Origin of the sequence: uncultured Duncaniella sp., assembly GCF_910577345.1 — a bacterium.
Classification (GTDB): domain Bacteria; phylum Bacteroidota; class Bacteroidia; order Bacteroidales; family Muribaculaceae; genus Duncaniella.
The window spans coordinates 57672-115342 of the sequence record NZ_CAJTMT010000006.1; the positions used below are offsets into that span (position 1 = coordinate 57672).

General features: G+C 50.7%; 41 protein-coding genes and 1 tRNA gene (2 of these 42 cut by a window edge). 9 read left to right on the top strand and 33 right to left on the bottom strand.

The features are described from left to right. The 4 genes from QZ310_RS04390 to QZ310_RS04405 form a co-directional block, all read right to left on the bottom strand. On the bottom strand, positions 1–1124 hold the 5' portion of the coding sequence (locus QZ310_RS04390; protein ID WP_297070769.1) for a hypothetical protein. The gene continues 559 nt to the left of window position 1, outside the view; 1124 of the gene's 1683 nt are visible here — the first part of the coding sequence; it begins with the start codon at positions 1122–1124; the stop codon falls past the left edge of the window. Positions 1125–1195: 71 nt separating this feature from the next. Beyond that, positions 1196–2263 (bottom strand): hypothetical protein, encoded by a 1068-nt coding sequence (locus tag QZ310_RS04395; protein ID WP_297070771.1) that lies wholly within the window; start codon positions 2261–2263, stop codon positions 1196–1198. 325 nt (positions 2264–2588) lie between these two features. After that, entirely contained in the window at positions 2589–3899 is a 1311-nt protein-coding gene (locus tag QZ310_RS04400) for an ABC transporter permease (protein ID WP_297070773.1), read from the bottom strand. Between the two features lie 135 nt (positions 3900–4034). Beyond that, the gene (locus QZ310_RS04405; RefSeq protein ID WP_297070776.1) at positions 4035–4970 is read right to left on the bottom strand and encodes an ABC transporter ATP-binding protein; all 936 of its coding nucleotides are present in this window, start codon (positions 4968–4970) and stop codon (positions 4035–4037) included. Positions 4971–5159: 189 nt separating this feature from the next. Between QZ310_RS04405 and QZ310_RS04410 the strand changes: the two genes are divergently transcribed. From QZ310_RS04410 to glyA, 6 genes are all read left to right on the top strand, one after another. Then, positions 5160–5657 carry a sigma-70 family RNA polymerase sigma factor gene (locus QZ310_RS04410; RefSeq protein ID WP_297070778.1) on the top strand — a complete coding sequence of 166 codons (498 nt, stop codon included), beginning with the start codon at positions 5160–5162 and terminating at the stop codon, positions 5655–5657. Between the two features lie 49 nt (positions 5658–5706). Further along, positions 5707–6261 (top strand): hypothetical protein, encoded by a 555-nt coding sequence (locus tag QZ310_RS04415; protein WP_297070780.1) that lies wholly within the window; start codon positions 5707–5709, stop codon positions 6259–6261. 177 nt (positions 6262–6438) lie between these two features. Further along, positions 6439–7353 carry an aspartate carbamoyltransferase gene (pyrB, locus tag QZ310_RS04420; RefSeq protein WP_297070782.1) on the top strand — a complete coding sequence of 305 codons (915 nt, stop codon included), beginning with the start codon at positions 6439–6441 and terminating at the stop codon, positions 7351–7353. 51 nt (positions 7354–7404) lie between these two features. After that, positions 7405–7866 (top strand): aspartate carbamoyltransferase regulatory subunit, encoded by a 462-nt coding sequence (pyrI, locus tag QZ310_RS04425; protein ID WP_297070784.1) that lies wholly within the window; start codon positions 7405–7407, stop codon positions 7864–7866. A gap of 29 nt (positions 7867–7895) precedes the next feature. Beyond that, positions 7896–8456, top strand: coding sequence for a flavin reductase family protein (locus QZ310_RS04430; RefSeq protein ID WP_297070786.1), 561 nt, complete (start codon positions 7896–7898; stop codon positions 8454–8456). A 33-nt stretch (positions 8457–8489) separates the two neighbouring features. Then, the gene (gene glyA, locus QZ310_RS04435) at positions 8490–9770 is read left to right on the top strand and encodes a serine hydroxymethyltransferase (protein WP_297070787.1); all 1281 of its coding nucleotides are present in this window, start codon (positions 8490–8492) and stop codon (positions 9768–9770) included. 185 nt (positions 9771–9955) lie between these two features. On the opposite strand, the gene QZ310_RS04440 is transcribed toward glyA, so the two are convergent. The 3 genes from QZ310_RS04440 to mscL form a co-directional block, all read right to left on the bottom strand. Beyond that, a complete protein-coding gene (locus tag QZ310_RS04440; RefSeq protein WP_297070789.1) occupies positions 9956–12391 on the bottom strand; it encodes a pectate lyase in 2436 nt (811 codons plus the stop codon). Beyond that, positions 12388–12753 (bottom strand): subtilase, encoded by a 366-nt coding sequence (locus QZ310_RS04445; RefSeq protein WP_297070791.1) that lies wholly within the window; start codon positions 12751–12753, stop codon positions 12388–12390. The genes QZ310_RS04440 and QZ310_RS04445 overlap by 4 nt, the downstream gene beginning before the upstream one ends. A gap of 216 nt (positions 12754–12969) precedes the next feature. Continuing rightward, the gene (gene mscL, locus QZ310_RS04450) at positions 12970–13404 is read right to left on the bottom strand and encodes a large-conductance mechanosensitive channel protein MscL (RefSeq protein WP_297070793.1); all 435 of its coding nucleotides are present in this window, start codon (positions 13402–13404) and stop codon (positions 12970–12972) included. A 370-nt stretch (positions 13405–13774) separates the two neighbouring features. Between mscL and gap the strand changes: the two genes are divergently transcribed. After that, positions 13775–14785 (top strand): type I glyceraldehyde-3-phosphate dehydrogenase, encoded by a 1011-nt coding sequence (gene gap / locus QZ310_RS04455; RefSeq protein ID WP_297070795.1) that lies wholly within the window; start codon positions 13775–13777, stop codon positions 14783–14785. 548 nt (positions 14786–15333) lie between these two features. After that, positions 15334–16512: a hypothetical protein gene (locus tag QZ310_RS04460; RefSeq protein WP_297070797.1), complete on the top strand. Its 1179-nt coding sequence runs from the start codon at positions 15334–15336 to the stop codon at positions 16510–16512. Positions 16513–17145: 633 nt separating this feature from the next. Here QZ310_RS04460 and QZ310_RS04465 read toward each other — a convergent pair. The 18 genes from QZ310_RS04465 to menB form a co-directional block, all read right to left on the bottom strand. Beyond that, positions 17146–18570, bottom strand: coding sequence for a sodium:alanine symporter family protein (locus QZ310_RS04465; protein WP_297070799.1), 1425 nt, complete (start codon positions 18568–18570; stop codon positions 17146–17148). Next, positions 18564–19853, bottom strand: a complete 1290-nt coding sequence (locus tag QZ310_RS04470; protein ID WP_297070801.1) for a YgcG family protein — start codon at positions 19851–19853, stop codon at positions 18564–18566. The genes QZ310_RS04465 and QZ310_RS04470 overlap by 7 nt, the downstream gene beginning before the upstream one ends. 96 nt (positions 19854–19949) lie before the next feature. Next, entirely contained in the window at positions 19950–21290 is a 1341-nt protein-coding gene (gene dgt, locus QZ310_RS04475; RefSeq protein WP_297070803.1) for a dGTP triphosphohydrolase, read from the bottom strand. A gap of 318 nt (positions 21291–21608) precedes the next feature. Next, positions 21609–23474, bottom strand: a complete 1866-nt coding sequence (locus QZ310_RS04480; protein ID WP_297070805.1) for a hypothetical protein — start codon at positions 23472–23474, stop codon at positions 21609–21611. A 242-nt stretch (positions 23475–23716) separates the two neighbouring features. Further along, positions 23717–25879 carry a hypothetical protein gene (locus tag QZ310_RS04485; RefSeq protein ID WP_297070807.1) on the bottom strand — a complete coding sequence of 721 codons (2163 nt, stop codon included), beginning with the start codon at positions 25877–25879 and terminating at the stop codon, positions 23717–23719. Positions 25880–26138: 259 nt separating this feature from the next. Then, a complete protein-coding gene (locus QZ310_RS04490) occupies positions 26139–28037 on the bottom strand; it encodes a hypothetical protein (protein ID WP_297070809.1) in 1899 nt (632 codons plus the stop codon). Positions 28038–28078: 41 nt separating this feature from the next. Next, a complete protein-coding gene (locus QZ310_RS04495; RefSeq protein WP_297070811.1) occupies positions 28079–29746 on the bottom strand; it encodes an InlB B-repeat-containing protein in 1668 nt (555 codons plus the stop codon). An 81-nt stretch (positions 29747–29827) separates the two neighbouring features. Further along, on the bottom strand, positions 29828–30799 hold the full coding sequence (locus QZ310_RS04500; RefSeq protein ID WP_297070902.1) for an InlB B-repeat-containing protein: 972 nt from the start codon (positions 30797–30799) through the stop codon (positions 29828–29830). Further along, positions 30690–31727 carry a fimbrillin family protein gene (locus QZ310_RS04505; protein WP_297070813.1) on the bottom strand — a complete coding sequence of 346 codons (1038 nt, stop codon included), beginning with the start codon at positions 31725–31727 and terminating at the stop codon, positions 30690–30692. Before QZ310_RS04505 ends, QZ310_RS04500 begins: the two co-directional genes overlap by 110 nt. A 313-nt stretch (positions 31728–32040) precedes the next feature. Further along, complete coding sequence (locus QZ310_RS04510) at positions 32041–33117, bottom strand: DUF5119 domain-containing protein (protein ID WP_297070815.1); 1077 nt, start codon at positions 33115–33117, stop codon at positions 32041–32043. Beyond that, complete coding sequence (locus QZ310_RS04515; RefSeq protein ID WP_297070817.1) at positions 33114–34409, bottom strand: DUF3575 domain-containing protein; 1296 nt, start codon at positions 34407–34409, stop codon at positions 33114–33116. Before QZ310_RS04515 ends, QZ310_RS04510 begins: the two co-directional genes overlap by 4 nt. Positions 34410–35121: 712 nt before the next feature. Next, positions 35122–35206, bottom strand: a tRNA-Ser gene (locus QZ310_RS04520). Between the two features lie 299 nt (positions 35207–35505). Then, positions 35506–36894, bottom strand: coding sequence for an NfeD family protein (locus QZ310_RS04525; RefSeq protein ID WP_297070820.1), 1389 nt, complete (start codon positions 36892–36894; stop codon positions 35506–35508). A gap of 64 nt (positions 36895–36958) precedes the next feature. After that, positions 36959–38065 (bottom strand): lysylphosphatidylglycerol synthase transmembrane domain-containing protein, encoded by a 1107-nt coding sequence (locus QZ310_RS04530; RefSeq protein ID WP_297070822.1) that lies wholly within the window; start codon positions 38063–38065, stop codon positions 36959–36961. Further along, the gene (locus QZ310_RS04535; protein ID WP_297070823.1) at positions 38046–39230 is read right to left on the bottom strand and encodes a glycosyltransferase; all 1185 of its coding nucleotides are present in this window, start codon (positions 39228–39230) and stop codon (positions 38046–38048) included. The genes QZ310_RS04530 and QZ310_RS04535 overlap by 20 nt, the downstream gene beginning before the upstream one ends. Before the next feature lie 83 nt (positions 39231–39313). Further along, positions 39314–40279, bottom strand: a complete 966-nt coding sequence (locus QZ310_RS04540; RefSeq protein ID WP_297070825.1) for an AMP-binding protein — start codon at positions 40277–40279, stop codon at positions 39314–39316. After that, positions 40270–41316: an o-succinylbenzoate synthase gene (locus tag QZ310_RS04545; RefSeq protein WP_297070827.1), complete on the bottom strand. Its 1047-nt coding sequence runs from the start codon at positions 41314–41316 to the stop codon at positions 40270–40272. The genes QZ310_RS04540 and QZ310_RS04545 overlap by 10 nt, the downstream gene beginning before the upstream one ends. Before the next feature lie 18 nt (positions 41317–41334). Continuing rightward, entirely contained in the window at positions 41335–42156 is an 822-nt protein-coding gene (gene menB / locus QZ310_RS04550; protein WP_297070829.1) for a 1,4-dihydroxy-2-naphthoyl-CoA synthase, read from the bottom strand. 274 nt (positions 42157–42430) lie between these two features. Between menB and serB the strand changes: the two genes are divergently transcribed. Beyond that, a complete protein-coding gene (gene serB, locus QZ310_RS04555) occupies positions 42431–43660 on the top strand; it encodes a phosphoserine phosphatase SerB (protein ID WP_297070831.1) in 1230 nt (409 codons plus the stop codon). 474 nt (positions 43661–44134) lie between these two features. Here serB and hsdR read toward each other — a convergent pair whose 3' ends face one another. The 8 genes from hsdR to QZ310_RS04595 form a co-directional block, all read right to left on the bottom strand. Beyond that, on the bottom strand, positions 44135–46582 hold the full coding sequence (hsdR, locus tag QZ310_RS04560) for an EcoAI/FtnUII family type I restriction enzme subunit R (protein WP_297070833.1): 2448 nt from the start codon (positions 46580–46582) through the stop codon (positions 44135–44137). Beyond that, entirely contained in the window at positions 46582–48606 is a 2025-nt protein-coding gene (locus QZ310_RS04565) for an N-6 DNA methylase (protein ID WP_297070835.1), read from the bottom strand. Before QZ310_RS04565 ends, hsdR begins: the two co-directional genes overlap by 1 nt. A 511-nt stretch (positions 48607–49117) precedes the next feature. Continuing rightward, on the bottom strand, positions 49118–54853 hold the full coding sequence (locus QZ310_RS04570; protein ID WP_297070838.1) for an alpha-2-macroglobulin family protein: 5736 nt from the start codon (positions 54851–54853) through the stop codon (positions 49118–49120). A 103-nt stretch (positions 54854–54956) separates the two neighbouring features. Beyond that, the gene (locus QZ310_RS04575) at positions 54957–55427 is read right to left on the bottom strand and encodes a Spy/CpxP family protein refolding chaperone (protein WP_297070840.1); all 471 of its coding nucleotides are present in this window, start codon (positions 55425–55427) and stop codon (positions 54957–54959) included. A gap of 79 nt (positions 55428–55506) precedes the next feature. Beyond that, the gene (locus tag QZ310_RS04580; RefSeq protein ID WP_297070842.1) at positions 55507–55977 is read right to left on the bottom strand and encodes a hypothetical protein; all 471 of its coding nucleotides are present in this window, start codon (positions 55975–55977) and stop codon (positions 55507–55509) included. Between the two features lie 108 nt (positions 55978–56085). Then, positions 56086–56646: an RNA polymerase sigma factor gene (locus tag QZ310_RS04585; protein WP_297070844.1), complete on the bottom strand. Its 561-nt coding sequence runs from the start codon at positions 56644–56646 to the stop codon at positions 56086–56088. A gap of 143 nt (positions 56647–56789) precedes the next feature. After that, positions 56790–57572: a porin family protein gene (locus QZ310_RS04590; RefSeq protein ID WP_297070846.1), complete on the bottom strand. Its 783-nt coding sequence runs from the start codon at positions 57570–57572 to the stop codon at positions 56790–56792. Positions 57573–57602: 30 nt separating this feature from the next. Next, on the bottom strand, positions 57603–57671 hold the final stretch of the coding sequence (locus QZ310_RS04595; RefSeq protein WP_297070848.1) for a PCMD domain-containing protein. The gene runs 1074 nt beyond the window's last position; 69 of the gene's 1143 nt are visible here — the last part of the coding sequence; the start codon falls outside the window, past its right edge; its stop codon occupies positions 57603–57605.

Below are 57671 nucleotides of genomic sequence, written 5' to 3' on the forward strand. Positions count from 1 at the left end.
CGCCAAGGAGAGCGGGTCTTCCAATCAAATTCATCAAGATAGCCTTCGTCGGTCATGACCGAGCCGTTGTAAGGTTCGCCGTTGTAGGCAGCGGCCTGATAGTCGTAGCTCATCGTAGCGCCACCCTCGTAAGAGAGATTATAGTATGTCGGGGTGTGGACTGCGATACCGAGGCGGAATTCATTGACAGGCTTGAAAATCAAACCGGCCTTGAAGTTGAAACCGCTACCCCAGATGTGTTTGAAGTTGTCAAGGGTGTAAGCTGCATCACCTCTGGTATAGGTCGGTTCCTTATTGAGATCTACGCCGGGAGCGAACGCGTTGTCGATGCTCTCGCTGTAGAAGGCGCGGGTCTTGTAGTCAATGTCGGTGATGCCGAAACCGATACCCCAGTAGACCACGTCGGAGATGTTGCCACCAAAGTTGATGGAGTATTCGTCAATGTGGCCCTTTTCTTCAATGTCGATTGCAGCCGAACCGGTTGAACCGGTTTTTTCGTTGTAGTCAAAAAGGCCGGTATATGAATTTGAACCGGGGGAGAGCGGGCTTATGCCACCACCCTGAAACATAAGAATGCTTGACCAGGGAGCGGATGAGTCGAGATACGGGCTGTACTTGTCGCCAAACGACATTTCGCCGGGTGTATATCCATCGGCTGAGGTATAGTCAGCCACGAGGTTGGTCAGCGATGTGCCGATGGCACCCATGCTTCCTCTGTAACGGCGGTCGAATGATGCCACGCGCGAATAGCTTGCGCCCCAGTTGAAGAATGGCATAGCCGAGTTTGAGCCGAGGTTTACGGTGCCGACATAACCGAAGCTGTTGCAGGCAACGTTGGTGTGGTTCTCGGTGTTGGTCATTCCACCTGCGCGGAATTTTGCCGACTGCATGGTGATGTCGAGAGTGGCCGAAAGGTCGCTGCTGCGATACACGCCTATACCGCCGGGGTTCTGGTTGAGGGTCGAGATGTCGCCGCCGAGTGCGGTGAAGGCGCCGCCCATTGACATGAAGCGCGCGCTTCCCCGCAGATCGTTTTGCGAGACAGAGTAGGCATCAAGAGCTGATTGAGCCATCATTGCTCCCGGAAGAGCTGCCAGCATCCCTGCTAAGAGTGTCTTGTTCATAAGAGCTGAAGTTTGTGAGTTTCTAATAGACAAAATGATTTATCACTGTTGCATCGTTTTTTGATAGTGCATTAATGACGGCCACGTCCGCCACCGGATGAGCGGCTACCTCCGGTTGATCCGCCGCCGAATCCTCCACGGCTGCCACCTGAGTAGCTGCCGCCGTTGTAGCGGCCGCCGTTGGTGGTTGAGGGTCGGTTGTAACTGTTGTTGGAATTGTTCGTATTGTAGTTCGGACGGTTGTAGCTGTTGTTATTGTTGTTGACCGACGGGCGGTTGGTTGTCGAGGGACGGCTACCGACACCCGGACGGTTGCCGGTCGAGGGACGGTTGCCGCTGACACCGGGACGATTACTTGTAGTCGGACGGTTTACGACAAAATTGTTGTTGGCACCGGGATGGCGGTTGGAGTTGATTGACGGACGCGAACCGACAGTCGGAGCGCCTGACCCATTGGGAAGATGGCCGAGAGCACCCGGATGACGCGGGTTGTAGGGACGACCACCGCCCCATGACGGACCACCCCACGACGGACCCCAGCCGGGACCCCAACCCCATGACGGTCCCCAGGCCCACGACGGACCCCAAGCGGGACCCCAGCCCCATGACGGACCCCAACCCCATGACCAGTAGGGATCATACCATGAGCCCCAATACCAGCTTGAATTCCAACGCCAGTAGTTGTTGTACCAGTAGGGAGATGTCCATGCGCTGTAGGGGTAGAAATAGTCATAGCCCCAATAAGAGGTCGGAGTGTTGACATAGATGTTGACCTCGTCGGGTTCCATATAGTATATGTTTGCCAGTTCCTTGTCGCCTGAGCCGCTTACAATCTCGGGATTGTAGAACTGCTCGATGCGTCGGGTGTAGGCGAAGTCGGTCGCAGTTGTGTCCGCGCTGAGAGAGTCGGTAGCGAAGATACCGCGACGGTTGTAGTCGTCCACGCTTATTGAGCGCGTACCGTTGACGGTGTAAGTGTCGGCCGATGGATAGTCATAGACAATCACCGTGTTCTTTTTTGCGGATGAATTGTTGGTGGTGACAGGCTTCTTTGTCGCCTTGGCCGGGTTGTAGTAGATGTCGTCGTCAAAGTATGACTGGGCCGACATGACACCGACTGCGGCAAGAGCACTTGCCATAAAAAATGTAAATCGCTTGAAGTTCATTGTGTGAGATATGCTGAGAAGTGAGAGATTTGTTTTAATGCATCTTATAGTTTAGACACGCGAACAGGCTAAAAGTTTAATCGCTTGCGCGCGCATACCTCTATATTAATGCAAAAATACGAATTTTCAGTCAATATGGCAAATAAGAATGCCATTGGTCGGAATCAAGAGCCACTAAAAGTATCCGGGTGGAGAAGAAACGGATTTTAGGGTTGATTCGCCCCAATCTCTACGTTTCTTCTTCACCCGGATACTTTTTCGCCGTCATGTTGTTTCAGGCGACGTCTGTGTCAGTGGATTACTTGTAGCTGACCCAGCGCATGAGTTCCTTGATTGTCGGCTTTTTGCCATACATGAAGATGCCGACGCGATAGATTTTGCCTGCAAGCCAGACCATGGCGAGGAATCCTGCGGCAAGAAGCACGAGCGAGAGGATGATTTCCCATGTCGGGATGCCGAACGGGATGCGCGCTACCATGACCATCGGTGACGTCAGCGGGAACATCGACATCCAGAAGGCCACGCTGCCCATAGGATCGGCGGCAGCGACCATCGCAAAGATGAGACCGAAGATGATCGGGAACACGGCGAACGAAGTCAGTTGGCTTGCATCCTGAATATTGTCGACCGACGAACCTACGGCTGCGAAGATGGAAGAGTAGAGGAGGAAGCCGAAGATGAGGAAGACAGTCATGAGGGCTATGAGCGAGATGATATGGCCGACGTTGCCGAGCATACCGACTGCCTGGATGATTTCAATGGACGATGTGTCGCTGACCTGATCGAAGTGACCGCTCTGGACGGCAGCCACGTCGGCCATCGCATCGGCAGGGATGAGGGCCGGAAGAAGGTAGGCCGACATTGCCGCGAGGAGCACACCCCAGATGAGAATCTGGGTGACCGCCACAAGGGCCACTCCGATAATCTTACCCATCATGAGCTGTGCGGGTTTCACGGACGAAACCACGACTTCAAGCACACGGTTGCCCTTCTCCTCGATAATGGAGGTCATAACCATCTGTCCGTAGATGAGCAGGAACATGTAGAGCACGAAAGTCATGGCTATGCCGACTCCGTAGCTGAACGCCGAAGAATTGCTCTCTTCGCTGTCCTTGTCAGCACGGACTGTGGTGAGGCTGACATCGCTTTTGACGCTTTCGAGAATCTGGTCGAGATTGTTGATGTTGTAGGTTTTCAGACGTTCACTTTCGATGATGTCATTAATCTGACCGGTGATGTCAGACTCTGTGCTTATCGAAGAGGGACCGTTGGAATAGAATTTGAGACTTGTGCGGTTGGCTGTGAGGATGTTTTCGGGGATTACGAGCACAGCGTCCACTCCGTCGCGCGTAAGTGCCGAATCGACTGTCACATCTGTAGCAGGTAGGAAGGTCAGGGATTTTGAACTTTTAAGTCCGGGAAGGATTTTGTTGCTGTTGTCGATGACCGAGACAGTCGTGGCCGATGAATCCACGAAATTCATGATTATGGCCGGAAGCACCATGAGTGCAAGCATCAGCACCGGCATTATTATTGTCGTGATGATAAAGCTTTTTTTCTTTACGCGCTCCATGTATTCGCGCTCGATCACTATACCTATTTTTGACATAGAAGTTGATTTGTAGTGCATGATTCGTGACGCATGGACCCGTTTTTCTGTCGGGAAGCGAAGCTGAATCGTGCGGTGGATGATTGTTGTGATTGGTTATATCCGTCTGTGTTGGGATTTTGACCCGTGTTGAGGTCAGGCTGGATTGCCGCTGTCCTCTTTAACGGCGCGGATGAAGATGTCGTTCATGGATGCGATGCTTTCGTTTAGGCCCGCGATGACAACGCTCTCATTGGCGGCAGAGATTGCGTCGCGCAGTGATGCTCCATCGTTGAGGTGGAAGTTGAGGCGCTGACGGCCCTGCGCGTCCGGTTCGAGCAGCGAGAAGTCACCGGCAAGTGGCTGGAGGCGTTCCATCAGAGTTCGCGCATCGCCACCGAATGTTATGTCGTAGCGGTTGCCGAAATATTCACGGCGAAGCTCCTCGACCTTTCCGCTGAGGATGTTGCGGCTCTTGTTGATAAGGGTGATGTTGTCGCAGATTTCCTCGACTGACGACATGTTGTGGGTCGAGAAAATCACCGTCGATCCTTCATCCTTGAGTTTGAGGATTTCCTCTTTGAGCAAGGCGGCGTTGATGGGGTCGAAGCCGGAGAACGGTTCGTCGAAAATCAGAAGTTTCGGACGGTGAAGCACAGTGACTATGAACTGCACTTTCTGCGCCATGCCTTTCGAAAGCTCCTCGACCTTCTTGTCCCACCATGAAAGGATGTCGAATTTCTCGAACCATTTTCTTAGCTCGCGGACGGCATCCTGCTTGGAAAGACCCTTCAGACGGGCGAAAAACACGGCCTGTTCGCCGACCTTCATCTTTTTATAGAGGCCGCGCTCTTCGGGAAGGTAGCCGATATGTTCGACGTCAGCCTGGGTGAGCTGATGGCCTTCGAATATCACACGACCGCTGTCGGGGGCGGTGATATGGTTGATGATTCGGATGAGGGTGGTTTTGCCGGCTCCGTTGGGGCCTAAAAGTCCGTAGACCTCTCCGGCAGGGACGTTTAGCGAGACATTGTCGAGCGCGAGATGCGACGAATATGCTTTGCTGACGTTTTCAACTTGTAATATATCCATTGTCAGTTTGCTGAGTGATGGTTAAAGGGTTTATTAAACTGCGGTTTTATGAGGTTAGACGCATTATTTCGGAAAAAGTTACACCCGACATGAAACTTTTTGGGAAATAGTGCGTCTAACGAAGTGAAAAGCTCCTCTCCCCGATAGTAATCCACCATTTACAGCAAGCACCCAAACCACAGAAGGAACATGGCTTCAACCGAAAAGGAATCACGCTTTCTGACGATTGTCAATGACAACCGTCAGCTTCTGTATAAGGTGTGCTATATGTATGCCACGGACCGTGACCATTTCCAGGATCTCTATCAGGAGGTGCTTGCCAATATCTGGGAGGGACTTGCTTCTTTCCGTGGCGATTCGGCGCTTTCGACGTGGCTCTACCGCACAGCGCTCAACACCTGCGTGACGTTTTACAGGAAACACAACCGCCACTCCTCCGAGATGACTTCCCTTGATGTGGCTGACGGGCTTATGGCTGATGACGGAGTGAGGAATGAGCAACTGCAGGAGATGTATCGTCTGATTTCAAAACTTTCGAAAATCGACAAGGCTATCATCCTGATGTGGCTCGACGAGAGAAGCTACGACGAGATTGCCGAGGTCACAGGTTTTACGAGAAACAACGTGGCCACCCGTCTGAGACGGATAAAGCAGCGGCTTGTCGACAGCGGCAACCGCGATGAATAGAGTAATTTACAGATTGATTTCTAACCTTGATTAAACACTGACACGATATATGGATATTAACGAGCTGAAAAACAATTGGAACTCCATGAGCATTCCTCCGGATTACCATGCAGGAGTGACCGACGACATACTTTCGCGTGTTGAACGCGGGCGTGTCACAACTCTGCGTGACCGCCTCGGCAACATCAGCCGTATGCTCTCGCAGATTTGCTGTGTCGGTGTGCTGTTGATGATTCCGTATCTTCACGAGTCGCCAACGCTCGGTATTCTTGCCATCGCATTCTTCATTTTTATGGGTGTGATGCACTTCAGGGCTTATCGGCGCGTCAGCCGTCTGGCTTTTTCTGAAATGACGGTACGCGAGGCGATTCTCACGGTTGCCAACATTGACCGCGACCGCATAAGGCTGCGCGCCATTGGCATGGCTTTGGGACTGCCGTTGGCCATATATATGTGTTTCACATTCTCTGAAGTGTTCGGTGATTACTATCTCTACGGCTGCATTGCCGGTGCGGTTGTCGGACTCGGCATTGGATTGTTTATCAACCGGCGTGCTGTCAATATTATCCGGGAGATGCGTGCCCAGCTCAATCCGGAACAGTGAGGGCATGGCTGATTCCGGTTATGACGGTCGGAATCCTGCTGCGTCTGTCAGGAGTGCGGGGGACTTGAATTGCCGTTGAATAAAATCAGGCTAATTTTTATGGCAAAGTGCCTGTTTTTTCCTGAAAAGTGAGTAAATTTGCAGTGAACTCATCAAGCATTTCAACATTTCACTGCAATGAACACCAATAGTCTTGTATCAATAAGCGACATAGGGCGTGAAGAGATTCTCTCGTTGCTCGACATGGCCCGTCGTTTTGAGGAAAACCCGAACCGCCGTCTGCTTGAAGGGCGTGTGGTCGCAACACTTTTTTTTGAACCGTCAACCCGTACGCGTCTCAGTTTCGAAACGGCAGTAAACCGTCTCGGAGGACGAGTAATCGGTTTCTCTGATGCAAACACCACGAGTTCCTCAAAAGGGGAGACCCTGAAGGATACGATAAAGATGGTGAGCAACTATGTCGATCTCATTGTCATGCGTCATTACCTCGAAGGCGCAGCCCGCTATGCATCGGAGGTGACGGATGTCCCCATCATCAATGCCGGCGACGGTGCCAATCAGCATCCCTCGCAGACAATGCTTGACCTCTATTCCATCTACAAGACTCAGGGCACTCTTGAAAATCTGACCATCACGCTTGTCGGTGACCTCAAATATGGCCGCACAGTCCACTCGCTTCTGATGGCCATGCGCTATTTCAACCCGACATTCCGTTTTGTGGCTTGCAAGGAACTTGGAATGCCTGCCGAATATAAGACCTTCTGTGATGAAAACGGCATCCGCTATTCGGAGCATACCGATTTTTCTCCCGAGGTCATCAACAGCAGCGACATCATCTATATGACCCGTGTGCAGCGCGAACGTTTCGCCGACATCATGGAATACGAGCGTGTGAAGGATCTTTACAATCTCAACAATTCGATGCTCGACGGTGCGAAAGAGAATATGCGCATCCTCCATCCGCTTCCCCGCGTCAATGAAATCTCGCAGGATGTCGACGACAATCCCCACGCATATTATTTCGACCAGGCCCGCAACGGTCTCTACGCCCGTCAGGCCATCATCTGCCGTGCGCTCGGCATCGAGGCATAAGGAGTGTCTTACTTACTACTTAATACTTATCACTTAATACTTATATAAAAAGTGACTGTCTCAAAACAAGAACTCGCAGTGGCCGCTCTCCGCAACGGAACTGTCATCGACCATATACCTTCCGCATCTCTTTTCAAGGCCGTGAAGATTTTAGGTATCGAGAATCTGGGTGGCGCCGTCACGATCGGCAACAATCTTGACAGCAAGAAGCTCGGCAAGAAAGGCATCATCAAGGTTGCCGACGTTTTCTTCCCCGAATCGACACTCAACCGAATAGCCCTCATCGCTCCCACCGCTGTGGTCAACATTATCCGTGACTATGAGGTCGTCGAGAAGTTCCCCGTGATTCTTCCGGATACTATTGTGGGCATCGTCAAGTGTGGCAATCCCAAGTGCATCACCAACAATGAGCCGATGCGCACCCGTTTCCATGTGATTGACCGCGACGATGTCACCATCAGTTGCCATTATTGCTCTCAGGCTGTCAAGAGCATCGATGCAAAGATTATCTGACAGCAAGCTTCAGTTTTCGCAAATTTCTCATGAAAGTATCCTGGAAACCCGGCACAATGATTTATCCTCTTCCCGCAGTTCTCGTCAGTTGCGGGGATGAGGCCCACAGCAACATTTTCACTGTCGCTTGGGTGGGTACATTGTGTACCAATCCCCCGATGTGCTACATTTCCGTGCGCCCCGAACGTTTTTCCTATCCGCTCATCAAGGAGCAGATGGAATTCACCATCAATCTGACCACCGAGCCGATGGCTCGTGCGACAGACTGGGCCGGTGTCCGCTCCGGTCGCGATTTCGACAAATGGAAGGAGACCGGTCTCACGCCGGTAAAGGGTGTGAAGGTTTCGTCGCCCTATATAGCCGAATCGCCCGTGTGTATCGAGTGCCGTGTCAAGGAAATCATGCATCTCGGGAGCCACGACATGTTCATAGCCGATGTGGTCAATGTGCTTGCCGAGGATTCACTCATCGACCCTGTCACCGGGGCTTTCGATCTTGGTGCCGCCGGACTTATCAACTACTCCCACGGACATTATTTCAAGCAAGGCGACGAGCTTGGACATTTCGGGTGGAGCGTGAGAAAAAGGTAAAAAAGAAAAACTCATCACTCATTATATTTATCTATGAAAGAGGACAAAGTTATCTTCGACATCATCGAGCGCGAGCATCAGCGCCAGAAAAAAGGAATCGAGCTTATCGCTTCCGAGAATTTCGTTAGTGAGCAAGTGATGCGCGCCATGGGTTCGTGTCTCACCAACAAGTATGCCGAAGGCTATCCCGGCCACCGTTATTATGGAGGTTGTGAGGTGGTCGATGAGGCTGAGAGCATCGCAATCGAGCGCCTTAAGGAGCTCTTCGGTGCAAAGTGGGCCAATGTTCAGCCCCACTCAGGCGCACAGGCCAACATGGCTGTGTTCATGGCCTGTCTCAATCCCGGCGACAAATTCCTCGGCCTTAACCTCAGCCACGGCGGTCACCTCTCACACGGTAGCCCCGTAAACTTCTCCGGCCTTATGTTCAACGCGCTTGAATATAATGTTGACCGTGAGACAGGTCGTGTTGACTACGAGCAGATGGAGGAAGTGGCACGCCGCGAGCGTCCCCGCCTCATCATCGGTGGTGCAAGTGCCTACAGCCGCGAATGGGACTATGCCCGTATGCGTCGTCTTGCCGATGAAATCGGTGCGATCTTCATGGTCGACATGGCTCACCCCGCAGGTCTGATTGCCGCCGGCCTTCTCGACAACCCTGTGAAATATGCCCACATCGTGACTACAACTACCCACAAGACTCTCCGCGGTCCCCGTGGCGGCGTCATCATGATGGGTGAGGATTTCGAAAATCCCTGGGGTAAGACGACTCCCAAGGGTGTCGTGAAGATGATGTCGCAGCTTCTTGATTCGGCTGTGTTCCCCGGTGTTCAGGGTGGTCCCCTCGAGCATGTTATCGCTGCCAAGGCTGTCGCTTTCGGCGAGGCTCTCGCTCCCGAGTTCCGTGAATATCAGCTTCAGGTTCAGAAGAACGCAGCCGTGCTTGCACAGGCTCTCGTTGATATGGGTTACAATATCGTTTCCGGTGGCACCGACAACCACTGTATCCTCGTCGACCTCCGCACCAAGTTCCCTGAACTTACAGGTAAGGTGGCTGAGAAGGCTCTCGTTCAGGCCGACATCACCGCCAACAAGAACATGGTGCCTTTCGATTCGCGCAGCCCGTTCCAGACTTCCGGTATCCGTCTCGGTACTCCCGCCATCACTACCCGTGGAGCCAAGGAACCGCTCATGCTTGAGATCGCTGAGATGATCGACACCGTTCTCCGCAATCCTGAAAGCGCTGAAAACATCGCTGCTGTCCGTGCGAAAGTCAACGCTACCATGCAGCCCTATCCCATGTTTGCATACTAATATCCAATCATTCCGTGCCTGATACCTTCCCAAAGGGAGGTTTGGAAAAACAGGCATTAAGATTGAATTGACCAAAAAATAACCGGAAGATTGCTGAATTTCAGCAATCTTCCGGTTATTTTTTGGTCTGAATGGTATCCGGATTGACCTTGTGAGGGGTCAACTCAGATACCATTTTTTTCTGCTTATTCGAATATGCCTACAAGGTTTGAAGTGTAGGCTGAGAGTGCGGCTTTGAGAGCGGTGATTACGGAATAGTCCGTGTCGGCTCCCGGATAGCTCATATCCCAGGTGAAATCGCCATGATTCAGGCGGCCTGCACCAAAATATCCGGTCACAACTGCCGGGACTTCGGTTGCTTCGAGAGGGGTGTAGACATACATCAGTGTCGGGTCGGTGTCAAAGTTGTTGTAGACGTTGTTGCCGTATACCGTCTTGTAGGTCGCGGGAACCTTCTCGTCGGCGTTGTCAGCCTCATAACAGTCAAATGCGCTTGCGCTGATTTTCTGTGTGGTCGGGGTGAAGCGGTCGTTTCCGGCAGTCTCGGCATAGACGTTTCCGAAACTCTTTATCATGCCTCCGTCCTCTTTGGAGAATGTTCCGGCGCTACCTTCCGGATCATGACCCTGCTGGGAGATGAGCATGGGGTATTTGGTCGAGCGGTAGAAGTTGTTTTCGACGAAGACACTCGCGCCTGTTGTCGCGCCGACACCATATTTCGCACAGCCGTCAAAGTAGTTGTTCCATACATGGACGGTCATTGTGCGTACACGCGGATGGCGGGAATCGCTGTGGTCGAACCAATTGTGGTGATAGTCGATGTAGTTGGGACCTGTTTCGCTCTTCATGCCGCAGAGTGAGCTTTTGCCGCTGTCGTGGAAACGGTTGTAGGCCACGGTGATGTATTGCGAGTCCCCTTTGATGTCGACAGTGCCGTCACCCTTTGCCTGATCGCTGTCACCGCCTGTGCTTCCATAGAAGAGGTCAAGGTGATGCACCCAGCAGTTACGGTTGTCCGTGTCGATGGATACGCAGTCGTCCATACAGAGCATGTTGGCGAAATTGCGGAGCTCAACCGAGCAGGCGTTGCGCAGGAGGAAGCCGAAGCCCCATGTTGTCGCATCGTCTCCGACACCTTCAATCGTGATGTTCATCGGAATAGTGTTGTTCTTGCCTTTTATCTGCAATCCTTCAGCCGAACTGCTGATTTTGTCAAGGTCATCCTTCTTGACAAGTCCTATGAGGCGGACGGCAAGCGGGCGTGTCTCCACACCTTTCTGATAAGCGTCGATGATTGACTGCAGACCTGTGAATACCGTTCCATCGCCATCTTTATTGCTTTGTTTTACCTTGCAGGTCACTGTTTTGGCAGTTTCGGCGGTGACATAGATGACGCGGGCATCATCCTTGAGCTCACCGTTGTCCTTGTATGCACCTATACCGTCATTGAAGTTGAAGTGGGCGAAACCGCTGCGGTCGTAGGCTCTGACATTCATAGCTGTAGCCTCGCTTGCCTTGTCGGCCACCTCTTCGCCGTTGATGACGGGGACGACTTTCAGCGAGTAGACTCCTGCGGGCAGACCGGGGATGTCGGCGCGGCCGTATGTCCCGTAGTTGCGTGCAAGCTCGCGGTCAACGGGGGTGTAGTCGGCATACTTTCCACCTTTAATATATATACGGTAGCTTGATGCCCCTTCGAGGAGTTCCCATTTGCAGTAGACGCTTTCGAGCCAACCTTTGGCTTCGGTGATGCTGACACCACGGTTGACGATTTCCGCATCCTCGCCTGTTTCGGGTGCTTTTGCGAAACTGATGGCTGCGATGTTCTGTTTGAATTCATCGTTCCAGTCACCTGTTTTCGGCATGACGCTGACCACGCCGTTCTCCTTGTCGATGTTCACTTCGGCAAGGTCAACAGTGTTGTAATACTTCACATCGCCACCGGTGGTCCGCAGGAGCATCTGGTTTACTGTGGTGTTCATCTTTACCGAGTGGTCGTCGGTGATGACAGGCGGGGTGGGGGTGTCGCCTCCACCATTTTCGTTCCCTTCGACGGTGATGGTATAGAAAGCCATGCCGCCTCCGGTTGTGACAGTCACATCGCCTGTCGCGGTCACGGTTCCGACATTGGTCTGCCGTTCGGTTGAGCTTGCGAAGCCGCTGACGGTTGTCAGATTGGTTGCTGAGATGGAACGGGCATCACTTGAATTTGCGGTTTCGCATACGACAGTGACCTTTGCGCCCTCCGACAGTCCGGGAATGGTGATTGAAAGTTTGGAGCCGTTGAGACGTATGGCCGAATTTTTGTCGATGCGGATTTTGTCGGCTCCTCCGGCTGTGAATTTGAGACCCTTGGTCATTTCAAGTTCCTGACCGTTGGCGATGAGGGCCGATGAACTTAATTTCGCGGTATTGGCCCAGCGGTTCACGCTCGTGTCCGTGCCTGTCACCGAAGCTTTCCAGTTGGTGGCGTCGGCATTGAGGTTGGCAATGTCCGTTTCAGGGGTGGAGGTGAAATCCCAACTGAGTGTTGTCGTGTCCTGCGCACCGGCGGTCAGTGTGCAGGCGATTGCGGCTGCTCCGATGAAGCCGCGCAGCGATTGGATATGGTTGCGCTTCATCTTACATTTACTTTTTGACCGTTTACAATATATATGCCAGCGGGAAGCCCTTCGGGACTTTCACCGAGATACTGGCCTTTGAGGTTATACACGCCCTTCTTGGCCGTTGGGTCAGCGGTGATGTTTGTCAGTCCTGATGAGCCATGATTGTGGTCAAGAGCGATGTTGACCAGATTCATTTCTGCTGTCTGTGTGGAACTGTCGCTGAAGGTAATGGTGACAAGGTCTTTGTCAAAGGTCATTTTGACTGCTTCCTTCGGGATTGTTTCTCCGGCGATGGTGGTGGTCACCTTGGATTCCGCCTGGACTCCCGCTCCGACTGCTAAAGCCGCGAGACAAAGTCCGGTTCTGATAGTTTTCATGGGGAAGTGTGATGGATTGGTTGGTGAGCTTTCCGGTAATTTGTTTGGCTGTCTGGATTGGTCTTCCGGAAATATGATAATTTAAATAGGTGGAACCGGCGCTTGGCTTATGGTTGCGGAGTGCTCTGATTGGAGTATTCGTGCAACCGCCCATTGCAACCGGTTCCTTCCTCCGCTTTATGATAGGGAGATGTTGGAAGTTGTGTTTTCAACCTCTTATTTCTTTTCCTTGAGCAAATCGCGGATTTCTGTGAGGAGCACTTCTTCCTTGGTCGGTTCGGGTGCAGCCTCAGGCTCGGGAGCGGGTTCTTCCTGCTTGCGCTTGAGCTGGTTGATGGCCTTGATTGCAACGAAGATGCAGAACGCCACGATAAGGAAGTCAACGATTGTCTGGATCCAGCTACCCCAGTTGAGGGTTACTTCCGGCTTTATGACTTCCTGGGTCGTGCCGTCGATGATGGCTTTCTGGATGACGAACTTGTAGTCGGTGAAGTTCATACCACCGGTGGCGACGCCTACAAGTGGCATGATGATGTCATCGACGAGTGATGAGATGATTTTTCCAAAAGCCGCGCCGATGACTACGCCGACAGCCATGTCAATCACGTTGCCACGCATGGCAAACTCTTTGAATTCTTTGATTAATGACATAATGTTTGATTTAAAGATGGAAACATGGTGCGTTAATCTATAAGGCCGCACATGCAATAGTGTTAAACAAAATCATGGGCCGTTGGTTTGCCAATGCTCTTGAATGTCGCAAAAATAGGTAAAAAATAACTAATTTCCATTCCTTTCATGCTTTATTTAGCTTTTTTATACAAAATCGCGCAAAAAACACCAATATTATTTCCGTGCAAACCTGCGGTATTTCAAAAATTAGTAGTAACTTTGTAGCGCTTTTGAAGAGGGCGTCCCCGCAAGGGCGCGAGACCGTCGCCCGGCAAGCGGCAGCTTCTTCATCATGATTTCAACTTTTCAATAGGATAAAATTTAACAACCCAATTTTTTATATAAAACTATGACAAAAATAGGTATTAATGGATTTGGCCGTATCGGTCGGTTCGTGTTCCGTGCTTCAACAAAGCGCGATGATATCGAAGTAGTAGCAATCAACGACCTTCTTCCCGTTGACTACATGGCTTACATGCTTAAGTATGACACCATGCACGGCCGTTTCGATGGCACTGTAGACTTTGATCTCGAAAAGAGCCTTCTTATCGTTAACGGTAAGCCCATCCGCGTGACTGCATGCAAGAATCCCGCTGAAATTGGTTGGGGTGCTGTAGGCGCTGAATATGTTGTTGAGTCAACCGGTCTCTTCCTCACTAAGGAAAAAGCTCAGGCTCACATCGAAGCAGGTGCAAAGTATGTGGTTATGTCTGCTCCTTCTAAGGACGATACCCCCATGTTCGTTTGCGGTGTTAACCAGGATAGCTATGTTAAGGGAACTCAGTTCGTTTCTAACGCTTCTTGCACCACTAACTGTCTTGCTCCTATCACCAAGGTCCTCAACGACAAGTTCGGCGTTGTTGAAGGTCTCATGACTACTGTTCACTCTACTACTGCTACTCAGAAGACTGTCGACGGTCCCTCTATGAAGGACTGGCGTGGTGGCCGTGCTGCTTCCGGCAACATCATCCCCTCTTCTACAGGTGCTGCTAAGGCTGTAGGTAAAGTTATCCCCGAACTCAACGGCAAGCTCACCGGTATGTCAATGCGTGTCCCCACCCTCGACGTATCTGTTGTTGACCTTACTGTTAACCTCGCTAAGCCGACTTCTTACGAAGAAATCTGCGCTGCAATGAAGGAAGCTTCTGAAGGCGAACTCAAGGGTATCCTCGGCTACACTGAAGACGCAGTTGTTTCAAGCGACTTCCTCGGCTGCCCCCTCACTTCTATCTTCGACGCTAAGGCAGGTATCCAGCTCACCCCGACTTTCGTTAAGGTTGTTAGCTGGTATGACAACGAGATCGGCTACTCTAACAAGGTTCTCGACCTCATCGCCCACATGAAGAAAGTTAACGGCTAATCAGTCAAACCTACTTCTTGAATATATTCATCGTCCCTGTCGGGTTTACCCGGCGGGGACGATTTGCATACAGCCATTTCTAACGTCAATTCAGGCACAAGCCGTCATTACGGTGCATTAAATCCGTCAATATCTGAAAAGGGTACAGAATGAGAGAAGTCCCTATAACGCGTTCCGCATTAGCTTAGAGCGATATGACAAATTTGTTATATGATAGGTCAGAAGATACAAAAAGATTAATTTCAGCAAATTATACTTCTGTTGCCTTTGTTTATTCTGTTCTTTTGTATCTCTTTTTATCTTACATGAACCGGGATTTTCGGATTGAACCTCAATTCATCGGATTTTCGTATAGATTGTCGAAAAGTTTAAATTTTGAATGTTTTTAAGCGAAAAAAGTCGGATTTTATCGCTTAAACGACAAAATATTTAAAAATATGGTAAGAATTATAAATAAATGTCATATATTTGCGTTCGGATTTGGCAAATTGCCCTTTTTTACGTCCGAAACAATAAAAACAATCAATAAATCAATCATTTAATTGCTTATGAAAAAATTATTTACTCTCTTTGCCGCAGCTGCGATGACAATGTCGGTGTCAGCTGAGGAGTATTTGGTTGCCTACAATGTCGAAGGACAGGAAAACCATGGCTATGCAATCAGTGGAACCACTGATGATGACCGTGAGGTGACTCTTGAAAATGGAACTAAAATAGTTGCGCTTTCATTCAACAACAATTGGGGTGAAGCTAATGATAACTACATTAAGTTAACTGCTGACGGTGGTTTCAAGACCGGCGATGTTGTGACCGTGAAAGGTGTGATTGCAAACAAAGACGAAGCCAAGCGTGGAGCTTGCAAGCTTACTACAAGTGTCAACGATCTCCTTTACAAGAGTGATGACTTTGTAAATCTTACTCTTGCTCCGACAAGCGACGTTCCTTCATACACCTACACTCTTGCTGCTGATGCTCCCGAACTTTATCTCAGCCGTGATGGTAATACCCGTACACAGCTCATCTATATCTCTGTTGTTCGTGCAGAAGGTGGTGAGACTCCCGAAGAACCTTCAGGTGAGACAAGAACAATGACTCTTTCCGGCTCATGGCCTCAGGGTGAGTTCGGTTCCATCGAAACTCCCTTTGAAATGGATTTCGACACCATGACTCTTACTCTTAAGAATTTCCTCGGAGCCAAGGGTGATGCTGTATGCAAGGTCGAGCAGCGCGATCCGAATGCAGTTCCCACAGTTGGAACAATGTTCAACATTATCCCTGAAGCCGGATTCACTGAAACCGGAGATCTCTATGGTGATAAGACTTATTCAATCGATGGCCTGTCTTCTTCAGTTATCTTTACAGCTGATGGTGTGAATACAGTTAAGCTTGACAATCCGAATGTGATCTTTACTAATTATTCAAGTGTGGAACTTGCCACCGGTAAGCAGTATAATTTTGTTATCTATCTGTTTGGTAACTATTCTCAGTGGGATAGCGCTGCAAATGCTTGGGGTGAGGTAAGTTCAATGCCCGGTTATTTCGATCTTAAGACAACTGTGTCTGGCGATGAGACTTCCGCTATCGAGAATATCGAAGTTGAGGCTGCCGATGAAAATGCTCCTGTTGAATATTTCAACATTCAGGGTATGCGCGTTGAGAATCCCGCTGCAGGTCAGCTTCTCATCCGCCGTCAGGGTTCAAAGGTATCCAAAGTAATCATCCGTTGAGGTAATCCAATTGACGTAAATTCCGTCCGTAATAAGCGGATGTGAATTTGGAAATAAATTTTGAATATAATCTCTTGGTTATATTCATTGGAATTCACAGAAAACTATATCCCGAAAGAAGCAGCATGTTGATGTTTCTTTCGGGATATAGTTTTTGTTTTATTTGATGGTGATATTATTTGATGGTAATATTATAGGACATCTTCGATGCCCGTCATGAAATGGCGTACATCACCCCATGCCTCGGACGATGGTGAAATTCCGGCCTTCGGCCTGCATTTTCCATCGTCGCTCGACATGGGGCTATTAGCGCATCGCTGCTCCGCAGCTTACTGATTTCCATCCGGATTTAGTTTGCCATACAGCTTACTGATTGCTATCTCGCTACCGATTTGTATTTTTTTGCACAAGCTGTCATTACAGTGCATGGAATTATATCTGTTAGAAAGGTACAAAAGTCCCTATAACGCGTTCCGCATTAGCTTAGAGCAATATAACAAATTTGTTATATGATAAGCCGGAAGATACAAAAGATTTAATTTCAAGTAAATTATACTTCTGTTGCTTTTGCTTCTTTTGTTCTTTTGTATCTCCTCTTTTCATCTCTTACAAGACCCGGTGGTTTTAGCCGGGTCAGTCGGTCAGGGGCGTCGAGAGTTTGTTTTCGTCGAAAATCTTTATCTCTTCCTTCACTTCACGGCGTAGCAGGAGCAGGGTAATCATGGTCGGGAATGCCATGAGCGCGTAGAAGAGATCGCAGAATCCGATGGCGACTCCGAGGGGAATGACTGCGAAAATGACGAGCGTGGCGATGAAAAACCATGTGTAGAACTTCGCCTTCTTTTCACCGAACAGATAGGCGGCACAGCGGTTGCCGTAGAAACTGTAGCTGAACATGGACGACAGCGAGAAACACAGGACTATGACCATCAGCAGATATTCACCCATCGGGATGGCGTTGCCGAAGGCTTTCATGGCCACATCGAGTCCCTTTACACCCTCGACTGCCTGAAAATCCCCGCAGAGCAGAAGGGCCACGGCTGTCAGTGTGCACACCAATCCCGAATCGATACTCGGACCGAGCATGGCAATCAGCCCCTCTCTCACAGGCGAACGGTTGGCCGATGCTCCGTGCATGATGGTTGCCGTGCCGACTCCGGCATCGTTGACAAGAGCAGCACGTCGGGCTCCGATAATGGCTATTCCGGCAAGCGCACCCCATCCGGCGCGCAGATTGAACGCCTCGGCAAAAATGCTTTTGAACACGCCCGGGACATCGCTGATGTGAGTAATGATAATGTAGACGACGCTGAGAAAATAGAGTCCGACCATGAATGGAACGAGCCATTGCGCCACGCGGGCAATGCGCCGTATGCCGCCTATGACGACCATGGTCACTGTCAGTGCGATTCCTATTCCGACGAGCAGACGGAACGCCGATTCATGGCTCCAGCCGAAACCGCCGGCTATTCCTGAGATGAGACTGTTGCCGCGAAGCCATTCCGGTGTCGTAAACGCGCTGACCATCGCCTCCGTGAGCTGGTTTGCATTCATGATGCAGAGTGTCCCGAGCATTCCGGCGATGGCAAATGTAATGGCAAGCCAGTGCCAGCGCTGTCCGAGTCCCTTGTCGATGATATACATTGTACCTCCCGCTCCGCGTCCGTCGGGAAGAAGGTGTTTGTGGCGCGTAGTCAGCACTCCTTCATGAAATTTGGTCGACATGCCGACAAGAGCGCTGACCCACATCCAGAATATGGCTCCCGGGCCACCCATGACGAGCGCTATGGCCACACCTGCGATATTGCCCATGCCGACCGTAGCGGCTACGACCGACATCAATGCCTGGACAGACGAAATCTGTTCCCCGGAGTCGCGCGACTGTTTGCTGCGGAGTTCGCGCACAGCTTCCGGCAGTTTGTGGAGCGACACCATGCCGGAATAGAAAAAGAGGAAGAATCCTCCGCCGATGAGCAGGATGAAAAGTGGGTAGCCGCAGAGAAAATCGGCCAACGGGGTGATGAATGCGGGAAGTACCGTCAGTAATGAGCCTACCATCTGCCTCCCGCGCCTCCGCCGCCGGTCATGCCTCCGCCGAATGAGCCGCCGGAGAATCCTCCGCCACCTCCGCCACGGCCGAGAGCGCTGCCGAGTATGGCACCGGCCGCCACCGCAGCCGCGGGGTCGGGCTTTTTGGGAATGCGGAAACGGCGGTTGTTTTGGTTGCCGCAGTTCTTACACATATATATGTCCACACCTTCACCCTCATAGCTGACGGTCGGTTGGCGCAGCGTGCGGCGGTCTACGAGCGACATGGCTCTTGCTCCGCAGCGGTCACAGACGGTATAGTTTGTCTGACGGTTTATGTAGGGGAGCACTTCTGTCTGATGGCATTTGGGGCAGTGCCACACGTCATAGTCAATCGAGTTGATGCGTTCCTCAGTGTCCTGCGCGGGGGTGAGGTAGTCGTTGTCGTGTTCCTCGTCTATCAGTTCCATGCGTGTCCCGCAGTGTGGGCAGTCACGTTTGTGGCGGCGCACCCGCTTCATCTTACTGATGAGGATAAGATAGGCCGGAAGTCCGAGACCAAGCGAGAGGAAGGCTGCGAAGAGGGCGAGGGTCCGATACTGTTCGAGGGCACGGTAGCGCTGCACGTCATCGAGCTTGCGGCTCGACGCAATGGCATAGATGACGAGCAGGAGCATTCCCACGCCGATGGCTACCGCAAGTCCGAGGAACATGTTGAAGAGTTCTGCACCCGAGAGATCGTCGTCGACTCCACGGCGGGAGTCGTTGGCATATTTCGACTTCAGCTCCTCAGCGGCGGTAGGGTCGCTGAGGGCTTTTATGATGGTGTTGACACCTGTGATTGTTCCCTCGTCATATTTTCCTTCACGGTAGAGCGGAAACATTTCGTTGCGGATGATGCGTCCGGCTACGATGTCGGGGATGATGCCCTCCACCCCGTAGCCTGTGCGGATAATTGCCGCATGGTCGTCGCGCGAGAGGAGCACGAGGATGCCGTTGTCTTTGTCGCTTTTGCCGATTTTCCATTTTTCGAAAAGCCGGGTGGCGAAATCCTCCGGGGTCATGGACGGATCGACTTCATCGACGGCCACGACGACCAGTTCGGCTGAGGTAGCATTCCAAAGTGCGCCGATGCTGGCATTGAGGCTACTGACGGCGGCAGGGGAGAGTACGCCCGCCGGGTTAGACACATATTGGGTGCGGTCGGCGACATGGACGTTGGGCACTTCGTCGACGGTGATTGCCGGTGCCGGTGCTGCGAGTGCAAGCAGCATGGCAAGGATGAGAGAGAAGCGGAGTGTGGTGACTTTCATAATTTCTGTTCGTGTGAGGTAGGGATGAGGAACAAGAGAGTGGGGGAGTTGCATAATTTATGACCCTGCTTTCTTTGTCGGAACGGTCAGTTCGGGTCAGTTGTTGATTTTGAGGCTCATTCCGCTCAGGCTGCGGTAGAGGTCGAGGGCATAGACATCCGTCATGCCGGAGATGTGGTCGAGCACGGCCTGAATCTTTCCGTAGAGCGTGGGCGACTGGGTCTCGTATTGCTGCGGAACCTTTGCGAGCAGCAGCCGTGAATAGTTGAGGTCGGGGTTGCGCACGGCCTTGACAAGCTCATGGATGAGGAAGGAGATGATGCGCGTACCGGCAAGCTCGATGTCGACCACATCGCCTGAGCAATAGATTTTCTTCCACGAAAGGGCTTCGCAATCGCGGTAGCCACGGCGTTCGGGGTCGGGGATATGGTCGAGGAGCGACCCACGGAATTCCCCGCGCAGGATTTCCTCTTCATGCTTGACAAATGCCTCGGCGCAGCGGTTGACAAGGACACCGATTATACACGAACGCAGATAGGCTATCTTTTCGTTCGGGTCGTCGACTCCGTGCATGATGCGTTCGATGTGGGAGCGCCTCGCTTCGTCGAAATAGTTCAGGAAGAGGGGTATGACCTCCTCCGTCGAGAGTATCTTGAGCTTGTGGGCATCCTCGATGTCCATGATTTCATAGCAGATGTCGTCGGCGGCCTCGACGATGTAGACCAATGGATGTCGCGCATAGCGTATCTGTCCCTCCGGCTCCTTCACCGGAAGCATCCCGAGTTCGTCGGCAACCTTTATGAAATCATCCTTCTCCGAAGTGAAGAATCCGAATTTGCCGTGGCTTCCGGCAAGGGTGGAGGCGTAGGGGTATTTGACAATCGAAGCAAGGGTCGAATAGGTCATGGCAAGTCCGCCTGGTCGCCGTCCGTTGAAGCGGTGGGTCAGCAGGCGGAATGCGTTGGCGTTACCCTCGAAATGGGTGAGGTCGGCCCACTGTTCGGCAGTCAGTTCCTTTTCGAGTTCGCGACCTTCCCCCTCGCTGAAATATGTCGAGATAGCCTTCTCGCCGGAATGGCCGAAAGGCGGGTTGCCGAGGTCATGGGCAAGACAGGCAGCGGCGACAATCTCGCCGATAGAGTCGAGTTTTCCGGCCCACGGCTCTCCCGCATACTTGACGCGCAGGGCCGAGGCAATCTCGCCGGCCATCGAGCGCCCGACGCTCGCCACCTCAATGCTGTGGGTCAGACGGTTGTGGACAAAGATGCTTCCGGGGAGCGGAAACACCTGCGTCTTGTTCTGCAGCCTCCTGAACGGAGAGGAGAACACCAGACGGTCGAAGTCGCGCTGAAAATCACTGCGCGACCCGCGTTTCGGATCATGAAAATGCTCAAGCCCGAACCGCTTGTCATTTATAAGCCTGTCCCAGTGTTGCATAGTTTCGGAATTGGTTGATTATGCGAAGTTAGTGATTTTTTCGAACAATACAGAAATTGCAGGGACGTTTTTCAAAAACCTTCACATCATTCAACACCATTTTGTGTCGTCAGACATGAATGTTTCTGAAAAACGTCCCTGCAAAACCTGATTGGGGCGAAGGGCTTGTAAGGGAAATCAGCTCATGGGCTACAGACCGACATTGATTTATATCTTTCTGTCCCTTATGCTCTTCTGCCCTGTTGGATCGAAATTAGCGGTCTCCGGGAATTTCAATCCAACTTCAGTCCCAATCTTAACAAAACTATATACTGATTCTTATTTTACCTCTTTCACGAGACGGACGGCGCAGCCGAAGATACGGCTTGACTGTGTGTCGAGCTTGAACACTTTCGGGGTCACGTTTCCATCAAAACGGAAGATAGTGCTTGTATAGGCCTGTCCTGCGGTAGCTGTCCAATAGTAGCCGTCTGTTTTCGTATAGGAATTGGTTGTCACGGCAGTGTGGCCCGCTTCTGGGAGGAACACTACCTTGCCCGCAGCCTCAAGCGCCTTGAACTGCTCGCTTGTCAGCTTCACATAATCATAGTTGAAATACTGATAGTTGGTGCCGGTGAAGCTCAGGTTGTCCGAAAGGCTTGCGCTGACCGTTGCGCCATATTCCTTCAGCAGAGCGCTTGCCTCGGTCTTGTTGGTAGCATCAAGTATCATGCAACCGTAGAGCCCTGCCTTGTTGCTGTTGTTGGGATTGGCAATATCGGTGATTGTCGCGCCGGTCATGAAATATTTGCTCTGCAGATCCGACCAATCCGAGGAGAGGAGGGTGTAATAGTTGCCTCCATTGTTTTCCTGTTGCTCGTAGGCCGTGCCCCAGTCCATTGTCATCTCCTGAATGCCATATTCAAGATTGCTGCCGGTATAGCCCTGATTGCAGGTTTCATTTTGTGTCGGATAATAATATCCCTGTGATGTTCCATTGATGGACTGTCCTGCATAAAGGGTCTTCTGGATGAAATATTCCGGAGCGTTGATGTCCTCTTCGAACTGTGTCGGGGTCTGCAGACGGTCGTTGTAGTAGGAGAAGTGCAGACCGGTGCAGCCGAAGCCGAAGAGGTCGATGTCGCTCTCCTTGGTGCCGACGTATGAGCCGTTGGCGTATGCCCAGCCCTTCTTGCAGAGGAACGACCATTGCTCGTCGAGCAGATACCAGCGCTTCTCATTCACATTGTAGGCAAGATTGGCCTTGGTGAAACGGAATTTCTTATCCTTGACCTCAAACACGGGGCCGACTGCATCGCCGGGATCGGTGATAGGGTCAGGCTCGGTGGTCATTTCGACGGGGATACCGGAGATTGTACCGTCGGCGTTTGCCATGCGCACATATTCGCCTGCGGTCCATTTGCGTGAGGGCAGAGTGGCTGTATAGAGCTTTTCGCCGATGGTGGTTGTGAATGTAAGGTCGGTTTCTCCGGGAAGGATTGTGAGCCAGAGGTCGGCCTCAGGATTGGCCACGGTGATTGTGGCGTTTTCTGCGTTGTCGGTGGTGATGCTGCCGTCGAGCCCGACATTGAGGATATTGGTGAGACCGGAACCGCTGACGGTGACAGTTTCGCCCGACCAGTCTGCGCCCTCAAACTGCAGATTGAAACGGCCAAAGGCTGTCGCGCGTTTGAGGACTACGCTCTCGGCTGTCGCGCTGCCGTAGGCGATGCTTACGTTTGACGATGCGCTGAAGAAGTCGTTGGCTGAGAGCGAAGCGAGTGTGCCCTCCTGCGAGGAGTAGTTGAGCATCACGGTGGATCCGATGCTTTCAGGGTCGGTTTCTGTCCCGAAGTAGAAGAAGTTGAAAGTTGATGTGCCTTCTTCTTCGGTCACTTCGATCTTGCCTTCAAACACGGCTTGGCTTTCGCCTGCGCCTGAGGTGAGGCTGAGGATGCCGAGTTTGGTTCCGTCGGTCGAGCTGACGACGATGCGGTCTCCGGCGGTCCAGAGGCAGTCGAGGTCGCCGTCGTTCTCTGCAATTACCGTGCGCGATGCGTCGGTTGATTTGCTGACGGTAATCTGCATGTCGACGCTGCGGGTTTCGCCTGCTGCTCTCGGCATGGTCGCATCGGTGGAGCATGAACTTATGCCCGCTGCCACGCAAAATGCTGATATATATATATTGGATTTTCTATGTTTCATTTTGATTGGGGAGTTGAGTTGTGAGTTGTGGGTTTTGAGTTTTTAGTTTTGAGTTGTGGGGTGGAGGGCTGAAATGCTTTGAGTTTGGAGTTTCAAGTTGAGGGGTTGTGGATTTGCTCAGTTAATTCTTGCGTCTGATGTTCTCGTCTGTGACAATGCTGACAACTGACAACTCAAAACTGATAATAAAAATGAATACCCGCCCTCCTGAATTGTTATTATTGCGGAATTGTTAATGACGATTATTTAGAATAGTCGCGGACAGGACGGATGGCGTAGCCCATGACTGGGTCAGCATTATCCATTTTGAGGCATGATGCCAAAACAAGTGTGGCATTTGAGGTATTTTTGTTATTGTATTTTTCTTTTGCCTCGAACTTAAATGCACGACCTTTTTCGTTAACCCAGTAGCCTCCAAATGCGGGATTGGCATTGTTGACATCGGCTGGCCCTATGAGCATCCAGCTCCAATTATTGTAAGCTCCAATTCCCTGTTGTATTCCACTCCAATCCACAACGCCTCGGCTGCTTGGACGAACAATCAGAGTTTCATTTGCGAAGCTCATACCATCAGAAAGTGCGATAAATGGCTGGATTGCTCCGGTGAATGGGAATTCACGTACCACTTTGTCGGTTGTGTGCTGATCCCAGAACAGTGATGTGAGCTGGCTGCTTGATGTGATTGTTGCATCAACCACCACACACTCAATTGTTATGGCATTGGCTGAGTAAAGCCATCTTATAGCGTAGCGCACACCGGCTGAATTCTCACGGACTTCTGAGAAGTTGTTTAGGTTTGTTGCTAGGTTGGTTGTATTGTCGATGCCAGAGCCTTCGGGTGCAATTTCTGCAAATTCCTCGGCTGATGGCAAGCGCCATCCTTCGGGGCAGGGGTTAGTGTTCTCATAACCACATGCAACGGCACGTTCACCCCATGTGCTGCCTCCGTTGCCAAACGATGCCAGCCAGTAGTCGGAATTATAATTCTGGCTTTCCATGCCGTAATAAAGATTTCCATAGCCCATGTAGCGGCCTCCCATTGTACCATCCATAAAGTATTGGCTTGTATGGGCTTTCAGCTCTGCCAATGTATTGTAGGAACGTGGAGCATCGTAATAAAGCATATAATTGGGGTCGTTGGGCGTGTAGCGCATTTCTGTGCCACATTCCATAAACATATTGCTCGGATTATATACGTAATAGTCAAAAAAATAATCGGGGGCGTTGTCTTTATTGCGTTCACCCATGGCATCTATATAGTTGGAGAATTCGAAGTTAATACTTGCTTCGAAGCTAGTGCCCTTATAGAAACTGAGGTTATCGATGAAGCCATGGTTACGGCCCCACTGATAGAGGGCGCCGTTATCACCTTCAGCAGCAAATTTGTTTGTCTCAGCACCATCGCGGGTAAGGTTGTATTTCGCCCACTTGGCGAGGGGGTTGTTGAGGGGTTCGCCATATTCGTTGGTTTCGCCGTTGTCGTCGCCGCCTGTGGATGTGGGGGTCATTTCGACGGGGATGCCGGCGAAGGTGCCATCGTCGAGGGTGGCGCGGACATATTCGTTGGCCTTCCACTGGCGCTCGGCGAGTGTGCCGGTGTAGGTGGTCTCACCCGCAGTCACGGTGAAAGTCAGCGAAGTGGTGTAGGGAGCCGAGGCAGGGAGGATTGTGAGCCACACTTCATGGTCATATCCGGTGTCGAATGTCGTGACTATTTTGTTTGTAGAGGGAGTATCGAAATTACTTTCTAGTTTGAGTCCGAAATTGCCTACAGTGTGGAGGAATGAGCCTGTAACAGTGATTTCAGCGTCGAGAGGCACAACAACGCCCTCAGGGAAGTTGAGATGGAAACGACCGAAGGCGGTTCTACGCGTGAGTTTGAGATTATAGTTTGTAGTGATTACGTCTCCGGTGAGGGTTATGCCTACCTGACCCGTGAGAAAGTCATAGTCAGAGAGTGAGCTGAGCGTACCAGGCTGTGTTGAGAAGTCGTGAATATAGGTAGTAGTCACGGTAGTGGGGTCAACCTGTGTGCCGAAGTAATGCACATTCACATAGGTTGTGTTGATTTTGTTGGCATCGACCTGACCGGTGAAAGTGGCGGTTGCCTGTCCGGCTCCGTCGGAGAGGGTGAGGACACCGGCGGGAGTGCCGTCGGCTGTCGCGATGAGCACCCGGTCGTTTTCATCCCAGAGGCAAGTGAGGTCACCTCCGTTTTCAACGAGGGTGGTGCGCGAACCGTTGAGGTCGTCGTCAAGACCACCTTTTGCAAGTGTTACAGTCATTTCTACCATACGAGCCTCGGCATCGGAACCAAAGCCGTCAAAATCTTCGTTGCTGCAAGAGCAGAGGGCAGAGGCGCCCACGGCGGAGAGTAGCAAGTAATTTTTCAGTGAAAATGTCATGATTGGTATATAGTATGATTTAAAATATTGATGATCAGATTAATCTACTATACGGGAGCAGAGTGCACGGATAATCGCCTGACCCGGCGATAGGGTATATATTGTTTTCTAATTATTGTCGGATAGAAGTGGAAGAGAGATAAATGCCCGGAGAGTGGATGGGGTAGGAGATAATGATGTTTGGAAAAATCGTCCGGATAGGGACGGAAAGTATATCCAATTCCTTCCGGACGATAATGAATTAATTATTAATGAATAATTAGTCAGCTTTGATACAACGGATATTAGCTCCCATCGGGCTATCATACTGAGAAAGATAATATCCAAGAGTGTAACCGGATGAATTATTGAAGATTATGGAGAATATTCCCTGAACAGCGTCAGAGGTCCAATAGAATCCACCATAATTCATGTAATTATCAGTCACGGAAACGAGTACAGTGCCATTAGTCTGGACGGAACCATAATATGTGCCCCAAGCCATAGGACGGGCAGTATAATGGGTTGAAACAACGCCGCTTGATGTTAACTGCCAAAGGTTGCGGTGGGCATTGATATATCCGTTGCCTTTGAAGTAACGACTTACCACGTTTTCATCAGACCAGTCAACGGCATCAAGATTGTCAAGGTTTTTATCCACAACGAGACACTCGATGTGGAGGTATGAATACCTGCTGGCGGTAGTCTTTGACCAACGGAAAGCACATTTAGTACCATCGGCGAGAGTCTTGAACTGAGACAGAGTGCTCCATGCATTGGACCCCGAGTTGCCGGCCTTACCGTCAATGGCAGGGAGAATTTCCTTGTATTCAGCAACAGTAGGCAGACGCCATCCTGCGGGAGAGGGATCCTCGTTCACATAGCCCATCGACTTGGCGCGCTCATTCCAGGTCTGACCGCGTGACGGGGTAGTATAGTCACCGCCATGGTTGTTGTCGATAAAGAAATAATCCGTATAATTGGTGAAATTTATGCTTGTGGCATAATATGTTGGCACCACAGTAGTCGAACCGGTACCGGGATAAATATTACGGTTGGCGGCCATATCGCTACGCTCAACACCATATTTTGACTGAGCATCAGCTACACTTGAGAAACCATGGTTGCGGCCGAACTGATAGTAATAGCCGGTTATTGTGGGATCACCTGTAAATGTACCTGTTGCACTTGCACCTGAACCTACACGTTGGAGGTCAGACTCAGCCCACTTTGCAAGGGGGTTCTTGCTGTGGTCAACTACGCCGGGAGCATCGTAAGTCCAATCAGTAATCTTAACAGGAGTATTGTTTTCATCTGCGCGGACATACTCAGTGGCCTTCCATGCGTGTGAGCCGAGGGTTGCGGTGTAAGTAACATCATCCTTGACAACAGTGAACTTCAATTCGCATGTCTGGGGCACCATAGCAAGCCAGAAGTCATTGCCGGCTTTGGCTTTTGTAATGGTGATCTGACGGTCATTGGAGTTGGTTGATGATGTCGGATAGTTGATGTTGTAAGAGAAGTGATTGAGCAGTGTACCATCGTTGGGTTCAGTGATAGTAATCACATCACCGGCAGCGAGGGTTACGTTGTCGGGGAGGGCGAGCTCAAAATAACCGTAGCCGAGATAACGTGTGAGGGTGGTAGAAGCTGTGGCAGTTCCGTCAATCACGTTGAGGTCGAGATCATAGCTGGTGAGGAAGTCACGTCCTGTTGAGAGGGTGCCATCCTGATTGGCAATATCGAAAGTGATGCTACCCTTTGATGTTGCGAGGTCATCGTTGTAGGCCGAGCCGAGATAAGACACATTGATTTTGGTGCATCCTTCAGGCACTGTTACAGTACCCTGGAATACACCTGTGGGTGTGTCCTGACCCTCCACGATTTCAATCACACCAAGAGTCTGATATTCTGAAACGGGAGTTCTTTCAGTGAGGTTGGTAACCACGAGTTTGTCTCCTGCCGACCAGTTTGTGACGAGGTCGCCGTCTGTCACCTCAAACCAAGTGCGGGACTGGCGGCTGTCGCCCTCACCACGGTTGGCGTTGATGGTGAGAAGCACCTGACGCTCACCGCTGCCTGCCACCTGTCCGAAGTCCTCCTCGCTCTGACATGAGGTCAGAGTGATGGCCGAGCCAAGGAGCAGGGCTGAGGCTGTGTATATAAAGTTTTTAGTCATGGAATTTTCAAATTTTTTAAGTTGTCAATTTCAGACTTTGATTAATAACCAGTACCGGTGCTGCCGGGAGCGGTGATAGTACCCTCAGAAGTTTTCTTCTTAAGCACGGGGTAAACAGTCTTTTCCTGGATGTCCTTGCCGCCGGTTGAAATCTCGTTGCCGGGTGTGTATTTGGCTACGGTAGCGTTGGCCTCGTCAGCCCAACCGATAAGTTCATAACCTGCAGGTGCGGTATATTCATAGTCAGCCTCTTCACAATAGAAAATCCAAGGAGTCTGGCCGGAGGCAGGATAGAACTGCTGTGCTTTACCATATACGCCTTTCTCACCATAGTTGAGAGTGTATGTGGTGTGTTTCCACTGCTCATCCCAGATAGCGTAAACTTCCTTTACGATCTCGGGATATTCGAAAGTTACGGAAGTGATGGCAGTCGTAGCGTCAGCAGATGCACCCCAACCCATGAACTTATAGTTTTCGCGTGTGGGAGTATCAAAGTTGCTGAGATCAAAGGTGTAAGGCCATGTGTGGTTGTACTCAACGGCTGTCTGCTTGGTAGTGGTACCATCGTTGTTCCAAGCAATTACGGTCATATTCTCAGCCTTAGCAGCTTCCCATACAGCATAGAGGGTCTTTTCAGTTTCGGGGCGGTTGAGGGTGAATTCCTGACCGGCAGTGTAGACAACAGCGCCGTTCTCAGCCTCAGCCCAACCGAGGAAGTTGAAAGCATCTTTCTCAGGACCTGCAATTGCAGTGAAAGTCATAGAGGGAGCGAAGCTGTTTTCTTTCTGAGTGTCAACTACCTTTTCACCATCCATGTAAGTTACAGTCCATTCGCCATTCTCAGAGAAATAAACATCCTTACCGTGAGCAGGATTGCCACCGCAGATAAAGTCGTTGGGTTCATATTCTGTGGCGGGGAGAGTGGCACGATATGTTTTCTCTCCAACTGTTACGTTAAACTCAGGAGCGATTCCGTTAGCAGGCAGGAACACCATGAAAGCGCTACCTGTGGTGCCGTCCCATTCGGGATGAATGGCGATGGCGCCTTCTGCAACATTGGTGAAAGAAGCGTCACTGAAGTTGAGAGTGAAGCTGTTGCTTACTTTTGCTCCGGCAACTGAAACATTCTCGTCGGTTGCGTTTACACCTTCGGGGAGGTGGAAGTAGAAGTGAGCATAGGTCATGAGGCTCTTAACCTGGAACTTGATATTGACCTGACCGTCGGTAGAGCGTTCAAGTTCGGCATCGGCGTGCATGAAACCGTAGTCGGTAAGGTTCTCGTGGGCGGTCAGCTGATCGGCGATGTTGAAGGACATGTCGTATGCCACACCGCTAAGACCTGATTTTACATTCTGTCCGAGATAGTAAACATGAACTTTCTGGTCGGTTGGCTTGGTACGGAGGTTACCTTGAAAATCTCCATAATTACTGTCGGCACCGCTTGTAAGTGTCATTACGCCGATGTTGCGTTCACCGTCTTCGCTTAAAACAACAATCTGGTCGCCTTCGCTCCAGTTGAATTTAACTGAATTGTTGGTTACAGGGAATGAAGTTCTTGATTCAGGGCCAAAGCTACCGGTGGCGGTGGCCATCACGGTCTGAAATTCTTCTGTACCTGCATTGACCATCTCATCGTCCTGGCAGGAAGTTAGGCAGACTGATGAAGCGAATGCAGCGAGACAGGAGAGTGAAAACAATAATTTTTTCATTGGTTTCAAATTGATTTATTAGTGAAGCCTGGAGCTTAGAATGCTCCAGGCACAACTTGGATAGGTTAAATTATCAACTTATTATTTGATGTTGGGGTCGTCACCACCACCGCCGCTACCGGCGGTTGTCTCACGATAAACAGCGTAGAGTGTCATGCTTTTGCTCGCCTTGAAGTTGCGGTAGCCAGGATTATAGAGACCTTCTACATCGGGGTCGTTGGCACCGATAATTTTCTGCGCGGGAGGAGTTGTGAGCCAGCCTTCCAAAGAGTAAGATTCATCGGCGGTGGTAACATCGGCGTTGGTGGGCAGTGTGAAAGTCGCTTCTTCACCGTAGTTTACAGTCTTTGTGATAGAAGCGATGGTGTTCTCACCATTGGTGTCGAAGGAAAGAGTGATCTCAACAGTAGCTACTTCAAATACAGGGTAGTAGGTGATTGTGGGGTTCTCAACAGTTGCTTCGAATACGATTTCTGTATTGGGGGCAACGGTAGCTTCAGTAGCGTCGGGAGTAGTTGCCCAGCCGAGGAAGTTGTGGCCTTCCTTAACGGGAGACTCGGGAGTGAGCTTAAGGGTAGCGGAAGCTTCGGTAGTGGTTTTGCTTACTTTCTGGTCGCCTACAGTGAGGGTGAAGGTGTACTCATCAGCGAATACAGGATAGTAAGTCTTTGTGGGGTTTTCGCTTGTGAGGGTTACTTCGTAAGCGGCACCGGCTGCGAGGACAACCTCGCCACCTTCTGTCTCAGCCCAGCCGAGGAACTTCTTGCCTTCAGCGGTAGCTTCGGGAGCGTTGCCTGAGAAAACGAACTCGTTGGCAGTAGAAGTCTTCACGATGGGAGAGTTGCCCTGGAATGTGAGGGTGTATTCCTTGGTCTGCTGAACTGCACCTGTGCCGTTCCACTCAGTTTCGCCCCAGCTGTCGGCGGGTACGAAGTCGTCGACGCTAACCTCGTAAGAGATCTTGCCACCGAGGACGGGTTCGGGATTTTCGGGATCGGGAGTGTAACCACCGTTGCCACCATCTTCGAAGATGAAAGTGTAGATGTAGCGCACGCCCTGCTTCCAGAGAATGTCGGCGGGAATAACGGCCTGCGTGATGCCCTTGTAGTTCATGAGCGTTGGTGAATTCCACGTCGAGGAGGAAGTAAGCACCGTTGAACGCTGCACCGGTCTGAGAGGGATCCCAAGCCTTGGTCTGCTGGGGAAGGAGGAGCATGGAGAGGTCGCCACCCTGCTTGTGGTTAACGTTGGTGATCATGCCAACCTCGCTGTTGGGAGTGAATGTGATGGACTCGTTGAGTTTTGCGGTGTAGTTCTTGAACTCAGAATCAGCAACGTTATCCCATGTGCCCTGGCCTTCGAGTTGCTTAGTCGGGTCGGCCATGAGTTCGTGGTTCTCATAATTGTCCTCGGTGTTTACAGTGGGGAAGGTGAAGTCGCCCTTGCTGTTGATGTGACCGATGGTAACGCCTGAGATGGTGACGTTGAGAGAAGATTTGTTCCATGCGCGGAAGACAATCTGAGAGAGAGCGTGACGGAAGTTGAGCTTCACGGTCTCGCGGTAAACGTCGTTCTTCACTGAATAAAGCAGGTCGAGCTGCTCAGTAGCGTTGGCTGCGGGCTCGAAACCTTTGAAGTAAGCGCCATTAGCGTCGCGGGAGTAGGTGCCGTTTACATAGGCATGGAAGTTGAGGGCTTCTGCTCCCCAGTAGTGAGCAGCCTCGGTGGTGTAGCCTTTACCGTCGCCCTTGGCAACGTCTGTAAACTTCTCAGTGCCATCGGCGGTGATCGCTACTACATTGAATGCACCGGGGAGGTTGGTGTTACAGTAGGAATCGGCAGAGCGGCTGGTGAGGTTTGAGACAGCTGAGAAGCCGATTACGTCAGGATTTGACTCAACATTGTTGAGTATTTCCTCCTGAGAACATGCGGTGAGCGTGAGAGCAGCAGCCGCAAGACCGAACATAATGTTACTTTTCATTGCGTTTTGTGTTACTAAAAAGTGGATGAAAAAATAATTAAATTATGAAAAATTAAAATAGATGATTTGTTACATTTGTCTGTTCAGAAGTTTTTCACTACTGAGTTGATTAAGAGTAGGTCTCCCTGACGTTTGCGAGGCGGCGGGAGGAGGGTCCGTTGGAGAGAGGGGAGGAGCGGAGGGAGCGGTCAAGAGATTGCAGTTGCGGAAATCCGGTGTCAAGGGGCTTGCTTGCGAGGCTCCCCGTGGCGGTGGATCTGAAGGGAACGGTTCAATGGGGCGATTGGCGTCGGGGGGGAGAGGGGGACGGGAATCAGAGATAGACGTCCTGGAAGACTTCGCCCCAGTCGTCGATGTCGGGGTTGAAGGCGCCCGGCACGTCGGGGTTTGGTGGATCAATGGGGGTCGGGATGTCCAGTCCGTCGATGATGAGGTGGACATGGCGACGGTTGGGTGCGGAATGCACCTGTTCGGTTACGTTGAAGCGGGGGCTTTCAGATCCGAAGCTGTAGGCTTTGCCGTCGTTTGTCCAGACGTAGAGCATCATGCGGTGAGGGTCGGGGAGTTCGGCATGGTGGCCGAAGGTGATGAAGCGGCCGGTGATTTTCGACACTCCATCGCTGTAGGCTTCGAAGGGGAGTGTGACGGGCTTGCGTCCCAGTTCCTCTTCCGCCAGCATCAGGTTGGGTGCCATGCCGGAGAGGGATGCGGTTGCCTGATAGATATGCTCTATGTTGTTGACGTTGCGGATCTCGTAGGTGTAGATGCAGGTGAGTTCATGAGGATAGAGAGTGATGGTGTTTTCGGTGACGATGGGCGGACGCTCCATCCACTCTTCTTTGTCCTTTACGGGAACGCAGATGTAGCTGATTCCCTGTTCGGAAATCGTGATGTCGATTGCGGAACATCCCCACATCATGTCGGGACAGATGACCACATCTTCGTCCTCCGTTCCTTCCGCGCGTGGAATTCCTTTGTTTGACTGGTTGCCACGGGTGACAGATTCGAAGAGGCCACCGCTGCGGGTGTAGACTTCGTGGGTGGAGTGGGATTCCATGCCGCGGAAGAATACTGATTCGGTGTCGTTGTTGTAGGTGAGGAGACGGTAGCGGCCTGCGGCGATAGTGATTTCGCCACCTTGCAGACCTGTGAAGTCGAAGCGCCGGGTCTCCAGTCCCGGTTGCTCGGGATAGAAGAAAACGCACATTCCGTCGGGGCGCTCCGGATCCTCGCAGTCGCTCCAGTCGAATTCGAGACGCAGTTTCACCATGTGTTTATGGTGATAGCAGAGGTCTTTATGGTCACAGGCAGTGATGATTGCCATGAGCGGAAGGAGTAGCAGGACCGGTATCATCCGGCGCATGTGGAATGAGTGGAACGGTGTCATCATAGGTTACCTCCTTTCCTGTTGACTTTAGGACGGTTGTAGTTGTCGCATCCAAGAAGCCATACGAGTGAGATTTCCAGTTTTGTCGGGCCAAACCAATGGCGGTTGCGTGTCACTTGCCACACATAGTGGTCATCCATGGGAAGATATTCGTAGACGTGGCCTGTCTGGTAGCCTACGCCGAGAGAAAAGTCGATGTTGAGTCGGCGGGCAACGGGGAGTGAGAAGCCATATTCGGCGCTTATGCCCCAGTGGCAGCGGTCCCAGAGTGAGCCTGTAGGTTTGCCGCCCATATATCCTCGTTTGCCCCACTCGAAGTCGTAGGTGAGAATCTGGGCGAATATGCCGACGTGGTGACCGGTAAGTGGCTTGATGTGAGCGGCGTGTCCGAACCACCAGCGGGCATTGATGTCGCCTCCGTAGGCACGCCAATAGCGATGGCGGTTGTCGTTGTTCCACCATCCGTAGAGCCAGTTGCCGCCAACGGATATGTTTTTACCTACATAGAAATCTACGCCGATGTTAGGGAGGAGCAGGGCATCGAAGAGCATGTTGGTGCGTATGTCCATGTAGAATGGACGGCATGTCTCGACAATTGGCTCGGGCTCGGGTGCAGGCTCGGGTTCGGGTTCAGGGAGAGGCTCAGGTTCCGGCTCAGGCTCCGGTTCGGGCTCGGGAATGGGTTCGGGTTCCGGTAGTATTGTAATATAGTCGACGGTCATGCGCGATGCGCGGAGCTCAGGGAAGATATTGGTATATAAATAGCGGTAGGGAACTCCTGCACGGAGGGCCTTCAGGCGCTGGAGATGTCGGCCTTTGGACGGTGTGGCGCCATCGAGTTCAGCGTTGATTGTCTTTACAAGGGCTACCACTTCGTTGCGGAATGGGATGAGTGAATCAGCCTCACACATTCTCAGGAGTCCTTTCCAGTCGCGTCCGAGAAATTCGACTTTCATCATTGAGTCGGGTAGGGCAATATGGCGCGAGAGGGTCGAGAGGAGGGTGGCAGCGCGTTTTTCGGAGAGCCAACGGTTGAAACTGATTGATCCTTCCGGGGAGGCGGCACCGTAGACCGATATTCCTATGAAGTGTTTGGTCGGTGACTCCATTACTTCCTGCACACGTTCGACGAAGCCTTTGATGGTGGCCTCGTTGTCGTGTAGCTTGGGTATGAAGTCGATTTTACTTTGCCGGAAGAATATCTTCACGGAGTCAGCTTCAACGTCGGGTGTCGCGGCGTTGACTGAGCAAATGGCGCAAAGCAAAAAGAGTCCTAAACAAACTAACTTTTTCATGCGTAATAAAGGGGTTTTGTGGAGCGCAAAACCTCAATTTGCGATTTTCCTAACTAATTACCAAATGGCGGATGAAATTTTGCGAATGTGGGGCGAAACCGTGGATTGAGCCATCCGAACGGCGCACTGTGTATTTCATCCTCAGATACACTATAAATAAAATTGGTGGCAGTGACAATTATTTCGTAGCATGGTATCCATTGTGCTTAAATGAAGACAGCGCCGGATACGTAGCGAAAAAAACAGATGAAATCTGCCTCATGCTTCTTGGTATTAAGGCTAATTGTCAATGCCGGAGGCCGGATGTAGATTTTAGATGATACGCATTGTTAAAATGATTATCAAATAAGAGTTTTATATACGTTACCAAAAACTTAAAAGGTACTTGCCGGCGGCCTTCCAGAGGAGAGGAGTGTCTGATGTCAGTGTTTTGTCCTGTAGCCAAGAATTTTGTCACAATCCCGGTGCTTGCCGACGAACCCAGATGGCATGTTTCCATACGAGCGGAATATGCACTGCAAATTTAAGTTAAATATTTTAATTTGGCAAAATTTTTAACTTAAAATTACCTCGTGAGAGTTGATTTAAGATAAATTTAGTAAATTTTTTGCGGAGCGGGATGAAATGGGTGGGTTTCGGTTGGCGTAGTCAGTGCGGATGTCTTAGCAAAAGAAAAAGAGCTGTAAATGACATGTCATTTACAGCTCTTTAGCGGAGAGAGAGGGATTCGAACCCCCGGAGGTGTGACCCTCAACGGTTTTCAAGACCGCCGCAATCGACCACTCTGCCATCTCTCCATTGTGTCATCAAGTCTGTCGCTCCTGAAGGTTTCTCTTAATCTTCGTGTCGTGGAGTTGTTTCCTTTTGACGTGTGCAAAGGTAGGGGCTTTTTTTGAACTGTGCAAATTTTTGGATGATTATTTTTAATTTTTTGTCAAAATAGCACCAAAATAGCTGTAATGGCAGAATTATATATTATATATAGGTGGTACTAAATAATCCACATTTCTGATTTGTATTTCTTGAAATGTCAAGATTGGATTTTTTGGGAGTTCTGGAGGCATCGGTCTTGTTTCATTGCCGTGGAGGTTGGTAGTTAGAGCTCCCGGACGTAGATTTGGGCGTTTTCGTATTTGATGACGCGGACGCGGGAGGCGGCGTGAATGAAGCCTTGGGCGGCTACGGCATCGAGAATCTCGCCATTGATTTCCACCTTTCCGGCGGGGCGCATGTCGGTGACGGCTGAACCTTCGAGGCCGATGTAGCGTGCGGGCGACATGTCGACTCCGACGTAGCCGTCCTTCACCTGCTGTGTGAGTAGCAGTTCGGTGTGGCGGCGCACCCATTTCGGTCCGTAGGATGAGGTGAGATACCATATAGCGCCTATCGCGAGGACTACTCCGGCAATGAAGATGACCATTGAGCTCCAGACTGCATCTGCGTTGAGATGGGTGAGCGAGAAGGTGTAGTGTTCGATAAGACCTAAGATGACTGCGGCGCATACGCATGATATGCCTGCAATGCCGGTTATTCCGAATCCGGGGACCACGAAGATTTCAAGGACAATCAACATGACGCCAAGCACGAACAGAAGGATTATCCATGAGCTTGCAATGCCTGAGATATAGAGCGGGAGGAAATAGAGCACCGCTGCTATTATCGCGGCTGCCGAGGGGAAGCCCATGCCGGGGGAATGGAGCTCCATGTAGATGCCTCCGACAATAATCATGATGAGGATGGCCTGCACGGCGGGGTTGGTGAAGAAACCGATGAGGTGGTCGAGCCAGTCAGGTTTGTATTCCTGAATGGAATATCCGTTTTCGTCATATCCGAGGTGGGCCATCACATCCTTGACAGATTCAGCCTTTGCATCGGCATAGTGCCATTTGATTGCTTCATCGGTCGTGAACGTGAGGACGCGTGTCGAGTCAATGAGTCCGGGGACCTCCACACGGCTGTCGACCATCGCTTCGGCAATGAGCGGGTCGCGTCGCCAGTGTTCGACACCTGTCGAGTCGATGTATTTGCCGTGGCTTTCTGCGGTGGCGCGCATCATTGCGCGCATGTATGATTGGTATTTATCCGGCATGGCTTGTCCGTCAGCACCGTTGACAACCGTCACAGCACCCATCGAGGCCCCTCCGCGCATATAGACCGAGTCACATGCGAGAGCAATCAGCGCTCCGGCTGAGGCTGCGTTGTTGTCAACGAAACCGAGGACCGGACCGGGATAGTTGAGCAGGGCTGTGCGGATGGAATCGGCGTGGACCACTGAGCCTCCGTAGGTGTTGAGGTGTACGAGCAGCAGTGGTGAATTCAATCGTTTGGCCTCGTCGATGGCCTGTTGGGTGTAGCGCCATGTGCTCGACCCGATTTCATCGTCGAGACGCAGCATGTAGACGCTTGAAACTTCATCGGCGCGCAAGGTTGTCTGGCCGAAGAATATCGCGGCGAGGAGCGCGATGATTAGCCTGTGGGTTGACATTGCAGGAATCTGGTATTGAGAGGTTAATATTTTTGAGAAGGGAGCGCGGGAAATAAGATAGAGGTCATTTCTCCTGCGTGGGCGATGTTGAGGTTGCGGAAGCTTCTTCGGCACGTTTCCGCTTGATGCCTTGCTGGATCCATCCGGGCATTATACATGCGCCGATAAGGAGGTAGACGTAGTAGCTGATGATGCGCCAGAAAAGGGCGATGACGAGAGCCATGCCTGTCGAGTGGATGAGGTCGCCGTAGTAGGTCGTGAACAGCCATTCGCTGATACCGGCACTGCCGGGGGTGGGGCTGACCATGAGGCACACCCACACGATGAACTGACGGGCGAAGACTATGAGCTGGTTGGCCATCGGTGCGAAACCGAGGAAAAGGGCGTTGACCACGAGATAGCGCGACGACCATGAGAGGGCTGTGCCTCCGAAGGTTTCAAGCCACCAGTGGAAGGGGCGTTTGCGGAGGTCACGGCCGGTAGTCTCCATGTTGGAGCCGAGGGTATCCACCTGTGGCGCCCATTTTTTGAGTAGTTTGAAGTGGAAGAGCCAGTTGAGGAAGCGGTGGATGGCGTGGGGCCGTACAATGATGCCGAGGAAAAGGATGGTGGTCCATACGAAAATCACGGCATACACTCCCCAGAACACAGATTGCAGCCCGACGGTGAATCCTCCGTGACCGAAATCGAAAAGTTCTTTGTAGGGGACAATGAGCATGATAATCGGCAGCGAGACAACAAAAAACAGTTCGTCAAGAAAGAGGGTGGTCATCATCAGTGTTGTCGCGCGTCCGAGTTCTATACCCTCGCGGTTGAGGTAGATCATGCCCAAGGCACTTCCGCCGACAGCCGACGGGGTGACGCATGATGTGAATTCGCAGAGCATGTCGACTTTCCATGCCTTTGCCCATGTGAGCTGTCGGTCTGTGAGGGCGCGGAATCGCCATGTCAACCCGAAGTCACGACCGAGCATGAAAAGCCATGCGAGGGCAATGCATCCGATCACTCTGCCGTCGAAATGTATGGATTCCCAGACTTCAAGGTTGAATTCGCGTTTGAACAGCCACACGACCACGGCGAGGCCTATGGCTATCGGCAGAAATATCTTCCACACGAGATTCAGGGTCTGGCGACGGACGGATTCAGGTTTTTTAGTGTTTTGTATGCTCATGTCGGGCTATGATTTCGTCGTAGCGTTGAATAACTTCGTCCATGACATCGTGCCATGAACGTGCGAGGGTCCGGCTTGCTCCGAGACCTGCTGTGCGTTTCATATCCGGGTCTGATGCGACTTGCCGGATGACTTCTGCATATTGTTCGGGTGTACGGTCGGTTAGGAATCCGTTTTCACGGTCGCGGACAAGCTCTGCGGCCGTCGAGCCTTCGAGAAGGACCGCCGGGGTCTGCATCGCAGCCGCCTCGCGGACCACGAGAGGGGCATTGTCGTAGAACGACGGAAAGAGAAACAGGTCAGAACCGGCATAGAACCGGCGAAGTCGTTCGCGGTCGTTGATGACACCGTGGAATGTCACCCGGTCGGTCAGTCCGAGTTCCCTGACAAGCGCTTTCATGTCGTCAAGGGCATAGCCGGTCCCGATGAAGTTCATCTTGAACTTGACGCCGTCGAGGAGCGGGAGGGTGCGGATGATGATTTCGATACCCTTTTCGAGAATGTGTTGTCCGACAAAGAGAAGACCGATTTCATCATCGTCAAGACCGATGATGCGGCGTGATTCAATCTTGTAAGCCTCGACATCGTCAATACCTTCGCAAAAATCGTTGCCGTTCTCGACTACCACTACCTTGCCTTTGTAGCCGTATTCACGGATGGTTTCCTCGACGGCTGCCTGTGGAATCCATACTTCGGTGGCTGAGTTGTAGAATTCACGCAGACGGTTCATCTGATAGGTGACCATCGGACCCGGGAGTGAACGCTCAAGGTCGGTGCGGTATTTTGAATGGAAAGTGGCTATGAGTGGAATGTCCTGCCGACGTGCGGCATAGGCTGCAAGCCGACCGGAGGAGAAGGGACAGTGGGCGTGGACAAGACGGAACGGTGTGTTCCGCATCTTCCGCCAGATGAAGGGGTCGAAACGCGGGTAGCCGTAGCGGTAGGGGTGACGGTTGTAGATCGGGAGAGAGAAGTAGCGGTAGAGCTTGATGTCTTCTATGCCGGTGAAGCGAGGTGCCCACGGAGTGACGACACAGACATCACGTCCCTCCGCGGTCAGCCATTTGCAGTAGTTCTCGACGGTGAGGGTCACACCGTCAAGGACAGGAGGGAAGCTGTCGTTGAACAATCCGTAATACATCTTGGTGTCAGGGTCCGATCTCATAAATGATGAATTGAAGTGAGGGAAGCCTATTGGCCGGGGTACGATTACAAATATAACACTTTAAAGGGGATTGGAGGTTGAATTCAGTCTGAAATTTTTCTCCTTATGATTTTTTGTGACCGGGTAAGCTCGATTTGCGGGACTGTTATGATTGCTTTCGGAGCGCGTTTTGGTCCGGCCAGTTCCCTCACTCTGTCGAGCAGGTCGGCCGGAAGCCGGGTGGAGTCTGTAACGATGACTGCTTCCTCACCCCAGCGTTCAGACGGACGGGAGGTGACGTAGAAACGTATCGAGCTGTCAACCAATGGTGTGATGAGCTTTTCGATTTCCTCCGGGAAGATTTTTATCCCTCCGGAGTTGATGACGTTGTCGTAGCGTCCGAGCCATCGGAATTTTGTCGGCGAATGAAGTTCGACAATGTCATTGGTGATAAGTTCGTGAAATGAAAGCGTCTCGCTTTTGATAGACAGACAACCGCGTTCGTCGAGAGTGAAAGTGAATCCCGGAAGGGCGTCAAAGCAGTCATTGCCGAGTCGGCGGAGTGCCACATGGCTGCATGTTTCCGTCATCCCGTATGTAGCGTAAGCCGGAATCCCGGCTTTGAGAACTTCCCGTTCAGCTTCGGGCGCAAGCGGTGCCCCGCCGATTATCATTGCTTTGATTGTGGAGCGGAATGGCGATGCGAGGACCGCATCAACCTGCGAGGGGACTATCGGCAGGAGCGATATTTCACCGATGGTCGGAGGAATGGTGAGGGCAGGTCGGTTTGACGGCTCTTCGACGATGAGGTTGCATCCGGCTTCGAGTGCGCGCACAATCTGCATTTTTCCTGCGATGTAGTCAGGTGAAAGCGGGAGGTAGAGGGTCGAATTCTCGCATATACCGAAAAATTGCAGTGTGGCTTTCGCGGAAGCGCGCATGTCGGATTTCAGCAGTCGGATTTCCTTGGGGGTACCTGTAGAACCGGAAGTGTGGGCCACGACGTATAGACGGGAATCGCGCCATTCATCGATGAACTCCTTTGCATCCGGTGTGAGAATCATTTCCATTCCAATTCGGGGATTGTCCACTTGCCGTCCGGTGAATAGCTCAGTTTTTCACCGTGAAGGGTGAGCGGTGATGGGATATTGTTATGGTAAAGCTGTCCTGTGCCGAGTCCTTGTGGGAGTGACGGGTTCAGTGTGGCTACCCATTGGGCAATCGCGCTGAGTCCGATGTTTGATTCGAGTGCAGAGGTGGCCCACCATCCGCAATTCCTCTCTCCGGCCAAGGCAATCCATTCCTCCGATGCCTTGAAACCGCCTGTCAGTGTCGGTTTGAGTATGATGTAGGCGGGACGGATTGCATCGAGCATCCGGATTTTTCCTTCACGGTCGTTTATCCCTATCAGCTCTTCATCGAGGGCAATCAGAATGGGTGATGTCCGACAAAGACGGTTCATTGCCTCCCACTGACGGGCGCGTATGGGTTGCTCGATTGAGTGGATGTCGAAGCGGGCGAGTTGGTTGAGTTTGCCGATTGCTTCATCAGGGCGGAAAGCACCGTTGGCATCAAGGCGTAGCTGGATGTCGGGAGCTTCCTGTCGGATGAACTTCAGCAATTCAAGTTCCTCGTCGAAATTTATGCCTCCGATTTTGATTTTCACACAGGAGAAACCATCGGCAAGTTTGAGGGCTATGCGTTCGCGCATCAGTTCGCGGTCACCCATCCAGACGAGGCCGTTGATGGTCAGGACGCTTTCGCCTGCGGTCCATTTTGACGGAAATATGATGCGTCGTCCGCTGTTTTCAAGGTCGCGCATGGCTGTTTCAAGTCCGAAGCGTATCGAGGGATAGTCCGCAAGAAGAGCCGGATTTGCCGCATAGCGGTCAATGTCGCGACACACCTCCGACAGTTTTTCCTCATAGTCGGGACGGTCATCGCAACTGAGTCCGCGGAAAAGCCCTGCTTCCCCGAGGCCGATGGTGTCTTCGGCCACGGAGTTGCAGAGTTTGATGAAGTATGTGTCTTTCTGCCGCATCCGTTCGCGCGATGTTATTGCCGTGAAACGGAAGTCGAGCAGATATTTACACCATGTTGCTTTCAATGTTGTAGTGTGGATTTGTTAGCCGGGGAATTTGGGGAACTGGTCGAAGTCGGGAGTGCGTTTTTCAAGGAACGCGTTTTTGCCTTCTTGCGCTTCAGCCATGAGATAGTACATGAGGGTGGCATCGCCGGCAAATTCCATCAGACCGCGCTGTCCGTCGAGTTCGGCATTGAGCGCACGCTTTATCATGCGGATGGCCATCGGCGAACGGCTGAGGATTGTCTCACACCATTCGACGGTTTCGTCTTCGAGACGGTCAAAGGGGACAACCTTGTTAATCATGCCCATGCGTTCAGCCTCCTCGGCGGTGTACTGACGGCAGAGGAACCATATCTCACGCGCTTTCTTCTGACCTACGCAACGGGCAAGGTAGCTTGAACCGAATCCGGCATCGAAACTGCCGACCTTAGGACCGGTCTGACCGAAGCGGGCATTGTCGGATGCTATCGAAAGGTCGCAGACAACGTTGAGGACATTGCCGCCGCCGATTGCATAGCCGTTGACCATCGCGATGACTGGTTTAGGGATGGAACGGATTGCTTTGTGGAGGTCGAGGACGTTGAGACGGGGTACACCCTGCTCGTCGATGTAGCCACCGATACCTTTCACATTCTGGTCGCCACCCGAGCAGAATGCCTTGTCACCCGCACCGGTGAGGATGATGACACCGATGTCGGACGCGTCGCGGCAGTAGGCCATCGCGTCGAGCATTTCCTTGTTGGTCTGCGGACGGAAAGCGTTGTAGACGCGCGGACGGTTTATGGTGATTTTGGCTATACGGCCATATTGCTCGAAGAGTATGTCCTCATACTTCTTGATAGGTTTCCATTCTCGTTTCATTGTGAATCGTGATTTAGATTGATTGTTGGATGGAATGTTATATTAAAATCTTTTTTTGCATTTAAAGAACAAAACCCGATAGCTTGACGTATCAGGGGCTACCGGGATTCAACACTACAAAAGTAGTGTGTTTTAAGTGAAAAAACAAATCTCACAATAAAAAATTTGCACTACATTGCCGTTTCTTCAGAAATCCATATCTTTGCATAGATAATAATGCTTATACAATTCTCAAACAACGTTGGTCACACCCTCTAAACATTCTTATTGACTTATGGAAAAAGCTCAGCTCGAACTCATACTCATCAATATCTCAGGCCAGGATCATCCCGGTGTCACCTCGGCATTGTCCGAAATACTTGCGAAGTATCATGCCGGTATCCTCGACATCGGTCAGGCAGACATTCACCATACACTTTCGCTCGGCATACTCATCCGCACCGATTCTTCCGTTTCGGGCAACATTATGAAAGAGTTGCTTTTCAAGGCGACGGAGCTGAATGTCACCATCCGTTTCTCGCCTGTAAGTATAGAGGAATATGAGAAGTGGGTAGGGATGCAGGGCAAGGACCGCTGGATAATCACAATACTTGGCCGTCGTTTGACCGCGCGTCAGATTGCGAACGTTACGGCAGAAATCTCCGCGCAGGGAATGAACATTGATTCCATCCAGCGTCTGACCGGCCGAATGCCGCTCGGCGAGGAGGAGCAACCACTGTCGAAATCATGTGTGGAGTTCTCGGTCCGCGGAGTTCCGCGAGATGTGTCTGCCATGCAGGAGCGCTTCATGCAGCTTTCGCAGGAGGAGGAATTTGACATTTCCGTGCAGGAGGACACCCTCTTCCGCCGCTGTCGCCGACTGATATGCTTCGACATGGACTCGACTTTGATTGAAACAGAAGTAATTGACGAACTTGCAATGCGGGCAGGTGTCGGTGATCAGGTCAAAGCCATCACCGAGCGCGCCATGAGGGGAGAGATTGATTTCTGCGAGAGTTTCAAGGAGCGTGTGGCCTTGTTGAAAGGACTTGACGAAAGTGTCATGAAAGAGATTGCCGAGAATCTTCCCATCACTGAAGGTCTCGACAGAATGATGCAGGTGCTCAAGCGTGTGGGCTACAAGACTGCTATCCTTTCAGGCGGTTTCACATATTTCGGTAACTATCTGAAACAGAAATATGGGTTTGACTATGTCTATGCCAACGAACTTGAAATCGTCGATGGGAAGCTCACCGGACGTTATCTCGGTGAGATTGTCGACGGTCGCCGTAAGGCGGAACTGTTGCGCCTGATCGCACAGGTAGAGAATGTGAACATCGCTCAGACCATTGCGGTCGGTGATGGGGCTAATGATCTTCCGATGCTTTCCACCGCAGGTCTCGGAATCGCTTTCCACGCCAAACCGAAGGTCAAGGCCACGGCTGAACAGTCAATCTCCACAATAGGTCTCGACGGAGTGCTCTACTTCCTCGGTTTCAAGGACTCATTCATCTCCGAGAAATAAAATATTACTGTCCGCTAAAGTATAAGTATACTTTCCTAACTTCTTGAATATAGAAGTTGGGCATTTTTGGTGCTTGGCCAAGCCACTCTTAATGATTTTCGTCCGTTTTTGGAGGAGATTCCGCGACCTCTATAAGCATAATTTTGAGGTTGGCGTCGGGTTTGTTGAAGAATGTCTCAAGATTGAGATAACGTGAGTTAGACGAAAATTAAGTAGCTGAAAATTTGGTGATTAGTGATAAAAGTAGTAAGTTTAAAGTGCTGAATTTTAAACAAATACTTTTATCGCTATGCACACCGAGGACAAAGTTATTGAAATTTTCGTAATGGCGGATGAATTCTGTAAGATTCTTAACGCAATGCTTCGCCGTCGTGGTCTTGACCGGCCCAAAGATGGAAGGAAGTGTTGTCAAATGAAATGCTTTTTTTTCCATTTGATTATGTCAGATGCGTTACGTTGATTATTCTTGTACTTTCATGCACAGTACAACTGTCGCTGCAACTCGAAATAGTGGGCACGAATATCAGCCGGACTCATCTGCAATCTTTGTTTTGCATCACTCATAGAGTTGTACTTGATTATAATGAATGTCTTGAGATTATCCGAGCTGAGTTCTTTGAATCCGTTGTTGACATAATACTGCAGTATGAGGTTGTCAAACTCACGCTGCTCTTGGTTCAAATTTTCAACATACTGCTTTTTGACCATCTCAACACGCTTAGCCCTCTCAATAGGTGTTGAGTTGTATGCAATGTATTCCAGAACATCAAGCAAATCACACTTCTGCATTTTCAGCATGTTCTTTATCAAGTCCAGTTTATCTTCAGCAAAGCCGGCTTCATCCATAATTTTAAGTAAATGCTCACGGGTTTCCGGGTTTGACCATTTAAGACGCAAATCGTCTGCGCCAGAGAAGAACTCGGGAATTTTACCAAAGAGTTTCTTGACATATTCTTCAAGACTGATAAATTCGTCACCAAAGAAAATCTTTTGCTCCCACGTTGTTTCAAGTGATAACCGTCTTCTTGTCGATAGTTTAATATCAATGAGGTTTTTCTTGGAGCCTTCGCATGTGCAAGGCAGATTACCACACAGTGGGCATGGTTCTGGGACGCATACACATGGTATCTGACCACACTGAGGACATGGCTTGGGTGTTTTTGGTGGCTTTGATTTACAAGTACATGGCCAGTTACCACAAATGGGACAGTTGGTATCTCCATCCCAATCAGGGTCTTTGAACATTTCGCTTGCGCCTACGAAATCATATATGGTAAAGTAATACTTCTTGTCGAACAGACGTGTGCCACGACCGATAATCTGTTTGAATTCTACTATATTCTGAATAGGTCGCATCAATACAATGTTACGCACATTTCGAGCATCTACACCGGTGCTCAACTTGTATGAGGTGGTAAGAATTGTAGGTAATAATTTCTCGTTGTCTTGGAAAGTCCTTAATGTGGCTTCTCCCACTTCTCCATCATCTGCGGTTACTCGCTCACAATAGTTGCTCGCCGGACGTCCCTTATGCTTGTTGACCATATCTCGTACAATCATGGCATGTTTCTGTGTTGCACAAAATATGATGGTTTTTTCGTCGGGATCAATCTTCTGAAGAAACTCCATCACACGGTGCTCGTCTCGCTCCTTGATTTGGATTCTGCCGTTGTAGAAGTCAGACTCACTGTAAATTTTTTCGGGGTCAACCTCACCGCTCTTAACTAAGTCTCCGACTTGATATTTGTAATCATCAATGTTGCTCGTTGAAATATCCACTCGGAAAGGCACAAGGAAACCATCTTCTATACCTTGTTTGAGTGAATAGGTATAGACAGGGTCTCCGAAATAGGTATATGTGTTGGCATTCTCCTTTCTTCTTGGTGTGGCTGTCATGCCCAATTGATAAGCAGAATCAAAATATTCCATCAACTTTCTCCATTCGCTCTCATCATTTGCACCTCCGCGGTGGCACTCATCAATGATGATAAAGTCGAAGAAATCACGCTCATACTGCATATAGTATGGCTTATCTTGGCGACCCTCTGACAATTTAATTCCACGTTCTTCCGCCTTTTGAGCATTAGGCGAAGTCATCATTGTTTGGAAGATGGTAAAATATAGGTTTCGAGCAGTTGGAACTTTATAATTATTCTTCTTCAATTCCTTTGGCGTGATACGGCACATGGCATCCTCTGGAAATTGATCAAAATCGTTGATTGCCTGATTAGCAAGAATATTTCTGTCGGCAATGAACAGGATGCGAGGTGCTCGGTCAATCCCCTTTGTGTTCCACTTCGTTTGTGTCAGTTTCCAACAAATTTGGAATGCCGTATAGGTCTTTCCCGTGCCAGTTGCCATAGTCAAGAGGATACGGTTCCTTTGCTTGGCAACAGCTGAAAGTACATTGTTAATGGCAATCTCTTGATAATAGCGAGGCGTACGCCCACCACTACGGTTTAAAGCGCAAAGATTCAACTTGTCGCGCCATGAGTTTTCTTCGGGGAAAGTCATGCGCCACAAGTCCTGAGGCGTCGGGAAACTATCTACGTCGCTTTCCTTGCTCGGTATGATATATTCACCCTTACTGTTTTTGACGCCCATATCAATGAACCAAATCTCATCGCCATTGGTGCTATAAGTGAAGCGAATTTTCAGGGCATCGGCATAGAGTTTGGCTTGAGCAACCCCTTCCGCCACATCTCGTTCATCGCTTTTGGCTTCAATAACAGCAAGTTTTTGTCCCTTATATTCAAGAATATAGTCGGCTTTTTTAGGGTTCCTATGACCGGTGGTGGTGATACGACCGGGCGCAATATATGCACTCTGCTCCACAAGCACTTTGCTGCCGGGTACTATTCCCCAACCCGCCGTACTGAGTTTCGGGTCTATCTTATCGTGTCTTGTCTGAGATTCGTTCATTATTCAAATACTTGCTTTAGAAGTGATTGTTTGAGGGTATCGCACTCTAAAGAGAGCTTAGTAAAGTTCGATTTCAAGATTTCTATTTTCGCAAATGCGGTGTCAAGATATTCTACTATGCGCAGTTGCTCGGTAAGTTGAGGAATGGGAATAGAAGTTTCTTTAAGCAATTTGTAATGTCTTGCATAACCAAGATTTCTCAGCTTGATAGACTTAATTACATAATAGAAAAATTTCGAATCAATGTCATCTATTGGCAAAAGAATATGAGTGCCATCAGCTCCAATAACAAAATCGAAATCAATAAATTTCACATTCTTCGTATGGTCACCAAATACAACAACAGGTTTCTTGTGACTATAAACTATTGTTTCGTCATCCCAATATCCACTAATAAGTTCTGCCTCTTGGGAAACAATGGGGAATCTACCTGTTTCTAAATAATCCTTTGATTTTACTTGTGCTTGTTTGGGAACTTTTTGCAAGCATTTCTCAAAAGGAATATACTTCCACCCTTCTTTTGGAGTCATCATTTCGGTTAGGGCGGTTTGGAAGAAAGCTTGAGCATTGTTGAGGTTTTCCTCTATTTTTTTTAGTAGGGCGGTGCTCTCTTCGCTCAGATTAATCATAGTAGAAAGGATATCTGGAGGTGTCCGTTCGTCAACGACTTCAACTTTATTGGGATTTTTCACACTTAGATCGCAAGTATCATCAAGGTCATTGACGTTTAGATTCCATGAATGCGCACTTTCAGCTTTAGTCTTTTGCAAAGTGAGAAATTCTTCCAAATCGTCCTCGATGAGTGGTTTTGTCTTGGTGTAGTGCTTGTCAACTTGATAGTACCATATCTTCTCGGTGGGTTCACCCTTGGTGAAGAAAAGCACCACCGTTTTGACACCAGCACCTGTGAACACGCCACTTGGCAAGTCGAGGACGGTATGCAGATTGCAATTTTCAAGTAGCATTTTACGGATTGCACTTGCATCTCCATTACTTAGGAAGGTATTTTTGATAACGATACCCGCACGTCCACCAGCTTTCAAGGTCTTAATGAAGTGCTGCATAAACATGTAAGCGGTTTCAGAGGTGCGAATTTCAAAGTTTTGCAATACCTCTCCGCGCTCGTTGCCACCAAAAGGAGGATTGGCAAGGATGACATTTTTGCGGTCGCTTTCTTGGATAGTTGCAAGATTAGTTGCCAGTGTGTTGCCATGAGAGATATTTGGAGCTGATACTCCGTGGAATATCATATTCATGGTGGCGATAATGTATGGCAACACTTTTTTCTCCCTGCCGTAGAAAGTGTTCCTTTGCAAGGCTTCGTGGTCTTTAACGCTCTTAATCTTGTCCTTCATATAAATGAAAGCCTCACAAAGGAATCCCGCAGAACCACATGCAGGGTCATAGACGGTTTCTCCAATCTTTGGATCAACCACCTTTATAATGCCGCGAATCAATGGTCTTGGGGTATAATACTCGCCCCCATTGCGACCTGCATTACCCATGCGCTGAATGTTACTCTCATAGAGCACGGTCATTTCGTGCTTATCTTCGGCACTTTGGAAATGGAGTTCATCAATCATGTTGATAATCTCACGCATATTAAAGCCAGAACGAATTTTGTTATGCAGTTCGCCAAAGATTTCACCTATCTTATATTCAAGGGTGTCAGTTGTGGTAGCCGTGTTTTGAAAATCTTTGAGATACGGAAAGAGCTTTTGGTCGACAAATTGTACAAGGTCATCTCCACTCATGGCATTGACGGTGTCGAGTACCATCTTGCCTGTCATAGTGTCTTTCTTCTTTGGAGTCGCCCATTGGCTCCAGCGATAGAAGCCAGTTACCAAACGCTTGTAGGTCTTGCCTTCAAGTTCGGCTTCTTCCTCCCGTTCGGTTTCAAGGTCATCAAGGTATTTAAGGAACAACATCCAAGACTTCTGTTCCAGATAATCAAGCTCACTACCGCAACCCTGTTCCTTCCATAGGATTTGGTCGATAGCTTTGAAAGTATTTTCGTATTTCATAAGTTCATGCTTTTTCCTGATTTTCTTTCACAGAATAGATGAAGTCCTGACATTACTGCTGTGAGGCCGACCAAAGCCTATTCAGAAACTTCGGGACTTCTGTATATCTTTAATTTGAAGTTTTTTTGGTCTTTTCACAGTGCGAAGTAATATACAAAGTTACTAATAATCTTTCAGGGCAACCGCATCAGAATACATAATTTTTTAGCAGCTTAAACAAATATTCAGAATCAAGGGATGTCCGGACCAGCCGTTTCTGTACACTGTGCTTATCATCGGTTGCCTTTACTATCTGCAGAGCCATCTTGCGGAGAAGCGACAGATTTTGTGCGGCGTTCTTTTTTCTTGCGCGGCAGTCATTCTCATTGAAGGTTACATTGCTATCAAATTTTATTTTCCAGCCTCCAATTTGACTTATAAGTCAAAAATTACATACGAAAGCTACATAAACACTGACTATGTGTACTTATGTGGCTTTCGTATGTGTGTATATATTATTACCCTTTTGGGGTTATTCACCTACCGTGAGTTGCTGGCCGGAGGTGTGGGCGGTGAATTGGGGGGCGTATTGGCTCTGGGCGGTAGCTATGCCTGAGGCAAAGGTGCCGGAGTTGTTGACCCACATATCGTAGGTGAGTACATACGTTCCCTTGGGGAGATGGTCGATGAAGAGGCGGGTGGATGCATCGCGGTTTTCGCGATAGAAATAGATTCCCTCTGCGAATATAGGAGTTGGAAGCTGTTCCACCGGCTCGTAGCAGGCCGGACGTTCGTCGACAATTGTGACATAATCCATATCGCGGTCAACACGGAGAGTGAGCGTGACCGTCACCTTGTCACCGACTTTCATCTCGTCGGTATAGCTGCCGTTAATTGCAAACTGCTTTTCAATCGACAGTTCCGGACAGGCATGGGCCTTGACTGAGGTCATGGAGTCGGTATAGAGATAAAATAGTGCGCCCCACGATGGAGAGTCGCTTTCGCGGGTGACTTTCATAGAGCCCTTCGACTTGCTGTCGAGTGCGAGAGGTGTGCGGAAGTATCCGGTCATTCTCTCCACGTTGTCAGGTTCAACTTTCTTACCGGCGACGGTGATTTTAGCTGTGCGCGCAGGTTCAACCCACTTTGACGAGGTTGAAAGTATCGCTGCTGTGGCCGAAGAGGTGGTCACAGACGTACCCCAGTCCTTGGCTTCCTTCTGAAGAATGAGCCATTGACGGATTCTGTCGATGTCCTGACAGTCGGGGGCGACGGTGGCAAATGTCTCAAGAAGCATTGCTGTCGTTCCGACTTTGCCCATTGACCAAAGGGTCATGTTGTCGAGCGACGGCCACCACATACCCTTTTCCGGAGTGTATTCCGAATATTGGCGCAGCGATTCAAGAATGGTTCCTGCCACGGCCGCATTGGAGTTGTCGGCGAGAATCCGGGCATAGATACCCTTGTCGAATACCGATGCCGATTTCCAGTCGGCAATGATGCGCTGGGTGGTGGCGGTTATGATTGCGCTGTTGGCATTCGGAGCGCCTTTCATATCCTTGAAGCGTTCGCGGAGATAGACATAGAGTGTGAAATCGGTCTTCGGATACTTGCGGAAGGTGGTTGCAGCTTCCGAGTCAAGCCATCCGAGGGCAGAGCAGATCATTTTTGTCAGGTCGGCAGATTCGGGGAGATAGCCGAGTGAACGGAGTTGACCGAAGAGGAGAAGCACATTCTCCGTAGCCCACTTCGAAGCCTTCGTCCCATACGAATTCCACGCCCATCCGCCATTTCCGCGCACGAGTTTCTTAAGGGTCGCGATGTTGGCCTTGACGGTTGAATTGACGGTCTTCTCATCGAAGAGGAGTGAGAGACGGCTCATGCGTTCACTGTCGTTTTTCGCATCGAGCATCCAAGGGGTAGATGCAAGAAGTACTTGCTTGAGATCTTCGTTGCGTTCGAGCATTGATGTGAGGGTCCGGTCACTCTTGTCGCTTGCAGCCCATTCTTTGAACGCTTCGGCGATGACGGGATTATCGCGCAGGAGTCCGGTGGCAATAGCAGCAGAGAAAATCGAGGCTGCGGCTTCATTGGCGGTGGAGGCTTCGATGTCGAGAAGGCCGGGGAGGGCTGTCACGACATACCAGACCGGATTCTCGCAGAACTGGAGAGTCACACGGGCATTGGCCGGCACTTTCGGGAGGGCCATGCTGAAGTCTTTCTCATCGGGAGCGATGTAGAAGGGATATGTGTCGATGACCGGACTGACAGCCGGGAGGACAGGCAACAAGGTCTGCTCTCCATCGGCAAAACGGTCGGTCGACGACTTGATGCGGTAGCCGATGAACGGCGCATCGGTAGGAGCAGTCAGGGCAGTGGTCACGACTGCCGAGGAGCCTGCGGCGATTACGTTGGTCTCCGTATATTCGCCGATGGTCTTGCCGTCGGCAGCATTGAAAATCTCAACGCTGGTCTCGACTGTCTGCTCGCTGTCGCTTCCGTTCATTACAGATGCGTTAACGGTCACGACATCACCTGCGCGCACAAAGCGTGGGAGGTTCGGCTGAACCATCACCGGCTTGTTAGCCATGACATCGGCAGAGAAAGTGGTCGACATCAGCGAATCAGTATAGGCAAGGGCCTTGAAGCCCCAGGTGGTATTGACATTGGGAACGGTAAAGGTGAACGAGAGGCGGCCTTCACTGTCGGTCGTGAGCATCGGTTTGAAGAATGCCAACGGCACCTCACGGTCGCGGAAGGTGAATGGCATCTCATTTCCGGTTTCATTTCCGATACTTCCGTTCTCGGATTCTGCATCCTCGTCCATTTCGGTCTTTGCTGCAGCTCCGGTTCCCGCATCATAGCCTGCAGTGTCGGAATCAGCCATTACTGACATTGAAGTGTTGGCGGCAGCGGCCTCATATACCATCACCTCCTCTTTGTGCTCTCTGACCACATTCAAATCATCAGTGCCTGCCGACATCGTTGCTGCCGATTTGGCAAGCATACGGGTGCCGCGAATGCGGATAGTTGACGGAGAGAGTGACAGTCCGTAAGTGTTGAAATCCGGTTGCATCAGTTCGACAACCGAGAGATATTTACCGGGAAGATAGGTGGTGGAGGCGCGTCCGCGTGCGTTCATGTCAGACTGGTTCCATGAATAGTAATACTTCGCTCCTTGGGTGGCCGGATTGAATGTCCATGATTGAGAGGCGAGTGCATCGAGTGCAGTATTATACATGTCGAGTACCACGGCTGCCTTGCGTCCGTTCTCCGATTCGTCGACGATGCGGAACGTCCATGTCTCCTCGCTTCCGGGGATGAGACGGTCGCGGAAGGATTCGGTGACGAAGCGGATGCCTTTACGGGTGACATCACGGGTGAGAGTGATGCAGGCAGTCGAGTTGCGGTAGTTGCCGGTCACTGCAATTTCCATCACGGCCTCGTCAGTACCTTCGGGAAGATTGACGGGCAGATGCGACAATCCTTCGGGCGAGTTGACCCATTCGCGGGAGATGATTTTTGAATCAGTGTGGACTGTCACCAGAAGATTTGTCGGGCAGTCGACGGCGTAGAGCCATTCACCCTTGCCGTCAGCTCCGACAGTGACTTTTTCAGTAGGATACCACAGAAGTGTACCCGGGACGGGGCTTGTCTTGTCGGTGGGACGGTATAGGATGGCGGTCTGACTGACGGAATCCGCCAGACCTTTATCCGCAAGAGAGAAGCGGAACTCATATTTACCTGAGGAAAGACCGGAGAGGTCAAGTCGGGTGTTTTCAGACGAAAGCACACCGTCGAGAACCTTCACGGAATCGCGGAGGACAGCAACGTTGACAGGAAGATTGACGGTGGAGTCCTGATAGTTGACCACCTGCGCTTTCACTGCCGAAGTCGGAGCGGAAATGTCGATATTTGCCGGGACAGATGCGCGGATGATGTAGCGCGTACCCATCGAGAACACCGTTGATGCAGTCTGTGTCTCTCCGGCAGGAGAGAGAGCCGACATTGTTGCCGAGAATATGCCGTCTGGGATGGGAGTGATTGCAAGCACATCTTTGGGAATGGTCATTTCAATCCGTCCCTCCGCATCGGTGGTTCCTTCAAGGGTATGGAATTCAACGTTTGCTCCACGGTTCCACCACCAGCGTGTGCGGGGTGATACCGACAGATTGAGCGTGAGACGAGCATCGCCGACCGGGAATCCGGCGTAGGTTTCCACTCGTCCGCGCAAGGTGACATCGCCGGTCGCCGGATAGTCCTTCTCGACAGGATCGAGAATCACCCGGAAGGTCGGGAGTTTGTAGTCCGATACCATGAAGCTGACGGGGTCATACCTGTTGTCGATTGAGATGCAGAAGCGCCCCGACAGACAGTCCTTGGGGATATTGAAAGTGGCGGCTACGCGGCCAAACTCGTCGGTGGTGAGTCGGAGCGTGTCGATGGCTCTGTAGGAAGCGTCGCGCAGGATTGCAGAAACCTCCTTGGAGATTACCGGCCGATGCTCCTTACCTTTGTATTCATATATTATGGCCATCCAGTCCACGCTGTCGCCGGGATGGTAGAGCGGAAGGGAGGCATAGCCCGAAGCGGCTTGATACCATTCCGCATCTTTCTCAGTCGTTTGCGATGAGTAGACCCACACAGGTTGGGCGAAGCGGTCGCCATCTTTTTTCATATACACGTTGCCACGGGCTGAGATGTCGAGCGAGCCGTCAGCACCGGTGGTTCCGAGCGCTGTCAACGTGTTTGAATTGCGGTTTGCGTCATTGATGCTGATTTCCGCACCACTGACGGGCGCGCCGCTCATGGCATCAAGTGCCCACACCATGTTTTTCTCGAATCTTGATGCTCCGAGTGCATAGCGGGTCACGTTGATTTTGTCGTACCACTTGCGTCCGGTAGGGGTGACACCTTCGATTACGGCAATAGCGATGTAATTGCCAGGAGCCGCAAAGGTATAGTCAACGCTCACGTCCTCAGAGAATGGTATGGCGCTTCCTGCTGTAGCCTTCACGGGAATCACGGCCTCTGCTTTCATGGCCGGAAGACCGGTGCAGTTGTAGGAACGGTCGGTGAGAGGCGAGGAAGACACATTATATATATAAATCTTTCCACTCTTGACGTTGGAGAGCGAGACATTTATCTTCACAGCTGTGCCGGGAGCGGCAAGATCGGGGTAATCAACGCTCATTTCCCGCAATTCAAGATTAAGCTTGATGTTTGAGAGACTGTTTTTGCGTGGATATGCAGGATAGGATTTGAGATTATGGCTGATGGCTTCATAGAGCCATTTACGGTATGCCTGCTCGGTTGGCATTGCAATGAGGATGTCGCCGGAATATTCCGAAGACTTGTTTTCCTCGTAGAGCGAACGCAGAAGCTCGAATTTCCTTTCAGGAAGCGAACGCATGTCATCGTCGGTGGAGGTATAGACGTGCGACGTGATGAAATTCAGCCTTTCAATGTCAGCGTTGATGAATGGGGCTGAGCCTGAGGGATGAAATTTCAGCAAGGAGGCATAGATTTCAAGAATCTTTGCCACTGTCGGGTCGTATTTCGAGAATGGAAGTGTGACGTAGAGGTCATGACGGGTCAGCAGACCCCACGAGAGCAGCGACCGGACGCGTCCGTTGGATGTGAGCAGTTCAAGTGCCTGCGAGGCCACGAAATCGTAAAGGGTAGGATAGTAGATTGCACCGAGCCGGTTGATACCCAAGGCCCCTTGATCTTTCCGGCGCTCAGCACCGAAGTCGATGACGGATGCGTAGGTCTTGACAGGGGCTGCCTTCAGTGCGTCCTCATAGAGAAGCGCGCTGTTGACGAGCGATGCGATGCGGTTGCGGAACTGCTCGCCGCTCCATTCGTTGTAGTCAGCCGGGAGTGGTGAGAGCGGGAGGTCGCGGGAGTCATATTTCCAGCGAGAGGATGAATACACGGCTGAATATATGTCGGCCTGCAGGGTCAGGAGCATGGCTTTCAGCAGAGGGTCGGATGACGCGGTGCAGATGCTGTCGATTTTCTCCACGACTCCAACGCCGTTTGATGCATCTATCTTCGTCTGAGCGAGATAATAGTCGAGCAGTGCGCGTGTGATTGCCGGCCCGTCGGAGGCGTCGAGGGCTTTCGCCAGAGCCTTGGAGGCATCGGCGCTGACTGTCTTTGGATACGCGAAATCAGGGCGTTTGGGTGTGTTTGCGTTCATCTCTTGACCGAGAAGTAGGGATATGAACGTAAACAGTAGGATGAAAATTCTACCGGTACGCATGGTTTATGTAAAATTTGGGAGATTAGAGAAGTGAAGACGTGAGTTGTAATGAAAACGTCCTTAAAGGGTGTGAGGTTTGCGGGGATGCTGATATTTGTCAGGATTATTTCGCTTTACGTTGTGAGCGGTGCTGTTTCATAAGCTGGCGGGTGAAGTCGCGTTCGGCAACTTTAAGTTGGAAAAGTTGATTCGGCGAAAGAATCTGCTTGTAATCCTTGAAATACTTCATCTCGATTGTGTTTTCCCTGCCTTTGAGTTCATAGACGGCCTCGGCGGCTTTTTCATACTCAAGGTCAGTGGCCTTCTCTCCTTTTTTCAGTGTCTGGCGGTAGAGCTGCTCAGCTTCATTCTGGGCTTTGCGTATCTCTTCGTCCATGGAGTTGTAGAGCGGGAGGAACTTGGCCTTCTGCTCTTCAGTCAGATTGAGTTTCTTCGCGATGAAGTCGTTTTTGAATTGCTGCATTTCCTTCATCCACACCTCACGCTCACGCCCGGACGGACGCTGAGCCTGCGCGCTGATTGGAAGGATGATGGCAGAGAGAACGAGGATAATGGAAAGTGCGATATGTCTCATTGATGATTCCGTGTTTTGTCAGTTGACGTAGTAAGGTGGTACGATGGTCGTGTTGTGTGTGGGTGGAGTGTTGTTGGACTCAGATTTCTGAAAGGGGAAATTCCGGTGAATCTGGCATGGATGCCGCTGTGTCGGAACTGTCTTCGTTCAGCATCTCGTCATATTCGGTCGGGTCGAAACCTGTCTGGTAGAGGTCCTCCATGAGCTGATAGTCGTCGACATCTCCCTCGTTGATGAAGTAATCATTGATGAAGTGGTCGTTTTCGATTGCTGCTGTCAGGACAGGGTCGTTTTCGATTGAAAGGCCGTAAGAGTCGGTGCGCATCAGATCAAACATCTTCATCATGCACCATACACCCATGAACATGGCCGCAAGATAGACGTAGGGACGCATCCGCTGCCAGATTGAGCGCGGAAGCACCTTAGGCTCCGGTTTCTCCCATTCCTGCTGCGGAAGTGAAGCGGCCATCCGTTTGGCGAAATCTTCGAAATAACCGTCCGGGACAGTCATTCCGTCGTTTCTGTTGACCTTGGTGAGTATATCTTTCATTGGGGTTCGATTTTTTGAAGCTTGGAACTTATAAATGCTTAATCCTGCCGGACGGTTGTGCCGGGAGGGTTGCTGTTTATCCATTAGACTTGCGCGCGTGGCGGAAGTTTAATAGCTGTTTTCGAAAAATTGCTCTATTTTTTTCACGGCGAGATGATAGGACGCTTTCAGAGCGCCCACCGATGTGCCCATGATTTCCGACATCTGTTCATACTTCATGTCGTCATAATATCTCATATTGAACACAAGCCGTTGTTTTTCAGGTAGTGTGGCGATGGCTTCGCGTAATTTGAGGGCCAGTTCGTCGCCGTCTATATTGGTGTCAGCATGAATGAGGGCGATTGCATTTGACTCCTCGTCGTCGAGCGAGATTCCACGGCGTTTTTTCTCTTTTTCGAGAAAGGTCAGGCTTTCGTTTATGGCAATCTTGTAGAGCCATGTCGACAGTTTTGCGTCGCCACGGAAATTCTCTATGTTCTGCCATGCTTTGAGGAAGGTGTTCTGAAGGATGTCGTCGGTGTCCTCATGAGACTGCACTGTCCGTCGGATCTGGCGGTAAAGAGGCTCCGAATAGAGTTTTATAAGCTCGCCGAAAGCCTCACGGCATGTCGAGGGGTCCCTCAGGCGTGCCACAAGTTTCTCGTCGTCAAGATTGGCCTCTTTGCTCATAGAAAATGGGGTTTAAGTGATGACTGTCTGTGCTGTCGGTTTGACACCGGTTTTACAAAATTATTGAAAATTTGTAGCTGTGCCTAATAAAAACGCCTAATAGTTGTTAAAAGACAAAATACGCCGGGAGAATCGACTGATTATCAGAATACATAGCTGAATCCCATGTTAAGATAGATGGGATACATGTGGAATGTTACTGTCTTGAACGATTTGTTGAAGATGTCGTTCAGACCCCATGTGAGGTCAGCGTTTACGGAGAGGCGGTTGAAGACTCTCCACGAACCGCCGGCTTGGACACCCCACTGGAATTTTCTCAGTTCGTCGCCGAAATCGTAGGTAGCGCGGGCATCCCCTTCAAACGAGACCTTGTTGCCTGTCGGGTCTCCCTCGCGCAGATAGCCATCATAGACATGTCCGTCAAATTCGTTGCTGAAAGCGTAGGCGAGATAGGGACCGAAATTCACTTTCCACCGGTTGTTGATGCGGTAGACAGCGGTGATGGGGATGGCGAGCTGCTGCGTATGGTATTTGGTGCGCACACGGCCGGTCCATTTTCCGGTCATCTCCTTTCCGTCCTGAATGATGGTCATGCCGTAGTTCTTCACCGTTGCATCAGTCTCCATGCCTTTGGTCTCGAATCGGAATCCGCTTGCGATGCCCCACTTTCCGCCATTGTCGTCAAACCATTTGGTGACGGTGGTTCCTATCGAGAGGTTGAGGTGCGGGCTGTAGGAGTTGATTTCGCGTATTTCAGCCGGAAGCGGGAGGGGTGAGGCTCCGCCGATGTTGATTCCTGCGTTGATTTCATATTCAAGTCCGAGGATGATGGACTTTGCGATGTCGCCAGGACGGTCGCTCTGCGCTGCGGCCGAAAGACTGCCGAGGGTGAGAATGGCTGCTGATATGAGGTTCCTGATATTCATTGGTGGTGATGGCTTTGTGATGTGAGTGGCTTAGAGGCAGGTGATTTCGAGTTCATCCACAAAAAGGGTGCTGCCGATGGCACCTGAAAAGTAGTCTCC

Coding starts and splice junctions, on each gene's coding strand:
- menB (WP_297070829.1), bottom strand. CDS start 42,156: ATGAAACGAGAATGGAAACCTATCAAGAAGTATGAGGACATACTCTTC.
- QZ310_RS04395 (WP_297070771.1), bottom strand. CDS start 2,263: ATGGCAAGTGCTCTTGCCGCAGTCGGTGTCATGTCGGCCCAGTCATAC.
- QZ310_RS04480 (WP_297070805.1), bottom strand. CDS start 23,474: ATGAAACATAGAAAATCCAATATATATATATCAGCATTTTGCGTGGCA.
- QZ310_RS04570 (WP_297070838.1), bottom strand. CDS start 54,853: ATGCGTACCGGTAGAATTTTCATCCTACTGTTTACGTTCATATCCCTA.
- mscL (WP_297070793.1), bottom strand. CDS start 13,404: ATGTCATTAATCAAAGAATTCAAAGAGTTTGCCATGCGTGGCAACGTG.
- QZ310_RS04530 (WP_297070822.1), bottom strand. CDS start 38,065: ATGAGCATACAAAACACTAAAAAACCTGAATCCGTCCGTCGCCAGACC.
- QZ310_RS04445 (WP_297070791.1), bottom strand. CDS start 12,753: ATGAAAACTATCAGAACCGGACTTTGTCTCGCGGCTTTAGCAGTCGGA.
- QZ310_RS04430 (WP_297070786.1), top strand. CDS start 7,896: ATGAAAGTATCCTGGAAACCCGGCACAATGATTTATCCTCTTCCCGCA.
- pyrB (WP_297070782.1), top strand. CDS start 6,439: ATGAACACCAATAGTCTTGTATCAATAAGCGACATAGGGCGTGAAGAG.
- hsdR (WP_297070833.1), bottom strand. CDS start 46,582: ATGAACGAATCTCAGACAAGACACGATAAGATAGACCCGAAACTCAGT.
- QZ310_RS04415 (WP_297070780.1), top strand. CDS start 5,707: ATGGATATTAACGAGCTGAAAAACAATTGGAACTCCATGAGCATTCCT.
- QZ310_RS04565 (WP_297070835.1), bottom strand. CDS start 48,606: ATGAAATACGAAAATACTTTCAAAGCTATCGACCAAATCCTATGGAAG.
- QZ310_RS04505 (WP_297070813.1), bottom strand. CDS start 31,727: ATGAAAAGTAACATTATGTTCGGTCTTGCGGCTGCTGCTCTCACGCTC.
- QZ310_RS04580 (WP_297070842.1), bottom strand. CDS start 55,977: ATGAAAGATATACTCACCAAGGTCAACAGAAACGACGGAATGACTGTC.
- gap (WP_297070795.1), top strand. CDS start 13,775: ATGACAAAAATAGGTATTAATGGATTTGGCCGTATCGGTCGGTTCGTG.
- QZ310_RS04490 (WP_297070809.1), bottom strand. CDS start 28,037: ATGACTAAAAACTTTATATACACAGCCTCAGCCCTGCTCCTTGGCTCG.
- QZ310_RS04525 (WP_297070820.1), bottom strand. CDS start 36,894: ATGTCAACCCACAGGCTAATCATCGCGCTCCTCGCCGCGATATTCTTC.
- QZ310_RS04410 (WP_297070778.1), top strand. CDS start 5,160: ATGGCTTCAACCGAAAAGGAATCACGCTTTCTGACGATTGTCAATGAC.
- QZ310_RS04485 (WP_297070807.1), bottom strand. CDS start 25,879: ATGACATTTTCACTGAAAAATTACTTGCTACTCTCCGCCGTGGGCGCC.
- QZ310_RS04535 (WP_297070823.1), bottom strand. CDS start 39,230: ATGAGATCGGACCCTGACACCAAGATGTATTACGGATTGTTCAACGAC.
- QZ310_RS04540 (WP_297070825.1), bottom strand. CDS start 40,279: ATGGAAATGATTCTCACACCGGATGCAAAGGAGTTCATCGATGAATGG.
- QZ310_RS04465 (WP_297070799.1), bottom strand. CDS start 18,570: ATGGTAGGCTCATTACTGACGGTACTTCCCGCATTCATCACCCCGTTG.
- QZ310_RS04510 (WP_297070815.1), bottom strand. CDS start 33,117: ATGATGACACCGTTCCACTCATTCCACATGCGCCGGATGATACCGGTC.
- QZ310_RS04470 (WP_297070801.1), bottom strand. CDS start 19,853: ATGAAAGTCACCACACTCCGCTTCTCTCTCATCCTTGCCATGCTGCTT.
- QZ310_RS04440 (WP_297070789.1), bottom strand. CDS start 12,391: ATGAAGCGCAACCATATCCAATCGCTGCGCGGCTTCATCGGAGCAGCC.
- dgt (WP_297070803.1), bottom strand. CDS start 21,290: ATGCAACACTGGGACAGGCTTATAAATGACAAGCGGTTCGGGCTTGAG.
- serB (WP_297070831.1), top strand. CDS start 42,431: ATGGAAAAAGCTCAGCTCGAACTCATACTCATCAATATCTCAGGCCAG.
- QZ310_RS04585 (WP_297070844.1), bottom strand. CDS start 56,646: ATGAGCAAAGAGGCCAATCTTGACGACGAGAAACTTGTGGCACGCCTG.
- QZ310_RS04405 (WP_297070776.1), bottom strand. CDS start 4,970: ATGGATATATTACAAGTTGAAAACGTCAGCAAAGCATATTCGTCGCAT.
- QZ310_RS04400 (WP_297070773.1), bottom strand. CDS start 3,899: ATGTCAAAAATAGGTATAGTGATCGAGCGCGAATACATGGAGCGCGTA.
- glyA (WP_297070787.1), top strand. CDS start 8,490: ATGAAAGAGGACAAAGTTATCTTCGACATCATCGAGCGCGAGCATCAG.
- QZ310_RS04515 (WP_297070817.1), bottom strand. CDS start 34,409: ATGAAAAAGTTAGTTTGTTTAGGACTCTTTTTGCTTTGCGCCATTTGC.
- QZ310_RS04590 (WP_297070846.1), bottom strand. CDS start 57,572: ATGAATATCAGGAACCTCATATCAGCAGCCATTCTCACCCTCGGCAGT.
- QZ310_RS04575 (WP_297070840.1), bottom strand. CDS start 55,427: ATGAGACATATCGCACTTTCCATTATCCTCGTTCTCTCTGCCATCATC.
- QZ310_RS04460 (WP_297070797.1), top strand. CDS start 15,334: ATGAAAAAATTATTTACTCTCTTTGCCGCAGCTGCGATGACAATGTCG.
- QZ310_RS04495 (WP_297070811.1), bottom strand. CDS start 29,746: ATGAAAAAATTATTGTTTTCACTCTCCTGTCTCGCTGCATTCGCTTCA.